This is a genomic window from Streptomyces galbus, assembly GCF_005280195.1.
Classification (GTDB): Bacteria; Actinomycetota; Actinomycetes; order Streptomycetales; family Streptomycetaceae; genus Streptomyces; species Streptomyces galbus.
Window position 1 is genome coordinate 56,336 of record NZ_SZPR01000010.1, and the last position, 54,817, is coordinate 111,152.

At 74.9% G+C, this 54,817-nt stretch carries 58 protein-coding genes and 1 pseudogene (1 of these 59 only partly in view); 24 read left to right on the top strand and 35 right to left on the bottom strand.

Translation table 11 applies throughout. The features are described from left to right. The 5 genes from E4U92_RS08525 to E4U92_RS08545 form a co-directional block, all read left to right on the top strand. A protein-coding gene (locus E4U92_RS08525; protein ID WP_137299692.1) for an ATP-binding protein crosses the window boundary here: on the top strand, window positions 1-782 show its 3' portion. It extends 694 nt beyond the left edge of the window; 782 of the gene's 1,476 nt are visible here — the last part of the coding sequence; its start codon lies off the left edge, out of view; it ends in the stop codon at window positions 780-782. Next, window positions 779-1,132, top strand: coding sequence for a UBP-type zinc finger domain-containing protein (locus E4U92_RS08530; RefSeq protein WP_137299693.1), 354 nt, complete (start codon window positions 779-781; stop codon window positions 1,130-1,132). The genes E4U92_RS08525 and E4U92_RS08530 overlap by 4 nt, the downstream gene beginning before the upstream one ends. Before the next feature lie 92 nt (window positions 1,133-1,224). Further along, window positions 1,225-4,185, top strand: coding sequence for a helix-turn-helix transcriptional regulator (locus E4U92_RS08535; protein ID WP_137299694.1), 2,961 nt, complete (start codon window positions 1,225-1,227; stop codon window positions 4,183-4,185). 112 nt (window positions 4,186-4,297) lie between these two features. After that, complete coding sequence (locus tag E4U92_RS08540) at window positions 4,298-5,266, top strand: threonine/serine dehydratase family protein (RefSeq protein ID WP_137299695.1); 969 nt, start codon at window positions 4,298-4,300, stop codon at window positions 5,264-5,266. Window positions 5,267-5,394: 128 nt separating this feature from the next. Then, on the top strand, window positions 5,395-7,047 hold the full coding sequence (locus E4U92_RS08545) for a serine/threonine-protein kinase (RefSeq protein WP_137299696.1): 1,653 nt from the start codon (window positions 5,395-5,397) through the stop codon (window positions 7,045-7,047). Window positions 7,048-7,067: 20 nt separating this feature from the next. Here the strand turns inward: E4U92_RS08545 and E4U92_RS08550 are convergent, their stop codons facing one another. Beyond that, on the bottom strand, window positions 7,068-8,495 hold the full coding sequence (locus E4U92_RS08550; RefSeq protein WP_137299697.1) for a serine hydrolase domain-containing protein: 1,428 nt from the start codon (window positions 8,493-8,495) through the stop codon (window positions 7,068-7,070). 116 nt (window positions 8,496-8,611) lie between these two features. Here E4U92_RS08550 and E4U92_RS08555 point away from each other — a divergent pair, with 116 nt between their 5' ends. Further along, a complete protein-coding gene (locus E4U92_RS08555; protein WP_137299698.1) occupies window positions 8,612-9,583 on the top strand; it encodes an LLM class F420-dependent oxidoreductase in 972 nt (323 codons plus the stop codon). 121 nt (window positions 9,584-9,704) lie between these two features. Beyond that, a complete protein-coding gene (locus E4U92_RS08560) occupies window positions 9,705-10,334 on the top strand; it encodes a DUF2238 domain-containing protein (RefSeq protein ID WP_137299699.1) in 630 nt (209 codons plus the stop codon). A gap of 45 nt (window positions 10,335-10,379) precedes the next feature. Here E4U92_RS08560 and E4U92_RS08565 read toward each other — a convergent pair whose 3' ends face one another. From E4U92_RS08565 to E4U92_RS08585, 5 genes are all read right to left on the bottom strand, one after another. Continuing rightward, window positions 10,380-10,805: a DUF6328 family protein gene (locus tag E4U92_RS08565; protein WP_137300126.1), complete on the bottom strand. Its 426-nt coding sequence runs from the start codon at window positions 10,803-10,805 to the stop codon at window positions 10,380-10,382. Window positions 10,806-11,022: 217 nt separating this feature from the next. After that, window positions 11,023-12,006 (bottom strand): aldo/keto reductase, encoded by a 984-nt coding sequence (locus tag E4U92_RS08570; protein ID WP_137299700.1) that lies wholly within the window; start codon window positions 12,004-12,006, stop codon window positions 11,023-11,025. Window positions 12,007-12,018: 12 nt separating this feature from the next. Continuing rightward, the gene (locus E4U92_RS08575; protein ID WP_137299701.1) at window positions 12,019-12,699 is read right to left on the bottom strand and encodes a TetR/AcrR family transcriptional regulator; all 681 of its coding nucleotides are present in this window, start codon (window positions 12,697-12,699) and stop codon (window positions 12,019-12,021) included. Continuing rightward, a complete protein-coding gene (locus E4U92_RS08580) occupies window positions 12,696-14,180 on the bottom strand; it encodes an MFS transporter (protein ID WP_137299702.1) in 1,485 nt (494 codons plus the stop codon). The genes E4U92_RS08575 and E4U92_RS08580 overlap by 4 nt, the downstream gene beginning before the upstream one ends. 133 nt (window positions 14,181-14,313) lie before the next feature. After that, window positions 14,314-15,531, bottom strand: a complete 1,218-nt coding sequence (locus E4U92_RS08585; protein ID WP_137299703.1) for an FAD-dependent monooxygenase — start codon at window positions 15,529-15,531, stop codon at window positions 14,314-14,316. A gap of 318 nt (window positions 15,532-15,849) precedes the next feature. On the opposite strand from E4U92_RS08585, the gene melC1 reads away from it, so the two are divergent. The 3 genes from melC1 (at window position 15,850) to E4U92_RS08600 (ending at window position 17,745) form a co-directional block, all read left to right on the top strand. After that, entirely contained in the window at window positions 15,850-16,269 is a 420-nt protein-coding gene (gene melC1 / locus E4U92_RS08590) for an apotyrosinase chaperone MelC1 (RefSeq protein ID WP_137299704.1), read from the top strand. 118 nt (window positions 16,270-16,387) lie between these two features. Further along, window positions 16,388-17,212, top strand: a complete 825-nt coding sequence (gene melC2, locus E4U92_RS08595; protein WP_137299705.1) for a tyrosinase MelC2 — start codon at window positions 16,388-16,390, stop codon at window positions 17,210-17,212. 80 nt (window positions 17,213-17,292) lie between these two features. Beyond that, window positions 17,293-17,745: an SRPBCC family protein gene (locus E4U92_RS08600; RefSeq protein WP_067228067.1), complete on the top strand. Its 453-nt coding sequence runs from the start codon at window positions 17,293-17,295 to the stop codon at window positions 17,743-17,745. 13 nt (window positions 17,746-17,758) lie between these two features. Here E4U92_RS08600 and E4U92_RS08605 read toward each other — a convergent pair whose 3' ends face one another. Then, on the bottom strand, window positions 17,759-18,469 hold the full coding sequence (locus E4U92_RS08605) for a ribonuclease H family protein (protein ID WP_137299706.1): 711 nt from the start codon (window positions 18,467-18,469) through the stop codon (window positions 17,759-17,761). Window positions 18,470-18,588: 119 nt separating this feature from the next. Further along, complete coding sequence (locus E4U92_RS08610; protein ID WP_137299707.1) at window positions 18,589-19,395, bottom strand: VOC family protein; 807 nt, start codon at window positions 19,393-19,395, stop codon at window positions 18,589-18,591. A gap of 192 nt (window positions 19,396-19,587) precedes the next feature. Here E4U92_RS08610 and E4U92_RS08615 point away from each other — a divergent pair, with 192 nt between their 5' ends. After that, a complete protein-coding gene (locus E4U92_RS08615) occupies window positions 19,588-20,478 on the top strand; it encodes an aminoglycoside phosphotransferase family protein (RefSeq protein WP_137299708.1) in 891 nt (296 codons plus the stop codon). Between the two features lie 22 nt (window positions 20,479-20,500). Here the strand turns inward: E4U92_RS08615 and E4U92_RS08620 are convergent, their stop codons facing one another. Next, a complete protein-coding gene (locus E4U92_RS08620; protein ID WP_137299709.1) occupies window positions 20,501-20,983 on the bottom strand; it encodes a VOC family protein in 483 nt (160 codons plus the stop codon). Between the two features lie 234 nt (window positions 20,984-21,217). Between E4U92_RS08620 and E4U92_RS08625 the strand changes: the two genes are divergently transcribed. Further along, entirely contained in the window at window positions 21,218-21,871 is a 654-nt protein-coding gene (locus E4U92_RS08625; RefSeq protein WP_137299710.1) for an ATP-dependent Clp protease proteolytic subunit, read from the top strand. Between the two features lies 1 nt (window position 21,872). Further along, the gene (locus E4U92_RS08630; RefSeq protein WP_137299711.1) at window positions 21,873-22,475 is read left to right on the top strand and encodes a ClpP family protease; all 603 of its coding nucleotides are present in this window, start codon (window positions 21,873-21,875) and stop codon (window positions 22,473-22,475) included. Window positions 22,476-22,544: 69 nt separating this feature from the next. Here the strand turns inward: E4U92_RS08630 and E4U92_RS08635 are convergent, their stop codons facing one another. The 3 genes and pseudogenes from E4U92_RS08635 to E4U92_RS08645 all read right to left on the bottom strand — a co-directional run bounded on the left by E4U92_RS08635 (window position 22,545) and on the right by E4U92_RS08645 (window position 24,889). Then, complete coding sequence (locus E4U92_RS08635; RefSeq protein WP_137299712.1) at window positions 22,545-22,922, bottom strand: helix-turn-helix domain-containing protein; 378 nt, start codon at window positions 22,920-22,922, stop codon at window positions 22,545-22,547. A gap of 141 nt (window positions 22,923-23,063) precedes the next feature. After that, window positions 23,064-23,513, bottom strand: a pseudogene (locus E4U92_RS08640) (ATP-binding protein); the annotation flags it as partial. Between the two features lie 152 nt (window positions 23,514-23,665). Then, on the bottom strand, window positions 23,666-24,889 hold the full coding sequence (locus E4U92_RS08645) for a DUF6777 domain-containing protein (protein WP_137299713.1): 1,224 nt from the start codon (window positions 24,887-24,889) through the stop codon (window positions 23,666-23,668). Between the two features lie 278 nt (window positions 24,890-25,167). On the opposite strand from E4U92_RS08645, the gene E4U92_RS08650 reads away from it, so the two are divergent. Further along, window positions 25,168-26,358 (top strand): streptophobe family protein, encoded by a 1,191-nt coding sequence (locus E4U92_RS08650; RefSeq protein ID WP_229862517.1) that lies wholly within the window; start codon window positions 25,168-25,170, stop codon window positions 26,356-26,358. Here E4U92_RS08650 and E4U92_RS08655 read toward each other — a convergent pair. The 4 genes from E4U92_RS08655 to E4U92_RS08670 all read right to left on the bottom strand — a co-directional run bounded on the left by E4U92_RS08655 (window position 26,349) and on the right by E4U92_RS08670 (window position 30,839). Continuing rightward, entirely contained in the window at window positions 26,349-27,335 is a 987-nt protein-coding gene (locus E4U92_RS08655; RefSeq protein ID WP_137299715.1) for a serine/threonine-protein kinase, read from the bottom strand. The genes E4U92_RS08650 and E4U92_RS08655 overlap by 10 nt on opposite strands. An 85-nt stretch (window positions 27,336-27,420) precedes the next feature. Further along, window positions 27,421-27,969, bottom strand: a complete 549-nt coding sequence (locus E4U92_RS08660) for an SH3 domain-containing protein (RefSeq protein WP_137300127.1) — start codon at window positions 27,967-27,969, stop codon at window positions 27,421-27,423. Between the two features lie 15 nt (window positions 27,970-27,984). Beyond that, on the bottom strand, window positions 27,985-30,324 hold the full coding sequence (locus E4U92_RS08665) for an ABC transporter ATP-binding protein/permease (RefSeq protein ID WP_137299716.1): 2,340 nt from the start codon (window positions 30,322-30,324) through the stop codon (window positions 27,985-27,987). Between the two features lie 104 nt (window positions 30,325-30,428). Next, window positions 30,429-30,839, bottom strand: a complete 411-nt coding sequence (locus tag E4U92_RS08670; RefSeq protein ID WP_137299717.1) for a hypothetical protein — start codon at window positions 30,837-30,839, stop codon at window positions 30,429-30,431. Window positions 30,840-31,142: 303 nt separating this feature from the next. On the opposite strand from E4U92_RS08670, the gene E4U92_RS08675 reads away from it, so the two are divergent. Beyond that, a complete protein-coding gene (locus E4U92_RS08675) occupies window positions 31,143-31,556 on the top strand; it encodes a nuclear transport factor 2 family protein (protein WP_137299718.1) in 414 nt (137 codons plus the stop codon). Between the two features lie 96 nt (window positions 31,557-31,652). Here E4U92_RS08675 and mgrA read toward each other — a convergent pair whose 3' ends face one another. Further along, window positions 31,653-32,645: an L-glyceraldehyde 3-phosphate reductase gene (mgrA, locus tag E4U92_RS08680; RefSeq protein ID WP_137299719.1), complete on the bottom strand. Its 993-nt coding sequence runs from the start codon at window positions 32,643-32,645 to the stop codon at window positions 31,653-31,655. 115 nt (window positions 32,646-32,760) lie between these two features. Between mgrA and E4U92_RS08685 the strand changes: the two genes are divergently transcribed. Then, window positions 32,761-33,642 (top strand): LysR family transcriptional regulator, encoded by an 882-nt coding sequence (locus E4U92_RS08685; RefSeq protein ID WP_137299720.1) that lies wholly within the window; start codon window positions 32,761-32,763, stop codon window positions 33,640-33,642. Window positions 33,643-33,845: 203 nt separating this feature from the next. After that, a complete protein-coding gene (locus tag E4U92_RS08690) occupies window positions 33,846-34,361 on the top strand; it encodes a mycothiol transferase (protein WP_137299721.1) in 516 nt (171 codons plus the stop codon). Here E4U92_RS08690 and E4U92_RS08695 read toward each other — a convergent pair. The 6 genes from E4U92_RS08695 to E4U92_RS08715 form a co-directional block, all read right to left on the bottom strand. Beyond that, a complete protein-coding gene (locus E4U92_RS08695; protein WP_137299722.1) occupies window positions 34,343-35,413 on the bottom strand; it encodes an adenosine deaminase in 1,071 nt (356 codons plus the stop codon). The two genes, E4U92_RS08690 and E4U92_RS08695, sit on opposite strands and share 19 nt — an antisense overlap. A 46-nt stretch (window positions 35,414-35,459) precedes the next feature. Next, window positions 35,460-35,858 (bottom strand): VOC family protein, encoded by a 399-nt coding sequence (locus E4U92_RS08700; protein WP_137299723.1) that lies wholly within the window; start codon window positions 35,856-35,858, stop codon window positions 35,460-35,462. Between the two features lie 136 nt (window positions 35,859-35,994). Next, on the bottom strand, window positions 35,995-36,858 hold the full coding sequence (locus E4U92_RS08705; RefSeq protein ID WP_137299724.1) for a hypothetical protein: 864 nt from the start codon (window positions 36,856-36,858) through the stop codon (window positions 35,995-35,997). Continuing rightward, the gene (locus E4U92_RS08710; protein ID WP_229862459.1) at window positions 36,855-37,361 is read right to left on the bottom strand and encodes a sigma-70 family RNA polymerase sigma factor; all 507 of its coding nucleotides are present in this window, start codon (window positions 37,359-37,361) and stop codon (window positions 36,855-36,857) included. The genes E4U92_RS08705 and E4U92_RS08710 overlap by 4 nt, the downstream gene beginning before the upstream one ends. A gap of 59 nt (window positions 37,362-37,420) precedes the next feature. Beyond that, window positions 37,421-37,585 (bottom strand): hypothetical protein, encoded by a 165-nt coding sequence (locus tag E4U92_RS35835; RefSeq protein WP_168725071.1) that lies wholly within the window; start codon window positions 37,583-37,585, stop codon window positions 37,421-37,423. A 623-nt stretch (window positions 37,586-38,208) separates the two neighbouring features. After that, complete coding sequence (locus E4U92_RS08715) at window positions 38,209-38,559, bottom strand: YciI family protein (protein ID WP_137299725.1); 351 nt, start codon at window positions 38,557-38,559, stop codon at window positions 38,209-38,211. Between the two features lie 99 nt (window positions 38,560-38,658). Here E4U92_RS08715 and E4U92_RS08720 point away from each other — a divergent pair, with 99 nt between their 5' ends. After that, window positions 38,659-39,726 carry an acyl-CoA dehydrogenase family protein gene (locus tag E4U92_RS08720; RefSeq protein ID WP_137299726.1) on the top strand — a complete coding sequence of 356 codons (1,068 nt, stop codon included), beginning with the start codon at window positions 38,659-38,661 and terminating at the stop codon, window positions 39,724-39,726. Between the two features lie 62 nt (window positions 39,727-39,788). Here E4U92_RS08720 and E4U92_RS08725 read toward each other — a convergent pair whose 3' ends face one another. The 5 genes from E4U92_RS08725 to E4U92_RS37210 form a co-directional block, all read right to left on the bottom strand. Next, window positions 39,789-40,931 (bottom strand): LLM class flavin-dependent oxidoreductase, encoded by a 1,143-nt coding sequence (locus E4U92_RS08725; protein WP_137299727.1) that lies wholly within the window; start codon window positions 40,929-40,931, stop codon window positions 39,789-39,791. Window positions 40,932-41,005: 74 nt separating this feature from the next. Further along, complete coding sequence (locus E4U92_RS08730) at window positions 41,006-42,190, bottom strand: SfnB family sulfur acquisition oxidoreductase (RefSeq protein ID WP_137299728.1); 1,185 nt, start codon at window positions 42,188-42,190, stop codon at window positions 41,006-41,008. Window positions 42,191-42,192: 2 nt separating this feature from the next. Next, entirely contained in the window at window positions 42,193-42,747 is a 555-nt protein-coding gene (ssuE, locus tag E4U92_RS08735) for an NADPH-dependent FMN reductase (RefSeq protein WP_067228033.1), read from the bottom strand. 49 nt (window positions 42,748-42,796) lie between these two features. Then, window positions 42,797-43,924: a dimethylsulfone monooxygenase SfnG gene (gene sfnG / locus E4U92_RS08740; RefSeq protein WP_137299729.1), complete on the bottom strand. Its 1,128-nt coding sequence runs from the start codon at window positions 43,922-43,924 to the stop codon at window positions 42,797-42,799. Window positions 43,925-44,081: 157 nt separating this feature from the next. Beyond that, a complete protein-coding gene (locus E4U92_RS37210) occupies window positions 44,082-44,165 on the bottom strand; it encodes a putative leader peptide (protein WP_356391390.1) in 84 nt (27 codons plus the stop codon). 136 nt (window positions 44,166-44,301) lie between these two features. On the opposite strand from E4U92_RS37210, the gene E4U92_RS08750 reads away from it, so the two are divergent. After that, window positions 44,302-45,234, top strand: coding sequence for a LysR family transcriptional regulator (locus tag E4U92_RS08750; RefSeq protein WP_174863759.1), 933 nt, complete (start codon window positions 44,302-44,304; stop codon window positions 45,232-45,234). A 92-nt stretch (window positions 45,235-45,326) separates the two neighbouring features. Here E4U92_RS08750 and E4U92_RS35840 read toward each other — a convergent pair whose 3' ends face one another. The 3 genes from E4U92_RS35840 to E4U92_RS08760 form a co-directional block, all read right to left on the bottom strand. Further along, window positions 45,327-45,494, bottom strand: coding sequence for a hypothetical protein (locus tag E4U92_RS35840; RefSeq protein ID WP_168376095.1), 168 nt, complete (start codon window positions 45,492-45,494; stop codon window positions 45,327-45,329). 88 nt (window positions 45,495-45,582) lie between these two features. Then, complete coding sequence (locus tag E4U92_RS08755; RefSeq protein WP_137299731.1) at window positions 45,583-46,428, bottom strand: SGNH/GDSL hydrolase family protein; 846 nt, start codon at window positions 46,426-46,428, stop codon at window positions 45,583-45,585. A gap of 131 nt (window positions 46,429-46,559) precedes the next feature. Continuing rightward, complete coding sequence (locus E4U92_RS08760; protein WP_229862456.1) at window positions 46,560-47,471, bottom strand: LysR family transcriptional regulator; 912 nt, start codon at window positions 47,469-47,471, stop codon at window positions 46,560-46,562. A gap of 151 nt (window positions 47,472-47,622) precedes the next feature. On the opposite strand from E4U92_RS08760, the gene E4U92_RS08765 reads away from it, so the two are divergent. Further along, window positions 47,623-48,318: a type 1 glutamine amidotransferase domain-containing protein gene (locus E4U92_RS08765; RefSeq protein ID WP_137299733.1), complete on the top strand. Its 696-nt coding sequence runs from the start codon at window positions 47,623-47,625 to the stop codon at window positions 48,316-48,318. A 15-nt stretch (window positions 48,319-48,333) separates the two neighbouring features. Here E4U92_RS08765 and E4U92_RS08770 read toward each other — a convergent pair whose 3' ends face one another. The 3 genes from E4U92_RS08770 to E4U92_RS08775 all read right to left on the bottom strand — a co-directional run bounded on the left by E4U92_RS08770 (window position 48,334) and on the right by E4U92_RS08775 (window position 50,728). Next, window positions 48,334-49,191, bottom strand: a complete 858-nt coding sequence (locus E4U92_RS08770) for a serpin family protein (protein WP_308433298.1) — start codon at window positions 49,189-49,191, stop codon at window positions 48,334-48,336. Between the two features lie 41 nt (window positions 49,192-49,232). Next, window positions 49,233-49,484, bottom strand: coding sequence for a hypothetical protein (locus E4U92_RS37140; RefSeq protein WP_308433297.1), 252 nt, complete (start codon window positions 49,482-49,484; stop codon window positions 49,233-49,235). A gap of 203 nt (window positions 49,485-49,687) precedes the next feature. Then, window positions 49,688-50,728 carry a medium chain dehydrogenase/reductase family protein gene (locus tag E4U92_RS08775; protein ID WP_137299734.1) on the bottom strand — a complete coding sequence of 347 codons (1,041 nt, stop codon included), beginning with the start codon at window positions 50,726-50,728 and terminating at the stop codon, window positions 49,688-49,690. A 175-nt stretch (window positions 50,729-50,903) separates the two neighbouring features. On the opposite strand from E4U92_RS08775, the gene E4U92_RS08780 reads away from it, so the two are divergent. The 3 genes from E4U92_RS08780 to E4U92_RS08790 all read left to right on the top strand — a co-directional run bounded on the left by E4U92_RS08780 (window position 50,904) and on the right by E4U92_RS08790 (window position 53,394). Beyond that, a complete protein-coding gene (locus tag E4U92_RS08780) occupies window positions 50,904-51,551 on the top strand; it encodes a TetR/AcrR family transcriptional regulator (protein ID WP_137299735.1) in 648 nt (215 codons plus the stop codon). A 92-nt stretch (window positions 51,552-51,643) separates the two neighbouring features. Beyond that, window positions 51,644-52,009 carry an STAS domain-containing protein gene (locus E4U92_RS08785; protein WP_229862447.1) on the top strand — a complete coding sequence of 122 codons (366 nt, stop codon included), beginning with the start codon at window positions 51,644-51,646 and terminating at the stop codon, window positions 52,007-52,009. Between the two features lie 158 nt (window positions 52,010-52,167). Then, window positions 52,168-53,394, top strand: a complete 1,227-nt coding sequence (locus tag E4U92_RS08790) for a PP2C family protein-serine/threonine phosphatase (RefSeq protein WP_137300129.1) — start codon at window positions 52,168-52,170, stop codon at window positions 53,392-53,394. A gap of 206 nt (window positions 53,395-53,600) precedes the next feature. On the opposite strand, the gene E4U92_RS08795 is transcribed toward E4U92_RS08790, so the two are convergent. After that, a complete protein-coding gene (locus tag E4U92_RS08795) occupies window positions 53,601-53,882 on the bottom strand; it encodes a DUF3618 domain-containing protein (protein ID WP_137299737.1) in 282 nt (93 codons plus the stop codon). 299 nt (window positions 53,883-54,181) lie between these two features. On the opposite strand from E4U92_RS08795, the gene E4U92_RS08800 reads away from it, so the two are divergent. Further along, window positions 54,182-54,664, top strand: a complete 483-nt coding sequence (locus E4U92_RS08800; RefSeq protein ID WP_229862444.1) for an MFS transporter — start codon at window positions 54,182-54,184, stop codon at window positions 54,662-54,664. Window positions 54,665-54,817 lie beyond the last annotated feature (153 nt).

The following is a 54,817-nucleotide window of genomic DNA, read 5'->3' on the forward strand; positions in this document are numbered from 1 at the left end:
CGTCCGACCGGGAGGACACCCTCACCGACTGGCTCGACGACCACGACATCGCCGAGGGCTGGCGGATCGCGCCGACCTTCGTGCAGGCCGGTCTCGACGTGGACTGGCTGGAGCAGGTCGCCGCCGCGGTGGACGAGGAGATCCTGCCCGGGGCGGTCGGGTGGCTCAACTACACCGTCGAGACCGAGCTGCTGATGAGCGAGATCGAGGACTCCACCACCCGCATCTCGCACCTCGTGGACGCCGCCAAGCAGTACTCGCAGCTCGACCGCGCCCCCTACCGGGTGGTCGACGTCCACGAACTGCTCGACAGCACCCTGGTGATGCTGTCCGGGAAGATCGGGCAGCGCATCCAGGTGGTCAAGGACTACGACCGCACGCTCCCGCCGGTCCCCGCCTACCCGGCGGAGCTCAACCAGGTGTGGACGAACCTCGTGGACAACGCGGTCTTCGCGATGAACGGCGACGGGGGCGGCGGCACGCTCACGGTGCGCACCGCGCGCGACGGCGACCGGGCGCTGGTCGAGTTCCGCGACACCGGTCCCGGGGTGCCGGCCGACATCCGCGGCCGCATCTTCGACCCGTTCTTCACCACCAAGCCCGTCGGCGAGGGCACCGGTCTGGGCCTGGACATCTCCTGGCGGATCGTCGTCAACAAGCACCACGGCAGCCTCCAGGTCGAGTCGGTGCCGGGCGACACCCGCTTCCAGGTGCTGCTGCCGCTGACCGCGCCGGAACCCGAGACCGCACCCCAGCCCGAGACCACCGAGGAGCCGGTATGACCCAGCCCGACGCGATCGACCCGAGCGTGCCGCCGAGCGGCGACGGCTGCGTGGAGTGCGACGCCGCCGGCGGCTGGTGGTTCCACCTGCGGCGCTGCGCCCGGTGCGGGCACGTCGGCTGCTGCGACTCCTCCCCCGCGCAGCACGCCACGGCGCACTTCCGGGCCACCGGGCACCCTGTGGTGCAGAGCTTCGAGCCGGGCGAGGAGTGGTTCTGGGACTACTCCACCGAGGAGCTGTACGAGTCGGGGCCCGAGCTGGCCGGGCCCGGGAGCCACCCCGCCGACCAGCCGGCCCCGGGTCCCGCGGGACGGGTCCCGGCGGACTGGGCCGGCGCGCTGCATCGGTGACGTCCGCCTCCCGCACGGTCCCCCGCCCGCCGGGGGACGGCGGCCCCGGCCGGGCCCCGGGCGCTGTCGGTGCCGCGTGCCAGGATGGGGGCGTGGCAGAGACGTTCGGCACCCCGCTCATCGGCCGGGACGAGGAAGTGGCCCGGCTGTGGGGCGTGCTGGAGCGCGCGCGGGCCGGGGAGGCGCGGGCCGTCCTGGTCGCCGGTGACGCGGGCGTGGGCAAGACCCGGACGCTGACCGAGATCGCCGGCCGGGCCGCGCGCGCCGGGGTGACCGTGCTGACCGGGCACTGCGTCGACCTGGGCGACGTGGGCCTGCCGTACCTGCCGTTCACCGAGGTGCTGGGCGCGGTGGCCGCCGACGAGCGGCTGGCGCCGGTGCTCGCCGCGCACCCCGAGGCCGAGCGGATGCTCGGCGGCGGCACCGACGCCGTGCGGGACGTGGGCGGACGGTTGCGGCTGTTCGAGGGGATGGCCGCGCTGCTGGCGGACCTGTCGGACGCGGCGCCGGTCCTGCTCGTGCTGGAGGACCTGCACTGGGCCGACCAGTCCTCGCGGGACCTGCTGCGGTTCCTGCTCAGCCGGGGCGTGCTCCAGCCCGCGACGGGCGGCACGGCGGGCCACCGGCTGGCGGTGCTCGCCTCCTACCGCGCGGACGACCTGCACCGGCGCCACCCCCTGCGGCCGCTGCTGGCCGAGCTGGTGCGGCTGCCCGCGGTGGAGCGCCTGGAGCTGCGGCCGCTCGCCGACGCCGAGGTGGCGCGGCTGGTGCGGTCGGTGGAGGACCGGCCGCTGCCGGACGCCACCGTGCGCCGGATCGTCGAGCGCGCCGAGGGCAACGCCTTCTACGCCGAGGAGCTGGTCGCGGCGACCGGCTCCGAGGGCGGCGGAGTGCCCAGCGGGCTCGCCGACGTCCTGCTCATCCGCGTGGAGCAGCTCTCCGACACGGCCCAGCAGGTGCTGCGCACGGCGGCCGTGGCGGGCCGGCGGGTGGAGCACGACCTGCTGCGGGACGCGGTCGGGCTGCCCGACGACGCGCTGGAGTCGGCGCTGCGCGAGGCCGTCGGCCACCAGCTCCTGGTAGCCGGGGAGCGCGACACGTACACCTTCCGGCACGCCCTCGCGCGCGAGGCGGTCTACGGCGACCTGCTGCCGGGCGAACGGGCGCGGCTGCACGGCGCGTTCGCGCGGCTGCTGGCCGGGCGGGGCCCCGCGGCGGAGACCGCGGCCGAGCGGGCCCACCACTACCGCGAGAGCCACGACCCGGCCGCGGCGCTCGCCGCCTCCCTGGAGGCCGCCGGCCACGCCCAGCGGGTCGGCGCGCCCGCCGAGGAGCTGCGGCACCTGGAGGCGGCGCTGGACCTGTGGGAGGCGGTGGCCGCGGCGGACCGGCCGACGGGCGACGGCGTCGACCGGGTCAGGCTGATGCTGCGGGCCTCGGCCGCGGCCGCGCACGCCGGGGAGTCGCACCGCGCGGTGGCGCTGACCCGGGCCGCGCTGGCGGGCGTGGGGCAGGACGCCGACTCCGAACTCGCCGCCCGCGTGCGCTACACGCTCGCCGGGAACCTCATCGGCGTCGACAGCCTCCGGGCCGCCTACGCCTACAGCAGCGAGGCGCTGGAGATGATCCCCGCCGAGCCGCCGTCGCCGACGTGGGTGTGGGCGGCGGCCACGCACGTGCTGGCGGCGCGGCAGGTCGGCGACGACGACACCGCGCTGCGGGTCGGCCGGCGGGCACTGGCCGTCGCCGAGCGGCTCAGGGTGACGGACGCGCAGGCGGACCTGCTGGTCTCCCTCGCCAACCTGGAGGGCGACGGCCGCCGTTCCCCCGAGGGCCGGGTCCGGCTGACCGAGGCCCGGGAGCTGGCCCGGCGCGCGGGCAACGCGCCCGTGGAGCTGCGGGCGCTGTACAACCTGGCGGTCGGCGCCTACGAGTTCGGGGAGCTGGAGGAGAGCCTGCCGTGGCTGGCCGAGGGCCTGGACCGGGCCCGGCGGGCGGGGCTGCTGTCGTCGCCGTACCCGATGGAGATGCGGTACCTGCAACTGGTGGTGCTGTACACGCTGGGCCGGTGGGACGCGTGCGTGACGGCCGCGGAGGCCGACGCGGCGGTGCTGCCCGCGTCGGGCGGCTACACCGTGGCCCCGGCGCTGCACGTGGCCCTGGCGCGCGGGGAACTGGACGGCGCCGCCGGCCGGGCGCGCGCGCTGCTCGAGGGGCCGTTCGACTGGATGGCCACGCTGGTCGCGGGCATCGCGCTGACCGACGCGGCCGCGCTGCGCGGGGACGCCGAGGCGGCGGTGGCCCAGGTACGCACGACGGTGGACGCCCTGACCGACGTCACGGGCACCCGCCCGGACGTGGCCGTGCGGCTGGCCGCGCTGGCCCTCGCCGCGGTCGCCGACACGGCGGTGCAGGCGCGCCTCACCGGCGACGAGGACGCGGCGGGCCGGTGGGCGGGCACGGCGCGGGAGCTGGCCGACCTGGCCCGCGAGCGGGCGCTGCGCGGTGCGACCGGCCGGCCGCAGGGCCCGGAGGGGATGGCCTGGCTGGCCCGCGCCGAGGCGGAGGAGACCCGTGCCGTGACCGGCCCGGACCCGGCGGCCTGGGAGAAGGCCGTCGCCGCGTTCGCCTACGGCGACGCCTACGAGCGGGCGCGCTGCCGGCTGCGGTACGCGGAGGCGCTGCTGGTGGCCGAGCGGCGCGAGGAGGCGGCCGGGGAGGCCCGCGCCGTGCGGGAGACGGCCGTACGGCTGGGGGCGCGGCCGCTGCTGGAACGGGTGGACGCGCTGGTCCGCCGGGGACGGCTGGGCGAGGGCACGGGGGCGCCGCAGCGGACGTCGGTGCTCACGGCCCGGGAGGGCGACGTGCTGCGGCTGCTGGCGCTCGGGCGCAGCAACCGGCAGATCGGCGAGGAGCTGTTCATCAGCGGCAAGACGGCCAGCGTCCACGTCTCCAACATCCTGGCGAAGCTGGGCGCGGGCAGCCGCACGGAGGCGGTGGCGATCGCCTACCGGGAGGGGCTGATCACGCCCGGGGCGGTCGCGTCGGGCTGAGGCGGGCCACCGGAACCGGGCGGCGCCGGACCGCGGTTGACCTGGCCCCCCGCGCCGGGTGAGGGTGCCCTCGGGCGCGGATCTCCGTTCCGCGCCGGAAGGGTGAACCGCCTTGATCGGCATCTCCGACATCGAAGCCGCCGCGGACGTGATCGCCGCACACGTGATCCGCACGCCCACCGTGCCGAGCCCCGGGCTCACCGCGCTGCTCGGCGCCCCCGTCACGGCGAAGCTCGAACTGCTCCAGCGCACCGGCTCGTTCAAGTCGCGCGGCGCGACGGCCAAGCTGCTCTCGCTGAGCGGGGCCGAGCGGGCCGCGGGCGTCGTCGCGGTCAGCGGCGGCAACCACGGGATCGCCGTGGCCCACATGGCCGGTGCGCTCCACGTGAAGGCGACGATCGTCATGCCGCGCTCGGCGCCGGCCCGCGCCGTGCGGATCGCCGAGGCGGCGGGCGCCTCGGTGCGGCTGACCGACACCATGGACGGGGCGTTCGAGCTGGTGGGCCGGCTGCGCGACGAAGGGCTCACGCTGGTCCACCCGTTCGACGATCCGCTGGTCGTCGCGGGCCAGGGCACGGTGGGCCTGGAGCTCGCCGAGGACGCCGGCGAGCTCACCGACGTGCTGGTCAGCATCGGGGGTGGCGGGCTGATCGCCGGTGTCGCCGCCGCGCTGCGCGCCCGGCGGCCCGGGCTGCGGATCTGGGGCGTGGAGACCGAGGGCGCCGAGGCCATGTCGCGGGCGCTGGCGGCGGGCGGCCCGGTGCCGGTCGCGCTCTCCTCGGTCGTGTCCACGCTCAGTGCCCCGGCGGTCTCCGAGCTGACGTACGCGCACGTCTCGGCGCTGGTCGACGAGGTGCTGGTGGTCCCCGACGGGGAGGCGGTGGCGGGCACCCTCGACTTCGCGGAGCACGCCAAGCTGTGGACCGAGCCGGCGGCGGGCTGTCTGCTGCCGGCGGCCCGCCGGGTCCTGGAGCGGGTCGGCGAGGGGGCGAAGCTGGGCCTGGTGGTCTGCGGCGGCAACGCCACGACGGGGGACGTCCTGGGGTGGGCGGAGCGCTTCGGACTGCGCCGACCGAGCTGAGGGGCCGCCGGGCCGCACGGGTTGACTGAACAAAAGACAGGAATCGCGCCGGATGTGCGGTTCCGTTGAACGCTCGCCGTCCCGGCCGTCGTACCACTGGGCAAGGAGAGTCCGGGGTTCAGCGAGGGATGACCATGGCCGAGGCGCACGGCTCCACCGATGAGTTGGTCGCCGGGAGGTACCGGCTCCTCGACGTCGTGCACCGCGAGACGCACCGCGTCAGCTGGTACGGCGAGGACGCCGACGGCGCCGGGCGGGGCCGCCCCTGTCTGGTCACCCGCGTCCGGCTGCCCCCGGACACCGGCGAGGAGGACATGCGCCGGGCCGCCGAGCGGATGGTGCGCATGTCCCGGACGATGGCCCGGCTGTGCCCCGGCCGGATCGCCGCCGTCCTCGACGCGGTCGTGGACCGCACCGCGCTGTGGACCGTCACCGAGTGGATCGACGGCCGGCCGCTGGGCCAGCTCATGGAGCAGAAGGGGGCCTTCCACCCGGTCCGGGCGGCGGCCGTCGGGCTGGAGGTCCTCGAGGTGCTGGAGGCCGCCCACGCGCAGGGCATCACCCACGGCGAGCTGAGCCCCGGTCAGGTGTTCGTGCGGGACCGGGGTCCCGTGGTGCTGACCGGTTTCGGCCTCGCCGGGGCGGGCCTCGTGCCGCGCGTCGCCGCCCCGTCGTACGCCTCCCCCGAGCAGGCCCGCGACGAGCGGATCGGGCCCGCCGCCGACCTGTGGGCGCTGGGCGCGATGCTCTACGCGATGGTCGAGGGCCGGCCGCCGTACCGGGACCGGGACCGGCCCGAGGCGACGCTGCGGGGTGTCGACCGGCTGCCGTTGCGCACCCCGCTGCGCGCGGGACCGCTCGGCCCGACGGTGCAGGGCCTGCTGCGCAAGGACTCCCGGGAGCGGCCGAACCGGGCCGAGGTCCGCACGGCGCTGGCCCGCGTCCTGGACGCCGAACCGCACGCCCTGTGCGCGCACGGGCTGCGGCGCGCGTACGTCGCCGCGCGCCGCGCGGGCCCGCACCACCGCGGCGGCCGGGCCATGGCGCTGGGCACCGCGCTGGCCGTCCTGACCGTGGCGGTGGCCGCGCTGGCCGTGACGCGGCAGGTGCCGGGCACCGACGACGGGGCGTCCGACAGCGGCCCGGACCGGGCGTCGGCCTCGGCGCCCCCCGCCCCGGCCCCGTCCCCCTCCGCTGCGGAGCCCTCCGCGCCGGAGCCGTCCGCGTCGCCCACGCCTACGCCGTCGTCGGGGGCGCCCGGGTCCACCCGGCCGACCCCGGCACCCCCGGGCGGCGCACCCTCGGACGGCGCCCTCCCGGCCGGCTTCACGCTGTACCGCGCTCCCGAGGGCTTCTCCGTCGCGCTGCCCGACGGCTGGCGGCGCCTGGACACCACGCGCCAGGCCGGGCTCGCCTACCGGGTCACCTTCGGCGCGCGGGACGATCCGCGCACGCTCGCGGTCACCTACAGCGAGCGCGTCGGACCGGACCCGGTCGCGGTGTGGCGCGACGACGTCGAGCCCGGGCTCCGGCAGCTCGCCGGGTTCCGGCGCGTCGGGGAGATCCGGGCGACGACGTACCAGGGCTACCGGGCCGCCGACATGGAGTGGCTCTCGGACGCCTACGGCACCCGGGTGCGCACGTTCGGCCGGGGGTTCCTGCTCGGCGGGCACCGCGGCTTCTCGCTGCGCTGGACCACGCCCGCCGCCGACTGGGACCGGGCGGCGAACGAGCGGGCGCTGGCCACCGCCCTGAGGACGTTCCGGCCGGGCGGCACCTGAGAGCGGCCGCGGCCCCGCCCTCAGTTCGGCGCGCGCAGCCGGTGCAGGGACGGGCCGTGCAGCGGGGTGGTGTCCCAGCGGGCGCCGAGCGCGCGGTCGGACAGGGTGCAGGTCACGCGCAGCCGGTGCGGGGTCTCCAGGAACACGACGTCCACGGCGAGGCGGTCGCCGTCGCTCCAGCCGCCGCTGACCGCGAGGGGCAGCGGTGTCTCGGTCACCGACCAGCCGCCGGACCCGGGCCGCAGTTCCAGCGGCCGGCCGGCCTCGGTGAGCGTCACCGTCCAGCCGTCCGGCCCGGGGGCGACCACGGCGCCGGTCAGGCCGGGCACGTCGGCGCACCCGCCGTCGCCCGGGGTGAACGCGGCGCCCGACCAGGCGTCGGCCCGCTCCGGCGGTGCCGGCTTCCCGGGCACCGCCGGCAGGGCGAGTCGGTGCAGGCGCTCGGTCAGGGCGGCCTCGGCGTCCTCGCGCCCGGTGACGGGGGCGGGCCGGAAGGCGGGCAGCAGGTGGTCCCAGACCAGGCGCAGCAGGCCCTGCGTGTCGACGGCCGCCGCGGTCAGCGCGACCACGGCGTCGTGCTCGGGCAGCACCAGGGCGAACTGGCCGTAGGCGCCGTCGGCACGGTAGCCGTGCCGGGAGCGCCAGAACTGGAAGCCGTAGCCCAGGTCCCAGTCCTGCCGGTCGCCGTCGTCCATCGCCCCGGCCGTCGCGATGTGCTCCCGCGTCGCCTCGGCGATCCACTGTTCCGACAGCAGCCGCCGTCCCCGCCACTCCCCGCGGTTCAGGTGGAGCAGGCCCAGCCGGGCGAGCGCGTCGGTCGGGGCGTGCAGGCCGCTGAAGCCCAGCTCGCGGCCGGAGCGGTCGCGCAGCCAGGCGACGTCGCCGATGCCCAGCGGGTCGAGCAGGCGGGGACGCAGGTAGGCGGTCAGCGACTGTCCGGCGACGCGCTGGACGATCGCGGCGAGCGCGTAGGTGGCGGGCTGGTTGTAGGCGAACACGGTGCCGGGGTCCTGGTCGGGCGGCAGCAGCAGGAAGCCGCGCACGAGGTTCCCGGGGTCCAGGGCGCGGGCCCGGTCCAGGGTCTCGCCGGTGTGCCCGCTCGCCATCGCCGCCACGTGCCGGACGCGCAGCGCGCGGCTGCGCGGGTCGGTGATCTCGGCGTCGAGTTCCGGGAAGTACGACAGGACCGGGTCGTCGAGGCGGACCAGGCCCTCGTCGACGGCGAGGCCGGCGGCCGTGGCGGTGAAGCTCTTGCTGACGGAGTACAACAGGTGCCGGCGCTCCGGTGTGTACGGGGCCCACCAGCCGGCGGCGACGAGGTGCCCGTGGCGCAGGACCATCAGGCTGTGCGGCTCGATGCCGGGGGCCGTCTCGACGGCGTCGAGGAAGGCGAGGACACCGGAGGCGTCGACGCCCTGCGCGCCGGGGGTGCTCTGGGGCAGTGTCATGCCCACATCCTCACGCGGACGGCGGGCCGGGTTCGAGGGTGGCGCCGTGTGAGATGCGACGGATCCGCACCGGGCCGGGCCGTTTTCCCCCGCCCCGGTCCGGGGACTCGGGCCCCATGGTGCGAATCGGATACACGATGATGACCGAGCAGGCGGGCCCCCGTGAGCTCGTCGGGCACGTGGTGCGGGCCGAGGAGGTCGGCTACGACTTCTCGGTGACCTCGGACCACTACTTCCCGTGGCTGCGCGCGCAGGGCCACGCGCCGTACGCCTGGAGCGTCCTCGGGGCCGCGGCGCAGGCGACCACGCGGATCCCGCTGATGACCTACGTGACGTGTCCGAGCGTCCGCTACCACCCGGCCGTGGTCGCGCAGAAGGCGGCGACCATGCAGCTGCTGTCCGGCGGCCGGTTCCGGCTGGGCCTCGGCTCCGGGGAGAACCTCAACGAGCACGTGGTGGGCGGCGGCTGGCCGGCCGTGGACGTGCGGCACGAGATGCTCGAGGAGGCCGTGGAGATCATCCAGGCGCTCTTCAAGGGCGGCCATGTGACGCGGCACGGCACCCACTTCGACGTGGAGTCGGCCCGGCTGTGGGACCTGCCGGACGAGCCGCCGCCCATCGGGATCGCGGTCTCCGGTGAGCAGTCCTGCCGGCTGGCCGGGCGCTTCGCGGACCTGGTCATCGCCACCGAGCCCAAGGCGGGGCTGCTGGAGGCGTTCGACCGGCACGGCGGCGCGGGCAAGCCGCGGGTGGGCCAGCTCCCGGTGTGCTACGACACCGACCGGGACACGGCCGTGAAGCGGGCGCACGCGCAGTTCCGCTGGTTCGGCAGCGGCTGGAAGGTGAACGCCGAGCTGCCGCACCCGGACTCGTTCGAGGCGGCCACGCAGTTCGTGACGCCCGACGACGTCGCGGCGTCGATCCCGTGCGGCGACGACCCCGACGCATTCGTGGAGGCCGTACGGCCCTATGTGGAGGCCGGGTTCGACGAGGTCGCGCTGGTGCAGATCGGCGGGGACGCGCAGGAGCCGTTCCTGGACTGGTCGGAGAAGACCCTGCTGCCCGCGCTGCGTGAGGCGTTCGGCTGAGGGACGGCCGGGCACGGGGAGTGCGGCGGCGGGCGCCGGCTGAGTAGCCGTACTCATGCCGCCGCCGCGCCGCCGCGGCCACGATGAAGGCTCCGAAGCAACGGCCGACAAGGAGCCCTCGATGTCCCTCGTGCTCGCCGCCCCGCGCCGCGTCCTGCCCGCCCTCTCGGCGGCCGTGGTCGTCGCCGGACTGGCCCTGTCGGCCCGGCACGCCTACGACCCCACCACCTGGCTGCTGGAGACGGTGTGGGCGCTGGTCGGGCTGCCGCTGGTGGTGCTGACCTGGCGGCGGTTCCCGCTCACCGGGCTGCTGTGCGGGCTGCTCGCGGCCCACGCGCTGGTGCTGGCCCTGGGCGGGCACTACACCTACGCGCGCGTGCCGCTCGGCGACTGGGTGCGCGACACCTTCGGCCTGGCCCGCAACCCGTACGACCGCTTCGGGCACCTCATGCAGGGCTTCGTGCCCGCGATCCTGGTGCGGGAGCTGCTCAGCCGTACCTCTCCCCTGCGCGGCAGCCGCTGGCTGGCGCCCCTGACGGTGTGCGCCTGCCTGGCCTTCAGCGCCCTGTTCGAGATGTTCGAGTGGGCGGCCGCAGTGATCGGCGGACAGGCCGCCGACGCGTTCCTCGCCACCCAGGGCGATGTGTGGGACACGCAGTGGGACATGTTCTGCGCGCTGATCGGCGCCACCGTCTCGGTGCTGGTCCTCGGGCGGCTCCACGACCGCCAGCTCGCGGCGCTGGACCGCTGACCGCGTCGCCGCCGCGTCCGCGCCGGACGCGGCGGCGACGGCGGGTCACTGCGAGGTGTAGCGGCGCCGGGTCCACAGCGGCAGGATGAACCAGCACAGGCCGTACCACGCGACCACGGCGGCCACCAGGTACGGCACGAAGGCGTCGTGGGTGGCGACGCGCAGGATGAGCAGCAGCGAGGCGGTCATGGTGGCCAGCAGCAGGACCAGGCCGACCACGGTCAGCCGGGACGCCCACTGCACCGCCTGCGGCTTGACCCGGCGGCCGGAGACCAGGCGGTGCAGGGAGACCGGGCCGATGAGGGCGCCGGTCGCACAGGCGCCGAGGACCACGGTGACGATGTAGATGACCTGGTCCACGTCCTCCAGGCGGGCGTAGCGCGGGGTGAACACGACGGTCAGCAGGAAGCCGAAGAGGATCTGCACACCGGTCTGGGCGACGCGGATCTCCTGGATCAGCTCGCCCCACATCCGGTCGGCGCGCTCCTCCTCGGTCTCGTTGCGCCCTCTTCTTCGTTCGGCGTCGTCGCCTATGACCGCCACGGTCCGTCCTCCCCGGGTTCAGAGCCTGTTCGTCTGCCCTACCGCCTACCCCGTGGACGGCGATCTTCTCGCCGGTGGGCCGACCGGCCCGCGGAAGGTCTCCTCCGCGGGCCGGCGGCCGTGCTCGGCGAACTCTCCGGGGCGGCTACCAGCGGCCCTCGACCTGGTCCTTGATGCGGCGCTCGTACAGGTCCCGCACGGCGGCGAGCGTCTGTCCGGACAGCTCGGGCAGCCGGGCGGCAGCCGCGTTGGCGCGGGCCTGCTCGGGCGAACGGGCGCCGGGGATCACCGTGGTGACCCCGGGCTGGTCGATGATCCACCGCAGGGCGAGCTGGGCGGGGGTGTAGCCCTCGGGGGCGAGGGAGGAGAACTCGACGGCGGCCTCGACGCCGGTCTCGTAGTCGACGCCGGAGAAGGTCTCGCCCTGGTCGAAGGACTCGCCGTGCCGGTTGTAGGTGCGGTGGTCGTTCTCCGGGAAGACGGTGTCCTTGGTGTACTTGCCGGACAGCAGGCCGGAGGCCAGCGGCACCCGCGCGATGATGCCGACGCCGGCCGCGCGGGCCGCGGGGAGCACCTCGTACAGGGGCTTCATGCGGAACGGGTTGAGGATGATCTGCACGCTGGCGACGCCGGGCCGGGCGATCGCGGTCAGCGCCTCGGCGGTGGTCTCGACGCTGACCCCGTAGTGGGCGATGCGCTCCTCCTCGACGAGGGTGTCGAGGGCGTCGAAGACCTCGTCGGAGGAGTACACCGGGGTCGGCGGGCAGTGGAGCTGGACCAGGTCGATGCGGTCGACCCCGAGGTTGCGGCGGGAACGGTCGTTCCAGGCGCGGAAGTTGTCCAGCACGTAGTTCTCGGGGATCTGCTCGACGCGGCGGCCCATCTTGGTGGCCACCATCACGTGCAGGTCGGGGCGGCCGCTGAGGAACGCGGCGATGGTCTGCTCGCTGCGCCCGTCGCCGTAGACGTCGGCGGTGTCGAAGAAGGTCACCCCCGACTCGGCCGCCGCCTCCAGGACGGACAGGGCCGCCTTGTCGTCGACGTCGCCCCAGTCGGCGCCGAGCTGCCAGGTGCCGAGACCGACGACGGATGCATGCTGACCGGACCTGCCGAATGCGCGCTCTTCCATGGCGCCAGTCTGTCACCCGCGGGGCGGCGGCGCGGCACCGGCCGGTCCGCCCGCGGGGTCGCCCGTGAGGTGGGCCTGCACCGTCGGGCCGTAGCGGTCGACGATCGCCTCGGTCGGCAGGGCGCGCAGCGCGTCGCCGCGGGCGAGGCCGTACATCACGCCGAGACCGAGGACGGCGGCCACGGCGAGTTCGGCGCGTACGGCCGCGTCGGCGCCGTCGAGCCGGGCGGCGAGGCGCTCGGTGACCTGGGTGCGGAAGTTGGCGCGCAGGATGTCGCCCTGCTGGCCGTGGAGCGGGGCGAAGGCGATGCGCAGCAGCGGGTCGGCGCCGCGCTCGCGCTGGCTCGACACGACGTGCCGCACCATGTGCCGGCCGAGCTCCGCCACGGGCGCGTCCAGGAGCGCGTCGGCGTCGGTGTCGAACGACATCACCCGGGCGAACAGGGCGTCCTTGTTGCCGAAGTACTTCAGGACCAGCGGCGGGCTCACCCCGGCCCGCTCGGCGACCGCCTTGAGCGTGATGTCGGCGTGGGCGTGCCGGGCCAGGAGGTAGCGGGCGGCGCGCAGGATGGCCGCCTTGGTGGCCTCGGCGTCCCGGCGGCCGGCACCGGGAGGGGACGCGGGGGCCGGGGCGCCGGGCGCGGCGGGGTCGCCCTCTCGCGCGGTGGGGGGTGGAGTGCTCACGGCACTCATGCTCCCTCCCGCGCCTGTTCCACGGCGGCCGGGGTGGCGCTCCGCCTGCCGCGGGTCTCCTCGGGCCGCGCGTCGCCGGGGATGGTCAGCGCCACCGCGGCGGCGACCAGGGCGACGGCGCCCGCGATGCCGAACGCGAGCAGGTAGCCGTGCAGGGTCGGCACCGGCAGTCCGCCGACGGGGCTGGTGTGGTGGACGAGCACCGCCGCGACGACGGCGCTGGACGCGGCCTGGCCGATGGTGCGCAGCAGCACGTTGACGCCGTTGGCGGAGGCGGTCTGACCGGCCGGGACGGCCTTGAGGATCAGGGACGGCAGGGCCGAGTAGGCCAGTGAGGTGCCCATGGCGACGACGGTCGCCCCGGCGATGACCATCGCCAGGTCGCGGCTGTCGGCGATGCGCACCGCGTACCCGGCCGCGATGACGGCCGCGCCGAGCGCGAGGGTGACGCGGGGGCCGCGCGCCGCGGAGATGCGGGCGGACAGCGGGGCGAGCAGCAGCATGCACAGGCCGCTGGGCAGCAGGCACAGGCCGGTCTCCACGATGGACAGCCCGAGGCCGTACCCGCTGGCCTTCGGCGCCTGCACGAGCTGGGCCGTCGCCAGGGTGTTGGCGTAGAAGGCGAAGCCGGTGAACAGGGCGGCCAGGTGGGACAGGCCGACGCGCGGCCGGGACACCAGCCGCAGGTCCACCAGGGGCTGGGCGGCGCGCAGTTGCTGCCACGCCCACAGGGCGAGCACGACGACGGCCGCGACGACCAGGCCGAGGATCCGGGCGCTGGTCCAGCCCCACTGGCCGCCCTGGGACACGGCGAGGAGCAGGCAGATCAGTCCGGCGGCCAGCCCGAGGGCACCGGTGACGTCGAAGCGGCCGGGCTCGCGCACGGGCGACTCGGGCACCGCCCAGCGGATGAGGGCGACGCCGGAGGCGCCGAGCGCGGCGGTCATCCAGAACATCACGTGCCAGTTGCTGTACTGCACCACGACGGCCGCTGCGGGCAGTCCGAGAGCGGCGCCGATGCCTACGGTGGAGCTCATCATGGCGACGGCGGAGCCCCGGCGCTCGGGGGGCAGTTCGTCGCGCAGGATGCTGATGGACAGCGGGACGACGGAGGCGGCCGCGCCCTGCAGGGTGCGCGCGGCGATCAGCACGCCGATGTCCGAGGTGAGCGCGCAGGTGACCGAGCCGGCGGTCATCAGCGCGAAGGAGGCGAGCAGCACGCGCCGCTTGCCGTACATGTCGCCGGCGCGGCCGAGGACCGGGGTGAGGACCGCGGCCGACAGGAGCTGGGCGGTGACCATCCAGGAGACCGTCGCGGCCGTCGAACCGGTCAGTCTCGGCAGGTCCGGCAGCAGCGGCACGACGACCGTCTGCATGACGGCCATGAGGGTGCCGCAGTAGGCCAGCACCGGGACGGTGAGCCGGGCGCGCAGCCCGCCGGCGTGGGCGGACGGGGCGGATATCGGGGCGGGCGACGCCATGCGCACTCCAGCGGCCGGGGCGAGAGGACCATCAGGTGAATGGTAATTCACCAGGGTTTTCACCTTATCGGTGAATCGCCATTCACCCAAGCGGCCGCAGGTGGCGGCCGGGGCCTCGGCCCGCGGGCCTCGGCTACTCGCGGGAGGCGAGCGACCTGGACTGGGCGGTGCGGGCGAGCCGGGGGCCCAGCCAGCGCTTCAGGCGGCGCAGGGCCTCGAGCTGCCCGGCGGCCCGGTCGAGGCGGTAGTAGAGCTGGGGCGGGACGTAGGGCAGCAGCGGCGAGTGGCGCTGGCCGAGCAGGGCGAACATCTGCTCCGGCGGGAGGTCGATGTAGCGGGTCAGGTTCTCGTACCACTGCGCGCTGTGCCGGGCCGCGCTCTGGGCGGGCAGCAGGGCGGCCTTGCGGACGTGCTCGTAGGCGGCGAGCGCCCGGGGCAGTTCGGAGTGCGTGCGCAGCGCGTCGGCCAGCGCCATGGCGTCCTCCAGGGCGAGCGTGGTGCCGGCGCCGATGGAGTAGTGGGTGGTGTGGGCGGCGTCGCCGAGCAGGACCAGGTTGCCGTGGTGCCAGGTGCGGTTGGTCAGGGTGCGGAAGGTCAGCCACTGGGCGGTGCCGCCGCCCGAGGAGCGGCCGATCAGGGGCCGGCCGTCGAGGACGTGCGCGAACAGCTTCTCCAGGGTGGCGAGCCCCTCGGCCTCGTCGGCCCGGTCGAGGCCGAGGCCGGTGAAGGTCTCGGGGGCGCACTCGATCACGCAGGTGCTCTGCTCGGGGCTGAAGCCGTAGCCGTAGCACCAGATCCAGCCGTGCCCGGTCTCCACGAAGGCGAAGGTGAAGGAGTCGAACACGTGGGGGGTGCCGAGCCAGAGGTAGCGGTTGCGGCCGGGGGTGAGACGGGCGCCGAAGCGGTCGGCGTGCGCGGTGCGCAGGGCGCTGTGGACGCCGTCCGCGGCGACCACGAGGTCGGCGTCGGGGAGGGCGTCGGGGGTGATCCCGTCCGCGTACCGCAGGTGCACGCCGAGGGAGCGGGCGCGGGCGGCGAGGATCTCCAGCAGGCGGTGGCGGCCGATGCCGTGCCCGGTGTCGCCGGGCTGCCGGGCGGCCAGGTCGCGCACGTGGGCGACGCCCTCGCTCCAGCGCACGGAGCTCTCCTCGACGGCCCGGGCGGACTCGGGGTCGTGGGCGTGGAGCTTGTCGAGCAGCTCGCGCCAGTAGGTGACGCCCCAGCCGTACGTCGAGCCCTCCGGGTCGCGTTCATGGACGGTGATCTCGTGGGCGGGGTCCTGCAGCTTGAGCAGGATCGAGAGATACAGGCCGGCGGGCCCGCCGCCGACGCAGGCGACCTTCACGCGCACCCCTTGCATTACCTGACGCGGTCGATTGATGACGCACGGTAGCAGGCGGATCGCGTCACTTTCCGCGCGTGACCCACGCCACCGGCGCCCGCGCGGCGGGCGAAAGATCATCCGGGACAGCGCTTGCGCCGGAAGGAATTGCCCCCTCCGCTCCCCCGTCGGGCCGGTGCGCGCCAAGATCATCTTCGTTCAAGGTTGTACCGGTTGTGGGTGATTGTCCTGATCGCAGCCAACCGGTTCCGGGAGATTTCTCCCGCCCTGCGCCCGGCCGGTAGGCAGACGGGGTCGCCGTTCCCACCGCACCCCAGGAGGTCCCGCATGTCCGGACTCACCCGCCGCCGCGCGCTCGGCGCCGCGGCCGCGCTCACCTCGGCCGTGGCCGTCACCGCCGCCGTCACCACCCCGGCCTCGGCCACCGGGCAGGGCCACGGCCACGACCCGTCGGCCGGCCCGGCGGCCGGCCACGACCACGGCGCGCCCGCGCCGTTCGACGAGGTCTACCGGGGCCGCCGCATACAGGGCCGGCCGGCCGACGGGGGCGGGCACCACGGCGCCCACCACGGCGCCGGATACGCCGTGTTCGTCGACGGAGCCGAGCTGCACGTGATGCGCAACGCCGACGGCACCTGGATCAGCGTGGTCAGCCACTACGACCCGGTGCCCACGCCGCGGGCCGCCGCCCGGGCCGCGGTCGACGAGCTCCAGGGCGCCCGGTTGCTGCCGTTCCCCGCCAACTGACCGCCATACCGGCCGCAGTGGCCCCGCACGAGCTGTGCGGGCCCTCCGCCGCACAGGCTCCGCACGGGCCGCGCCCGTCCACCCCGTCCGCCCCCTCCGCACCTCGGGAGCACCGCACATGACCGTCCGCAAGAACCAGGCGACCCTGACCGCCGACGAGAAGCGCCGCTTCGTCGCGGCCGTCCTGGAGCTCAAGCGCAGCGGCCGTTACGACGCCTTCGTCACGACGCACAACGCCTTCATCATGGGCGACACCGACAACGGCGAGCGCACCGGCCACCGTTCGCCGTCGTTCCTGCCGTGGCACCGCAGATTCCTGCTGGAGTTCGAGCGGGCGCTCCAGTCCGTCGACGCCTCCGTGGCGCTGCCCTACTGGGACTGGACCACCGACCGCTCCACCCGTTCCTCCCTGTGGGCACCGGACTTCCTCGGCGGCACCGGGCGCAGTCTCGACGGGCGGGTGATGGACGGCCCGTTCGCCGCCGCCACCGGCAACTGGCCCGTGTCCGTGCGGGTGGACGGCCGTACGTACCTGCGGCGGGCGCTCGGCGCCGGGGTGCGGGAGCTGCCTACCGGGTCCGAGGTGGAGTCGGTGCTGGCGATGGCGACGTACGACAGCGCGCCGTGGAACAGCGCTTCGAACGGGTTCCGCAACCACCTGGAGGGCTGGCGGGGCGTCAACCTGCACAACCGGGTCCACGTCTGGGTGGGCGGCCAGATGGGCACCGGGGTCTCCCCCAACGACCCGGTGTTCTGGCTCCATCACGCCTTCGTCGACAAGCTCTGGGCCCGGTGGCAGCGCCGGCACCCGGGCGTCGGCTACGCCCCGGCCGCCGGGACGCCGGACGTCGTCGACCTGCACGAGACGATGAAGCCCTGGAACGACACGACCCCGGCCGACCTGCTCGACCACACCCCGCACTACACCTTCGACACCGACTGACGCGCGAGGGCGGGGGGTTGGGCCGCGGCAGCTCGGGTACCCGCCCGGGACCACACACGAGACGAAGGAGGGGACGACCCATGTCACAGGTCGAGGAATCCATCGAGGTCGACGTGCCGGTGCACACCGCGTACAACCAGTGGACGCAGTTCGAGACGTTCCCCGAGTTCATGAGCGGCGTGGAGCGCATCGAACAGCGCACCGACACCCTGACGCACTGGGTGACCAGCGTGAACGGGGTGCACCGCGAGTTCGACGCGGAGATCACCGAGCAGATCCCGGACGAGCGGGTCGCGTGGACCACGGTCTCCGGCGACGCCCGTCAGGCCGGCGTGGTGACGTTCCACCGGCTCGACGACGCCCACACCAAGGTGATGCTGCAGATGCAGTTCCAGCCGGAGGGCGTCACCGAGTCCGTCGGCGACAAGCTCGGCTTCGTGAAGCGGCAGACCAAGGGCGACCTGGAGCGCTTCAAGAAGTTCATCGAGTCCCGCGGCAGCGAGACGGGCGGCTGGCGCGGCGCCGTGATCTGACCGGCGCCGCGGGTCACCCGGCGGCCGCCGTGCGGCACTCCGGGTGGCCCCAGCCCTGGTCGTTCTTGGCGATCGGCTCGCCCGCCGCGTACGCGCGGCCGCACACACAACGGCCGGGGAACTTGGCCTTGATGGTCCGCGCCGACGCCCCGCCGCCGCGCTGGCGGGCCGACGCCGCCTTGGCGGGGCGTCGCCTCGCGGCGCTCGCGGCCGGGGTGTCCGGTGACGCCGGCGGCTCCGGGGAGCCGAGGTCGCTGCCCGCGGCCTCCTGCACCCGGGCCGCCTGGCTGGCGGCGCGGTCGGCGAAGTCGTTGAGCCGGTCGCCGTCGACCTGGTGGGCCGGCACGTAGCGGAAGTCGACGGAACGGCCCTGGAGCAGCTCGTCGATGCGCACCACCAGCTCCTGGTTGGCGACCGGCTTGCCGCCGGAGGTCCGCCACCCGTTGCGCTTCCAGCCGGGCAGCCAGGTCGTGACGGCCTTCATGGCGTACTGGGAGTCCATCCGGACCTCCAGCGGCACGGCCGGGTCGGTGGCCGCCAGCAGGCGTTCCAGCGCGGTCAGTTCGGCCACGTTGTTGGTGGTCCGGCCGAGCGGCCCCGCCTCCCAGCGGTCCGGCGTCTCGGCGTCGTCGGCGACGACCCAGGCCCAGCCGGCCGGTCCGGGATTGCCCTTCGACGCCCCGTCGCAGGCGGCCACAACACGTTCAACCATGCGCACGATCATGCCATGGCCGGGCGGGTGCCCGGCCGTGCGGAGCGGGCCCGGCCGGCCCCGAACCACGAGCGGGGCCGGCCGGGCCTTGTGCGTGCCGGCCTCGGTGAACCGCTGTCGCGGGGCCGTCGCTAGGAGACCTCGGTCATCTGCGGCTTCTCGCCGGCCGCGGCCGTGACGTCGATCACCGAGAAGCTCGCGCCCTGCGGGTCGCTCAGGGCGGCGAACCGCCCGAAGGGGCTGTCCACCGGCCCGAACCGCAGCACACCGCCGAGTTCGGTGGCGCGGGCGACGGCGTCGTCGACGTCCGCGACGGTGAAGTACACGTTGACGTACGGCGGCACCTCCGGCGGGAACTCCTCGGTCATCGCCATCCGGCCGAGCACGCTGTCCTCGCCCAGATCGTAGATCCGGAAGTCCATGGCCTCGTCCTCGATCCGCTTGGTGCGGTACGGGAAGACGGCCGGGAAGAAGGCGTCCGCCTTCTCGGGCTCGCGGGTGAAGACCTCGGCCCAGCAGTAGGCGCCGGGCACCGCGGTCGCCTCGAAGCCCTCGTGCCGGCCGCCCTGCCAGATCCCGAAGACGACGCCGCCGGGGTCGCGGGCCAGGCACATGGTGCCGAAGTCACCGACCTGCATCGGCTCCATCAGCACCTCGCCGCCGTTCTCGCGGATCTTCGCCGCGGTGGCGGCGGCGTCCGGCGACGCGAGGTACAGGCACCACTGCGACTGCCCCTCCTGGCCGTCCTGCCCCGGCATCGGCGGGACGACCGCTGCGACGGCCTTGCCGTCGGCGTAGGCCTGGGTGTAGTTCCCGTACTCCGACGTCGACTCCCCGAAGGTCCAGCCCAGCACCTCACCGTAGAAGCGCTTGGCGCCCTCAAGGTCGGTGAACATCGCGTCGGCCCAGCACGGGGTTCCCTCTGGTTGCACGGCCATGGCGGCGGCCCTTCCACTGAGACGGGTGGTCCCCTTCCTCACGCTAGCCACGCCCGCCCGGGACCGCGCGCCGAGCGCCGCGGGCCGCCGCGGACGCGGGGGCGCCGCCGCCGGGCCGGGACCGCCGGACGGCTGCGGCGTACGGCGAAATCCGTTCGACAGCGCGGGAGTTGCCGGGCTGCAATGGGCCGGATGAGTGTCGTGAGGATGCGTCCCGACGAGATCGACCTGGACGCCGGCCTGGTGCGCCGGCTGGTCGCCGCGCAGTTCCCGCACTGGGCGTCCCTGCCGGTGGCGCGGGTGACGTCGTCGGGCACCGAGAACGCGATGTTCCGCCTCGGCGACGACAAGGTCGTCCGGCTGCCCCGGCACCCCGGCGCGGTCGACGGCGTGGCCCGCGAACGGCACTGGCTGGCCCGGCTGGGGCCCCTGCTCCCCGTGCCCACGCCGGCACCGCTCGCCCTCGGGGAGCCGGGCGAGGGGTTCCCGTGGCCCTGGTGCGTCTACCGCTGGCTGGACGGCCGCAACCCGGTCGCGGGCGCGCTGGAACGCCCCGAGGAGCTGGCCGCCGACCTCGGGGCGTTCGTGGCCGCGCTGCGGCGGCTCGACCCGGGCGGGGGTCCGGCGAACCACCGGGGTGTACCGCTCGCGCAGCGGGACGGCGACACCCGGGCGGCCCTCGAGCAGCTTGCGGGCCGGGTCGACACCGACGCGGTGACCGCCCGCTGGGAGGAGGCGCTGCGGGCGCCCGGGCACACCGGCGCGCCGGTGTGGGCCCACGCCGACCTCTCCCCCGGCAACGTCCTCGTCGCCGGGGGCCGGCTCGCGGCGGTCCTGGACTTCGGGTGCGTGGGCGTCGGGGATCCGGCCGTCGACCTGATCGCGGCGTGGAACCTGCTGCCCGCGTCGGCACGCGGCACCTTCCGGGCGGCGGTCGGCGCGGACGACGCCGAGTGGGCCCGGGGCCGGGGCTGGGCCCTGTCGATCTCCCTGATCCAGCTGCCGTTCTACGGGAAGACCAATCCGCCGCTGGCGGCCAACTCCCGGCACGTGATCAGCGAGATCCTGGCCGAGCCCCGGTGAGGGGGAAGCGCCGCGGGGGCGGTCACTCGCCGTCGTAGGCCCGCTGGAGGGCGGCGATGTCCAGCTTGCCCATCTTCATCATGGCGTTCATGGCGCGGGTGGCCTTCTCCCGGTCGGGTCCTGCGATCATCTCGCTGAGGACCTTCGGGGTGACCTGCCAGGACACGCCGAAGCGGTCCTTGAGCCAGCCGCAGGGGCCGGGCTTCCCGCCGCCCTCGGTGAGCTTGCTCCAGTAGTAGTCGATCTCCTCCTGGTCGTCGCAGTCGATCTGGAAGGAGACGGCCTCGTTGAACGTGAACTGGGGGCCGCCGTTGAGCGCCACGAACCGCTGGCCGTTGGCCGTGAAGTCGACCGTCAGGACGGTCCCGGCGGGCCGGGGGGCGCCCTCGGTGTAGTACGTCGTGGTGCCGGTGCTGGAGTTCTTGAAGACCGAGACGTAGAACTGCGCGGCCTCCTCGGCCTGGGTGTCGAACCAGAGACACGTGGTGAAGCCGTCGGCGGTCATGGGCTGCCTCCTGGGTGCGGGACGCGGAACGCGGTCATCTGTGTCGACCGTTCCCGGCGGCGGAACTCATCGGTCGGACGCCGGTCGCTTCCGGGGTCGCCCGGCCGGGGCGGCCGCTCTGCCGTCGGCGAATCTGCTGATGGCAGGGAAAGCCCCGCGGCGGCCGGGTCCGGGCCGAGAGTGGGGCGCACGGCGACCACCCGCCGTGTCCGACCCGCGATCCGAGGAGTTCTCATGTCCCCACGCTCCGCCGGCCCGGCGCCGGCCGCGCTGCCCCGCGCCGAGGAGGGCGACACGCCGCCCACCCGGTTCGACGACCAGCTCGCCGCCCAGCTCCTGGGCCAGCGCATCGTGCTGCTGGGCACCCAGGTCGACGAGGTCTCCGCCAACCGGGTCTGCGCCCAGCTGCTGATCCTGTCGGCGGAGGACCCGCGCACCGACATCAGCCTGTACGTCAACAGCCCGGGCGGCTCGGTCCACGCGGGCCTGGCCATCTACGACACCATGCAGCTCATCCCCAACGACGTCTCCACCCTCGCCATGGGCTTCGCCGCGAGCATGGGCCAGTTCCTGCTGAGCGTCGGCACGCCCGGCAAGCGCTACGCGCTCCCCCACGCGCGGATCATGATGCACCAGCCGTCGGCGGGGATCGGCGGCACCACCGCGGACATCGAGATCCAGGCGGAGAACCTGGAGTTCACCAAGCGGACCATCGAGCGCATCACCGCGGAGCACACCGGGCAGAGCCCGGAGACCATCGCCCGCGACGGCGACCGCGACCGCTGGTTCACGGCCGAGGAGGCCAAGGAGTACGGCATGGTGGACCACGTCGTCACGTCGCTCGCCGACGTGCGCCCGGCGGCCACCCGACGACGGACGGGGCTGTGACATGGGGAGCTACACGATCCCGAACGTCATCGAGCGCACCCCGCAGGGCGAGCGGTCCTTCGACGTGTTCAGCCGGCTGCTGAACGAGCGCATCATCTTCCTCGGCACCGACATCGACGACGGCGTCGCCAACGTGGTGATCGCCCAGCTCCTGCACCTGGAGTCGGCGGCGCCGGAGCACGAGATCGCGATCTACATCAACTCGCCCGGCGGCTCGTTCACTTCGCTCATGGCGATCTACGACACGATGACGTTCGTGCAGGCGCCGATCTCCACGTTCTGCGTCGGGCAGGCGGCCTCGACGGCGGCCGTGCTGCTGGCCGGCGGTGATCCCGGGCGGCGGTTCGTGCTGGAGCACGCGCGCGTGCTGCTGGGCCAGCCCGCCAGCGGCGGCAGCCGGGGCACGGTCGCCGACCTCTCCCTGCAGGCCAAGGAGATGGTGCGGATCCGCGCGCAGGTCGAGGAGGTGCTGTCCCGGCACACCCACCACGACGTGGCGACGCTGCGCGCCGACATGGACCGCGACAAGGTGTTCACCGCGCACGAGGCCGTCGCCTACGGGCTGGCCGACGAGGTGCTGAGCCGGCGCCTGGTGACGGTCTGATCCACCGGCCCGCCGGGAGACGCGACCGGCCGCCCGGCTCCGCTGCCGGGCGGCCGTACGGAGACACCCCTAGGCGGCCAGGCAGAGCCCGCCGTGCGGGGTCCGGGTCGCGGTGCGGCCGTGGGCCGGGCGGCGGGCGAGGTCGCCCTGCACCCGGGTGAGCAGGTCGGAGAGGCTGAGGCCGAGGGCGTGCGCGGCGGCGGCGAGGACCTCCGAGGATGCCTCCTTGCGGCCGCGCTCGACCTCCGAGAGGTAGGGCATGGAGATCCGGGCCGCGTCGGCGACGTCCTTCAGGGTGCGCTCCTGGGCCTGGCGCTCACGGCGCAGGGCGTCTCCCACCAGGTCGCGCCACAGGGGCTCCCTGGGCGGGGGTGGGCTGGTCTGCGGGCGCTCGGCAGGTCGGCGCAGCGGGATCACTCGGGCTTCGTCGGTCGCTCGGTCGGTCACCCCTTCAGCCTAGGAGCGCTCACCGTGAGGGGAAGCCCCCGACATTCCGCCCTCGGTGGAACCGGACGAATCGCCCGCCGTGGCCGGGTCGGCCACCGCGCCGGCCGTCTGCTTCGCGGTGGCGCCGTCGAGGGCGCCGCGGTCGCCGATGCGGAGCAGCGCGCGCACCCGCTTGCCGACCGGGACCCGCTCCGCGCTCACCTCGGCCGCCAGGGCGTGCACGATCTCCAAACCGTGCCGCCCGATCCGCCGCGGGTCCCTGGGGTAGCGCATGGGCAGGGCGTCGCTGCTGTCGTACACGGACACCGTGAGGGTGCTGTCGGTGCCCTCCAGCTCCAGGATGTACGGACCGTTGCTGTGCCGGTCGGCGTTGGTGACGAGTTCGCTGACGACGAGCATGACCTCGCCGCCCGTGCGGTCGTCGATGCCGGCGCACCACTCCTGCCGGAGCTGCTCGACGAAGCGCGCCGCGAAGGCGCGGGCTTCGGCGATGCAGCCGGGCTCACCCGTGTAGTGCGCGGCCCGCCGCAAGGGTTCCACGGGCACGTCGAAACCAGTCGGTATCACTGCCCCGTCCAGTTGCTCGGTCATGCTGTTCTCTCTGGGAGGCCTCACTGGCCGGATGCTGTTGCACCTGCTCTCGTACCCCGTGCCGCGGATTGCACTCCCGTGCACTCGGCGTGCCCTGCGTCACCCTCTTCGGGAGACGCAGGGCACCCGGCGGGACGTACCGTACGGCCCGGTCAGGAAGCCGGTGGCAGCAGGGCGGAGGAACCCGGGGCCTCGGGGGCCGACTGGGGTGAGCTGCCGCCGGCCGACGGGGGTTCCAGGGGCGGGGAGACGCTGGAGTCGCCGGGCTTTGGCTCGCTCGACGACGAGCCCGGCGGCGGCGGGGGCTCGGGCGGCGAGGGCGGCGAGGGCGGCTTGCTGCTCGGGGACGACGAGGACGAGCCGGGCGAGGTGGACCCGGACGTCGAGGGACTGCTGCTGGACGAGGACGGCCCGCTCGACTTGCCGGACGGGGAGACGCTCACGACGGGCGACGGGTGCGCCGGGGGCGGCGCGGGCCGGTCGTGGCCCCCGGTGTCCCCGCGCGGCCGGGCGATCCAGCCGTGGTGCTCGGGGTCGTAGAGCACGAAGACGTCGACGGTCTTGGGCGCGGGGGTCACGACGACGACGTTCGCGGGGCTGTACGAGGGCCAGGAGTCGCCGGTGGGTTTCGGGGTGGTGCTCTGCGGCACGGGCCGGGTCAGCGGGTTGCCGCAGGCGCAGCGCACGCGGGGCAGGCCGCGGGCGTCGACGAGGACGGCGGTGCCGGCCTGGAGGACGGCCTGGTAGCTGGTGGCGGCGCCGTCGCGGTAGCCGTGGTTGGTGACGCGGGTGTCCATGCGGAGCTGTACGGGGGTGAGGCCGCGCAGGTAGGCGGGGACGCCGGAGGGCGTGACACCGGCCACGGAGGCGAACGCCCTGTTCTTCGTCGCGTCGGCGCCGAGCGAGCGGATCTGCTTCTCGACGTCGCAGCTCGACAGGTGGCGGGTGCCGCCGTAGAGGCCGGCGGAGCCGCCGTCGACGCCCCGGACCGCGTTGGTGGGGGCGGTCGCCGCGGTCGGCGGGACGGAGACGGGCGCGGTGGAACTGTCCTCGGCGGTGGACTCGGTGAACGGGTCCGGTCCGGTCTTGCCCGCGGCCTGGAGGAAGACCTCGCCGCCGCCGCTGCCCGAGCCGCCGCCGGAGCGGCCGAGGACCAGGGCCGCCGCGACCGCGGCGACCACGACGGCGGTCAGCAGGGCGATGCGGGGCGCGGATCTCCACCACGGCCTGCGCGGTGGCGGGGCGCCGCCGGTGGCACCGCCCGGGAAGCCGCCGGGCGGCTGGGAGGGCGGGCCCGGAGGCGGCTGGGAGGGGCCCGACAGGGGCCCCGAGGGTGGTCCGGTGGGGCGGCCGGAGAACGGCCCTTCGGCGCTCACGACTTCTCCCGGCGTGGTCTCCTGCGGGAGAGTCCCGAGGACGCTCCGGGGGATTCACCCGCCTGCGTTCCGCATCACTCCATTGTGTGCTCCGGTGGAGCGGTGCCCGCAAGCGGGCGGGGCGCCCGGACGCCTCTCCCGGCGGGCGGGCCGGTCCGGTGCTGCCTAGCGTGGCTGGCGTGAGTCACCCCCGCTCCCCCGCACGGGCGGCCGCACGGCCCGCCGCCCGCCACGGCTGGGTCCACGCCCTCGTCACCGTCCTGGCCGCTCTGCTCGCCATGCTCGTGGTGGCCGCGCTCGGGCTGTGGGCGGCCGGCGCGGCCGACCTGCCGGACGGCGCCTTCCCGCGCGTGGTGGCGGCGACCGTCGTCACGTCCGTCGGCGGGAGCGTCTCCCTGTCCGGGAGCGCGGGCGAACTGGCGGGCAGCAGGGGCGAGCTGACGGTGATCCCGCTGTCCGTGACGCTCACGGGGGCGCTGGTGCTGGCCGCCGGCTTCCTGCGCCCGCTGCGTCACCGGGCGGTCGCCGGCGCGGGAGAGCTGGCCGGGTGGGCGCTGCGCGTCGCCGTGCTGTGGCTGCTCGGCCTGCTGGCCCTCGCCCTGGCGGCGCGGCAGACGTTCGCGGTGTCCCTGGGCCGCAGCGAGCTCGACGACCTCGGCGAGCTGTTCGGCGTCAGCCCGCGGGTCGGCTTCACCACGGACGTGCCGCTGAGCCTGTTTTTCGGGCTGGTGTGGCTCGCCGGGGTGCTCGTGCTGGCGCTGCTGGTGGCGCCCGGGGCCCCGCTGCCGGGGCGGCTGCTGCGGTTCCGGCAGACGGTGCGTCCGGCCGCGTACGCGATGGTGGCGCTGCTGCTGGCGTACGTCGCGCTGGGCGTCGTCGTCGGCGTCGTCGTGCTCTGCACCCGCGGGCATCCCGCGCAGACACTGGCGGTGATCCTGCTGGGCCTGCCGAACCTGGTGTGGCTCGCGCTCACCCTGGGGCTGGGCGCCACCTGGGAGGGGCGGGTGGACGGCCCGTTCGGGCTGCCGATGCCGCACGTGCTGGACGAGGTGCTGCGCGGCTCGGACACCGCCACCCTGAACCTGCGCACGCTCGCCGAGCACGACGGCCGGGCGTGGTGGCTCCTGGTGGTCGCGGCGGTGCTGGTGCTGACCGCCGCGTTCCTGATGGCGTCCCGCTCGCCGGAGCGGACCCGGCTGTGGCAGCACGCGTTGCACATGGCGGTGGGGCTGGTGCTGACCGTCCTGGCGGTCTGCCTGCTGGGCCGGCTGTCCGCGCACTTCGGCCTGTCGGTGCTCGGCCTCGGCGACCTGGGCGGCGGCCTGTCCGGACGGCTCTTCCTGCGGCCGCACCTGTGGACCGCCCTGGGCCTGGCCGCCCTGTGGGGGCTCGTCACGGGCTGCCTGGGCGGCCTGCTGGCACGCGGGGTCCGGCGCGGGCGGCGGCCGGACGCACCCGGTCAGGGGTAGCGGCCGACGACCGGCTGCGCCCAGCGCGGCGGGGGTCTCGGACCGTCCCGGGGCACGGGCCGGCCGGCCGGTTCGGTGAGGGGGTGGCGCCGGGCCCGGTCGCCGCGCCCGGCGGCCCGCAGCTCGGCGACGAAGGCCAGGCAGGTCTCGTGGCGGGCCTCGGGGTTCTTGGCCAGGGCCCGGCCGAACACCGCGTCGATCCCGGCGGGCAGTCCGGGCCGGGACGCGGTGGGCGGGGGCGGGTCGTCGTACTGGTGGGCCCACAGCAGGGCCATGTCGTCGTCGCGGCGGAACGGCGGGTGGCCGGTGAGGCACTCGTGGACCACGCAGGCGAAGCCGTACACGTCGCACCGCGCGTCGACCGGCTTGCCGGAGATCTGCTCCGGGGCGACGTAGTCGAGGGTGCCGACGAACTGGCCGACCGTGGTGAAGCCGGTCAGCGACAGGGACTTCTTCGTCAGGCCGAAGTCGGTGAGGTAGACGTGCTCGGGGTGGTCGCTGTCGGTGCCGCGCGCGACGAGGATGTTGCCGGGCTTGACGTCCCGGTGGACCAGGCCGTGCTCGTGGGCCGCGTCCAGTGCGGAGGCGACCTGGGCGGCGATGCGCACCGCCGTGGGCAGCGGCAGCGGGCCCTGGCGGTCCAGGAGGTGGCGCAGGTCGCTGCCCTCGACGTAGCGCATGGCGATGTAGAGCACCCCGTCGGTCTCGCCCGCCTCGAAGATCGGCACGATGTGCGGGTGGTCGATCGCGGCGGCCACCCGGGACTCGTGGGTGAAGCGCCGGCGGAAGGTGTCGTTGCGGGCGAGTTCGGGGGCGAGCAGCTTCAGCGCGACGGTGCGGTCCAGGCGCAGGTCGCGGGCCCGGTAGACCACGGCCATGCCGCCGCGGCCCAGTTCGCCCTCGATGCGGTAGCCCGCGACCTGCCGGCCGACCAGCTCGGAGGGCCGCCCGGAGAACAGGTCGGACTCGTGGCCCATCAGGGCCCCTCGGCGCGATCGGCCGTCGCGAGCCGGGCGGCCCGCCGGCGTGCCCCTGCCGCCGCCCGGTCCCCGCCGCGCGCGGTCACGGTTCCGCGTCCGGGGTGACGACGCGGGTGGGGGCGTAGCCCGGGGCGGCGGGGCGTTCGCCGGGCTCCTCGTCGGTGGCGTATGTGCTCAGCGCGGTGCCGTCGCCGTACGCCCAGCGGCCCTGGACGGCGTCGTAGAGCCAGACGGACTCGCCGTCGACGACCACGCCGATCCGCACGCCCTGGGTGCGGCGGCGGAAGTCCTCCCCGTCGAGGGTGCCGCGGGCGGCCTCCTCGACGGCGGCCCGGTAGCGGGCGAGGGCCTGTTCGGCGCGGGCGAGCAGCGGGCGCGGGTCCTCGGTGGCGGTGAGCGGACCGCCGGGGGCGGGCGGGTCCTGCGGTACGGCGATCAGGTGGCGGCCGTCGACCCAGGCGGACCAGCCGTTGGAGCACAGCACCTGGGCCCAGTCGCCGCGCCGCTGGAGGAGCTGGACCGGCAGCAGCGCGTCGAGGGGCACCGTGGGCCGGGCGGGGTCGGGTGCCTCCCAGGCGGGCATGCCGCGTCCGGGCACGACGTGCGTCGGCCGGAATCCGGGGGTCGGCAGCGTCATGGGGGCGGCCTACTTCCGCATGATCGCGGGTTCGTGGCGGCGCAGCAGCCGGGAGACGAGGAAGCCGAACAGCAGGGAGAGCACCACGAGCATCCCGACGTCGAGCAGCCAGATCGCCGCCCGGTGCTCGAACAGGGGGTCGTCGGTCAGCTTGCCGGGCACGATCCGGGCGAGGCCGAGGGTGCCGGCCATGGCGCCGAGCGCCCACCGGGCGGGCACCAGCCAGGAGAGCTGCTCCAGGACGAGCACGCCGTGCAGCTTCAACAGGGCGCCGCAGAAGACCACTTGGACGATGGCGAGCAGCACCAGCAGCGGCATGGTGACCTCCTCCTTGGTCACCAGCGCCGACACCACCAGGCCGAGCATCATCGCCGTGAACGCCAGCAGGGCGACGGCGACGGTGATCTCGACGAGCGGGGGCATCAACACGCCCTTGCCGCCGGGGGCGTCGAGGTCGACGCCGAGCAGGGCGACCAGGGTGAGGACGACGGCCTGCGCCACCGTGACCGTGCCGAGCACCACCACCTTCGACAGCAGGTACGCCGACCGGGACAGGCCCACGGCGCGCTCCCGCCGGTAGATGACGCGCTCCTTCACCAGCTCGCGCACGGCGTTGGCGGCTCCGGTCAGGACGCCGCCGACGCACAGGATCAGCAGGGCGTTCATCACGCTCTCGCGGGTGAGCGCGCTGCCGGCGAGGGCGCGGGCCATCGCGCCCATCACGAACGGCAGGGCGATCATGATGACGAGGAAGGTGCGGTCGGCGCTCAGGGCGGAGGCGTAGCGGCGCACGAGCGTGCCGAGCTGGGCGCCCCGGCTGCGCGGGCGCGGCGGCGGCAGCATGATCACCGGGCCCTCGCGGGGCAGCGGCGGCTGGGCGCTGGCGTCGACGACGTACTGCCGGCGCAGCGGCGAGGCGCGGTACTCCCCGGCCCAGTCCCGGTCCTGGTCGCGCTCGAACGCCTCGAACGCCTCGGGCCAGTGCGCGTACCCGAAGAAGCTCAGGGCGTCCTCGGGCGGGCCGTAGTAGGCGGTGCGGCCGCCGGGTGCGAGGACCAGCAGGCGGTCGCACACGTCGAGGCTGAGGACGCTGTGGGTGACCACGATGACGGTGCGTCCGTCGTCGGCGAGGCCGCGCAGCATGTGCATCACCGAGCGGTCCATCCCCGGGTCGAGGCCGGAGGTCGGCTCGTCGAGGAAGAGCAGCGAGGGCTTGGTGAGCAGTTCGAGGGCGACGCTGACGCGCTTGCGCTGGCCGCCGGAGAGGCTGTGCACGGGCTGGTCGGCGCGCTGCTCGAGGCCCAGTTCGCGGATGACCTCCTCGACCCGCGCCCGGCGTTCGGCTTTGGCGGTGTCCTGCGGGAAGCGCAGTTCGGCGGCGTAGCCGAGGGCGGCGCGCACGGTGAGCTGGGCGTGCAGGATGTCGTCCTGCGGGACCAGTCCGATGCGCTGGCGCAGCTCGGCGTAGTCGCGGTAGAGGTCGCGGCCGTCGTAGACGACGGTGCCGTGGTCGGCGGGGCGCTGTCCGGTGAGGGCGCCCAGCAGGGTCGACTTGCCGGCGCCGCTCGGCCCGACCACGGCGAGCAGGCACTTCTCGCCCACGGGGAAGGACACGTGGTCGAGGAGGGTCTTGCGGCCGCGGTCGACGGCGACGGTGAGGTCCTGCACGTCCAGGGACACCTCGCCGGTGTCGACGTACTCCTGGAGGGTGTCGCCGACCAGGCAGAACGCGGAATGGCCGATGCCGACGACGTCGCCGGCGCGGACCGGGGCGCGTTCGACCGGGCTGCCGTTGAGGTAGGTGCCGTTGTGGCTGCCCAGGTCGACGATCTCGTAGGTGCCGTCGGCCCCGGCGCGCAGTTCGGCGTGGCGGCGCGAGACCACGAGGTCGTCGATGACGAGGTCGTTGCCGGCGGCCCGGCCGATGCGCACGGTGCGGGCGGGCAGCGGCCGTACGGTGGTCGGCTGCCGGAAGGTGCCGGTCAGCTCGGGCATCGAGACGGCCGAGGGGCGTTCGGGGGGCAGCGAAGTCCGGCCGAGGAGCGTGGCGCGGGGGCCGTCGCCCGGGCTGCCGAAGCGGATCTCGCAGCCGGGTCCGACGTACCGCTCGTCGACGCGCCGGCCGTCGGCGTAGGTGCCGTTGGTGCTGTGCTCGTCCTGCAGCGTCCAGTGGTCGCCGTCGGGGCGCAGCACGGCGTGGTGCCAGGAGACGCGGGCGTCGTCGAGGACGACGTCGCTGAGCGGGTCACGGCCCACGTGGTAGGCGTGGTCCGGGATCATCACCGTGGAGCCCGACTCGGTCTCCAGGACGAGTTCGGGCGCCGTCGAGGCGACCGGCCGCTCCGCCATGCCGGAATTCTATCGATTCGTACGTCCGTGCGCCTTCCGGCGGCGGCGGGGCGACGGACGGCCGGCGACCGGTCAGCGGGCGGTCGGCGGCCGCGTCGCCGGGGTCAGGCGACCGGTACGACCAGCGCCGGGAGGGTGCGCTGCATGCGCAGCGCGTCGACCGACTCGGCGAGCAGCTCGTACTCGGTGGTGTCGTCGCTGGCGGCGATCCGCACCAGGCGCCCGCCGGCGAGCTCGTCGGCCACCAGCTCCTGCCGGGCCACGTCCGCGCACCAGGCCCGCAGGACGCCCGGCACGTCGGGAACCGTGTCCGCGACCGGCACCAGGGCGTACGGGGGGATGTGCTCGCTGTCCGGGCTGGGGTCGAGCCGTTCGGCGATCCAGGAGGCCCGGTCCCGCAGCCACCACAGGGCGAGGGCGAGCGTCGGCGCCCGGTAGGTGCCGAGCGGTACGCCGATACGGCGTCCGTCGCACCAGCCGTACGCGGTGACATGGCACAGGAATTCGTCGTGCACGTCTCACTCCCCCGTCCGTCGTCTGCCGGCTGGGCCTCGCTTTCCGTGCGGCTCCCGAGGCTGAACTGCCCCTACAGCCGAGTATGTTCACGACTGAAACACTGTCACCACGCTTTTCCGGCCAGTCTGTTGGCATATTCCGGGCCGCCGCTGGCCGAAATCCGCCACCCCCGCGCGACGGCCATGACCTGTGGGGTAATCGACCCCGTCGCGGCCCGGCGGGCACAGTGGTCGCACCGGGTCGGGAACGACTCCGAACCGGTTCCCGACCAGCAGCGACGACCTCACAGGGGGCTGATTCCCATGTCCGCGACCGACCGCCACGACACCGACCACCGCACGGACGCGGACCGCTACGAGGAAGCCGTCGGCCGCTACTTCGAGGCGTGGAACGCCCGCGAGCCTCAGGCCCTCGCCCGGGCCGTGGCGGCCGCCTGGGCCGTCGACGGGACCTACACCGACCCGCTGGCCGACGTCCGGGGGCACGAGCAGATCGGCGCGGCCGTCTCGGCCGCACACGCCGCCTTCCCGGGGTTCGTCTTCCGGCTCAGCGGGGCGGTCGACGGGCACCACGACACCGCGCGGTTCTCCTGGGAGCTGGTGAGCGAGGCCGACGGCGGCGCGCCGGTCGCCGGGTCCGATGTGATCACCCTGGACGGCGAGGGCCGCATCACGTCCGTCCTCGGCTTCCTCGACCGGGTGCCCGCGACGGGCTGAGCGCCCCACGACGCTCGCGGGGGCCCGCACGGGGCGGGCCCCCGCGAGCGGAGGACGGGGGCGCGGGCGACCGGACGGTGCCCGCGCCGCGGCCGGTCAGCCGTTGATCACCGCGTCGATCCGGGCGAGCTCCTCCGGCTCGAAGTCCAGGTTGGCCAGGGCGCCCACGCTGTCCTCGAGCTGGCGGGCGCTGCTCGCGCCGACCAGCGCGGAGGTGACCCGGCCGCCGCGCAGCACCCAGGCCAGGGCGAGCTGGGCCAGCGACTGGCCGCGGGCCTTGGCGAGGTCGTCCAGGGCGCGGAGCCTGGCCACCAGGTCCTCGGTCAGGGCGTCCGAGTTCAGGAACGGGCTGTCGCTCGCCGCGCGCGAGTCCTCGGGGATGCCGTCGAGGTAGCGGGCGGTGAGCACGCCCTGCTCCAGCGGGGAGTAGGCGATGGAGCCGACCCGCAGCTCGTCGAGGGTGTCGAGCAGGCCCTCGGTCTCGGGGCGGCGGTCGAGCATCGAGTAGCGCGGCTGGTGGATGAGCAGCGGGGTGCCCAGCTCGCCGAGGATGCGGGCGGCCTCCCTGGTCTGCTCGGCCGAGTAGTTGGAGACGCCGACGTAGAGGGCCTTGCCCTGCTGCACCGCCGAGTGCAGGGCGCCCATGGTCTCCTCCAGGGGCGTCTCGGGGTCGGGGCGGTGCGAGTAGAAGACGTCCACGTAGTCCAGGCCCAGCCGCTTCAGGCTCTGGTCCAGCGAGGACAGCACGTACTTGCGCGAGCCCCACTCGCCGTACGGGCCGGGCCACATCAGGTAGCCGGCCTTGGTGGAGATCACCAGCTCGTCGCGGTGGCGCGCGAAGTCGGTCTGCAGGAACCCGCCCAGCGCGGACTCGGCGGCGCCGGGCGGCGGGCCGTAGTTGTTCGCCAGGTCGAAGTGGGTGATGCCGAGATCGAAGGCGCGGCGCAGGATGGCCCGCTGGGTCTCGGCAGGGCGGTCCGGGCCGAAGTTGTGCCACAGGCCGAGCGACAGCGCGGGGAGCTTCAGGCCACTGCGCCCGGTGCGCCGGTAGGGCATGTCCGCGTAACGGTCGGGGTGTGGGGTGTACAACGCGACTCCATGGCTCTTCGGGGAGGGGTGGGACTGCCTACCCACTCTCGCGCGGCCTGCGGGCAGTGGTCCAACAGAAGAATCCGATGGAATTCAGCGGATAGGCTTCTCAATCATGGAACTGCGCCACCTCCAGCACTTCGTCGCGGTCGCCGAGGACCAGCACTTCACCCGGGCCGCCGAACGCCTGATGGTCTCCCAGTCGGGCCTGTCGGCGTCGATCCGCGCGCTCGAGCGGGAGCTGCGGGCGCCGCTGTTCGTGCGCACCACCCGCCGGGTGACGCTGACGGAGGCGGGGCGGGCGCTGCTCGGCGAGGCCGAGCGCATCCTGGCGCAGGTGCGCGCGGCGCACGAGGCGGTGGCCGCGGTGCAGGGCGTGCTGCGCGGGACGCTCGCGCTCGGCACCGAGCAGTGCATCGCGGGCGTGCACGTGGCGGGCCTGCTGGCCGCGTTCCGCCGGCGCCACCCGGACGTGGAGATCCGGCTGCGCCAGTACGGCTCGGGCACGCTCGCCGAGGAGGTCGCGGCCGGGCGCCTGGACCTGGCCTTCGCCTACCGCACCCAGGCCGACACCGACCAGTTGCGTTCGGCGTCGCTGACCACCGAGCCGATGTACGTGCTGTGCCACCCCGAGCACCACCTCGCGGGGGCGGCGGCGCTCACGCCGGAGGACATCGCCGGGGAGGTGTTCGTCGACTTCCACCCGGACTTCGGGCCGCGCCGCGCCACCGACGCGGCGTTCGCCGAGACGGGCGTACGGCGCACCGTCGCCCTGGAGGTCAACGACGTGCACAGCCTGCTCGACCTGGTGGACGAGAACCTCGGGATCGCCGTCGTCCCCCGCCACTTCCGGCACAAGCGGGAGGCGCTCACCGCGCTGCCGCTGAAGGGCACCGCCGAGGCGGCCTACGAGACGGTCGCGCTGCTGCCGCCGCACCGGGCCACCAGCCCGGCGGCCAGGGCCCTGATGACCCTGCTGGAGACGGGCGGCGAGTGACCCGCGGTCCAGGGGCCGGGGCCGAGGGGGCCGGGCCGAGGGGGCCGGCACCGGACGCGGGTCCGGTGTCCGGTTACCGCCCCGAGGCCCTGGGCCCTGCGCCCTGACCCTGCGCCCTGACCCTGGGCCCTCGGCCCTGGTCTCTGACCCCCGTCCGTCCGGAACGGGCGGCGCGGGAGCGACGGCTGCGCCATGGTGGACCCATGCATGTGAAGGACATCCTCATCGACGGCTACGGCCGCATCCGGGAAGAAGTCCATGCGGCGGTCGACGGCCTCGACCCCGACGACCTCAACGCCCGCCCGACCCCCGAGACCAACTCCGTCGCCTGGCTGGTCTGGCACCTCACCCGCGTCCAGGACGACCACCTGGCCGACGCCTTCGGGCTCGACCAGGTGTGGCTGGGCCAGGACTGGCAGAAACGGTTCGGCCTGGACCTGCCGCCCCGGGACATCGGCTACGGCCACAGCCCGGCCCAGGTCGCCAAGGTCCGGGTCGACTCGGTCGACCTGCTCACCGGCTACTACGACGCCGTCCACGAACAGTCGCTCCGGGCGCTGCGCGGGGTCGGCGCGGCGGACCTCGACCGGGTCGTGGACCGGCGTTGGGACCCGCCGGTCACCCTCGGGGTGCGGCTGGTGAGCGTCCTGTCCGACGACCTCCAGCACGCCGGACAGGCGGCCTACGTCCGCGGACTGCTTCAGAGCGCCGCGGAGTAACCCGGCAGGACGACGTCCTCGATCAGGGCCCTGCGCTCGTCGAACGGGAGGAACGCGCTCTTGACCGCGTTCACCGTGACCGTGCGCAGGTCCTCCACCGTCCAGCCCGCCTCCTCGACCAGCAGGGACATCTCCCGGGTCATCGTCGTGCCGGAGACCAGCCGGTTGTCGGTGTTGAGGGTGACCCGGAAGCCGAGGTCCCTGAGCGCGGTGATCGGGTGGGTGGCGATGGAGTCGGCCGCGCCGGTCTGCAGGTTGGAGGTGGGGCACATCTCCAGCGCGATCCGGCGGTCGCGGATCCAGCCGGCCAGGCGGCCGAGCTTGCCGTCCACGATGTCCTCGGTCAGGCGCACGCCGTGCCCGATGCGCTGGGCGCCGCACACCTGGACCGCCTGGTGGATGCTGGGCAGGCCGTGCGCCTCGCCGGCGTGGATGGTGAAGGGCACGCTCTCGCGGCGCAGGTGCTCGAACGCCGCCAGGTGGTCGGCGGGCGGGAAGCCGTCCTCGGCGCCCGCGATGTCGAAGCCGACGACACCCGCGTCGCGGAAGGCCACGGCCAGGTCGGCGGCCTCCCGGACCCGGTCGAACATCCGCATGCCGCACAGCAGCGTGCCGACCCGGACGGGCGTACCGGCGGCGGCGGCCCTGGCCATGCCGGCCGCGAGTCCCTCCTGGACGGTCTCGACGACCTCACTGAGGGTCAGGCCGCCGTTCAGCATCAGCTCGGGGGCGTAGCGGACCTCGCCGTAGACGACGCCGTCGGCTGCCAGGTCGAGGACGTACTCCTCGGCGGTGCGCAGCAGGCCCTCGCGGGTCTGCATCACGGCGAGGGTGTGCTCGAAGGTGGCGATGTAGCGGACCAGGTCGCCCGAGGTGGCGGCCTCGACGTACCAGGCGGCCAGCTCGTCGGGGTCGGTGGTGGGCAGCGTGTGCCCGGCCTCCGCGGCGAGCTCGACGACCGTGGCGGGGCGCAGGCCGCCGTCGAGGTGGTCGTGCAGGACGGCCTTGGGGAGCCGGCGGAGGGTGTCGGTGTCGACGCGGGGGGCGGTCATGGGTGTGGTTCCTCGGCGCAGGGGTGGATCGGGAAACGGGTGGGTCTCAGGCGGCGGCCGGCTGGAGGAGGTCCCAGCGGTTGCCGTACAGGTCCTGGAAGACGGCGACGGAGCCGTAGGGCTCGTGGCGCGGCTCCTCCAGGAAGGTCACGCCCGCGGCGAGCATCCGCGCGTGGTCGCGGGCGAAGTCGTCGGTGTGCAGGAAGAACCCGACCCGCCCGCCGGTCTGGTCGCCGACGCGGGCGCGCTGGGCGTCGTCCTTGGCGCGGGCCAGGAGCAGTCCGGTGCCCCCGGACGCGGGGGCGCCCGGCTCGACGACGACCCAGCGGGAGCCGTCGGGACGCGGCTCGTCCTCGGCGAGCCGGAACCCGAGGGCCCCGGTGTAGAAGCGGATCGCCTCGTCGTAGTCGTCGACGACGAGGGTGACCAGGGCGACGCGTCTCATCGGAGCCTTTCGGGTGGGCGGATCGGTCGGTGAGGTTATACGTAAAACGTACGGGACGCCAATCCCTTCCGCGAGCGGCCCCGCCGGGGCCCGCCGCCCGGCCGCGGAGGGTCGGGCGGCGGGCCGTCCGTGCGGTTCAGCAGGCCACCGTCTCCTCGCACTCGCGCAGGGCCTCCCGGACGGCGCGGCTCCAGTGCCGGGTGGGGCACGGGGAGGCGGAGGAGAAGGTGTGGACGGCCGGTTCGCGGCGGGCGGGCAGGGCGCCGTCACGGGTGCGGCGCCGCTCGCGGGCGGGCGGCGCGCCGTGGGCGGCGGCCTCCTCGACGATCTCGGCCAGGTCCCCGTCCGGGAGGGGCAGCTCCAGGTCGTCGTCGACGAAGCCGACCACGGCGGGGACGTACTCGACCAGCGCCCGCAGCGCCTCGGGCAGTCCGCGCCGGCCGCGCCGCAGGGCGGTGAGCACGTGCAGGGCGGTGGCGATCTCCAGCTCGGTGGCCTCCCGGCTCAGGGTGGCCGGGGTGATCTCGGTGTGCCGCAGCCACCAGTCGGCCTGCCGGTCCTCGCCCTGGGACCGGTGGTGGAGGTAGAGGCAGTACGAGGAGACCGGGTCGGCGGCGCCGGCGGCGTACTGCCACCAGAAGCGGGCGCTGTCCTCGCAGCCGGCGAGGTGGAGGATGCCGCCGAGGGTGCGGGCCCCGGACGGCTCGGGGAGCTGGCTGCCGAGGAAGGCGCCGAGCCCCTTCAGCGCGCCGGGCCGGCTCAGCAGCGCCTCGCACAGGGCCCGCAGGTCCCGGGCGGCGGGGTGGTTCTCCCGCGGGACCGGGGGCGGGGCGGGGCACGGCCGGGCGCGGGCCCCGGGGTCACCGGTCCTGCGTGCCGCGACCCGGGCGGCGATGCGTGCCTCGGCGGCCTCGACGTCCGCGCGGGTGTAGGGCGCGGTGGGCACCAGTCGGGCGCGGGCCAGCAGGGCATCCAGGTCGCTCGCGGTACCGAAGGTCATGACCGCTCCTCCTCCTCGGCGCTCGTCGTGTAGATCTCCCGCAGTCGCTGTCGGGCATAGCGTTCGTGGGAGCGCACGCCGGCTTCGGTGATGCCGAGGTGGAACGCCACCTCGGCGATGCTGTAGCCCTCGCAGTAGCGCAGCCGGACGATGTCCTGCTGGCGCTCGGACAGGGCGGCGATGGCGCGGAACAGCCGCAGGTTCTGCTCGATCACCTCGAAGGCGTCCTCGGCCTCGTGCAGGGTCACGGTCTCGAAGACCGCGGTGTCCATCACCGTGGCCCGGCGGCCGCGGGCCCGGGCGTGGTCGATGACGCGGTTCCGCACGACCCGCCAGGCGTAGGCGGCGGGGTTCTCGGCGCGGAGTATCTGCGGCCACTCCTCGGCGAGCTGGACGAACGCGTCGTCGACGGCGTCCTCGGCGTCCGCGCGGCTGCGCAGCCAGCGCTCGGCCTCCCGGACGTAGCGCGGCCGGTGCATCTGGTGGAAGGCGGCGAAGTCCAAGGGAAGCTTCTCCGGCGCCCGCGGATGGCCGGCCGGGCCTGGCGCCGACTCCTCGCGCGTCACCTCTCGCCCCCCGGGAGACGGTGGTCCATCTCTCGGACGCCCACCCGCACGAGTGCGGCCACGACCCGGCGTGCGAGGGCGACGACGCCGGGTCCGAAGACCCGCAGGGCGATCAAGGACAGCGCCACGTCGCGGGCGAACTGTTCTAACTGGTCGGTCACGGACCCTTCGGTCCTCTCACTGGCTGGTCGGGGCCCAGGAGCCCCGGAAGGCGACGGTCGCACCCTCTGCCCCCACGGCGTCCGGCGGCGGCGATTCGTGCAGACCCGGTTCGAAAGTCCATCGGGTTTGGCCGATTCTGACTAGGACTCCTGTCCTCCTGGACCAAGTGCCGTGGCTTTTCCGTCGCTCAGGTGACTACTCGTGACCGTTCGTTCGCGGGGACGGCCGACTCGGCCCCCCGACGGTCCCGCAGCCCCCGGACGGACCGCCCGCGGAGCCGTGGTCGCCCGGCAGCGCAGGGCCGGCCGGCCGGGTCCCCGCGGGGCTCGTCCGGCATCGGCTCCGCCAGGAGCCGCCCACGGCGCACGGCCTTCGAGCACAGTTCGTGGTCGCCTGTGCACCCCTCCGTGAAGACGAGGCGGACGACGGCGAGCCGGCCCGCCAGGCCGGCGTCGCGGGGCGCGCGGTACGCGCCGCGGGCGTCGCGGATCTCCACTTTGGCGCGAACCATTCGCTGCCCCGTCATGGTCCCGGAGACCGGGAAGGCGCGCGGGAACCACCCGGTGCCCGGGCCGCCGAGCCGCCGCAGGGCGAGGCCCGCCCGCGGCTGCGGGGCGAGGCTTCAGTGGTCGGCGGTGAAGGGGCGCACCTCGATGGGGAGCGTGGTGGCCAGGGCGGCCTTCCTGCCCCACTCCAGGGCCGCGTCCAGGTCGGCGGCCTGGATCAGGCAGAGCCCGCCCAGGTACTCCTTGCCCTCCGCGTAGGGCCCGTCGGTCCTCAGCACGTCGCCGTCCCGGGGGCGCAGCGTCGTGGCGCTCTCCGGTCCGGCCAGCCCGCCGGCGAACACCCAGGCCCCGGCGTCCCGCAGCTCCTGGTTGAACGCCTCGACGTCGGCGACGATCCCGGCCAGCGCCTCGGGCGCGGGCGGCTGCCCTCCGGTCGGCTGGACCACACTGAGCAGGTAGTACGTCAAGACGGCCTCCTCGGCCTCGTGGGGGTGGTTCCACCTCCTACACGAACGGCGCTCCCCCGGATCGACACCCACGCCCCGGAACCAGGAAAAATCTCGTCCATGACCCCACCGCCACCCCCTCGACCCGACGGCCCCTGCGAGCCGCCCCCGCCGCATCCGCTCGTCGCCCGGGCCCGCCGCCTCGCCGACGACCTCCTGGAGCCCTGGGCCGAGCGCGTCGACGCGGAGGGCGTCCCGGCCGGCCACATCCAGGAGATCAAGCGGTCCGGGCTGCTCGGGGTGAGCGCCCCGCGCGCGTACGGCGGAGCCGGGGCGCCCGCGGCGGTGGCGCGGGAGACGGCGGAGATCCTCTCCGGGGCGTGCGGCGCCACGTGGTTCGTGCAGACCCAGCACCACACGCCCGTGCGGATGCTGGCCCGGAGCGAGGGACCGGTCCGCGAGCGGCTGCTGGGCCCGCTGTCCCGGGGCGAGCTGCTGTCCGGGGTGGCGTACGCCCATCTGCGCGCCCGTCCGCGTACGCCGGTCCGTGCCGTCCGGGACGGGGGCGGCTGGCGCTTCGCCGGGACGGTCCCCTGGTACACGGGGTGGGGCCTGAACGACGTGCTGCTGCTGGCCGGGATCACGGACGGCGACGAGGCCCTGTTCGCGTTCGCCGAGGCCAGGGAGCAGCCGGGCCTCGGCGCGTCGGAGCCGCTGCGGCTGGCGGCCCTCGGCGGGGCCCGTACCGTCTCGCTGGAACTGGACGGCCTGTGGCTGCCGGAGGAGGCGGTGGTGCTGCGCACGCCGTACGACCGCTGGGCGGCGGACGACCGGCTCCGGACGCTCGACACCAACCCGGCGGTGTTCGGGCTGGCGCGGGCGGCGCTCACCCTGCTGGACGAGGAGACCGCCGCCGGGTTCCGCGCCCGGCTCGCCCGGGTGCGCTCGGTGGCCTACGCCCTCGCCGACTCGCCCCCCGGGTCGCGCCTCGACGAGCGGCTGGCCCTCAAGACGGAGGCGTTCGCGCTGCTGCAGGCGGCGACCACCGCCGCGGTGGTCGCGGGCGGGGGCCGCACGATGCTGCTGACGCACCGGGCGCAGCGCCTGGCGCGCGAGGCGCTGTTCCTGCTGGTGCAGGGACAGACGCGGGAGACGCGCGCGGCGCAGCTCAGCGCCCTGGGACGCTGAGCCGGCCGGTGGGGCGAGGCCGTCCCGTCGTGGGTCTCCCCCGTTCCTCCGTCCCGTGGCCGTCAGCTCGTGAACGGCACCTGCGCGGAGGGCGCGGGCTCCGGCAGGAAGGGGTGCCGCCACAGCCCCTCGGCGGCCAGCCGGGGCAGCACGCCCTCGCCGAACCAGTACGCCTCCTCCAGGTGCGGGTAGCCGGAGAGCACGAACTCCTCGATGCCCAGGGCGGCGTACTCGCGGATCCGCTCGGCGACCTCCTCGTGGCTGCCGACCAGAGCGGTCCCGGCGCCGCCGCGCACCAGGCCGATGCCCGCCCACAGGTTGGGGTGGATCTCCAGCCCGTCCCGGCTGCCGCCGTGCAGCGCGAGCATCCGCCGCTGCCCCTCCGACTCGCTGCGGGCGAGCCCGGCCTGCACGGAGGCCACGGTCTGCGGGTCGAACCCGGCCAGCAGCCGCTCGGCCTCCGCCCACGCCTGCGCGGAGGTGTCCCGGGTGATCACGTGCAGCCGGATGCCGAACCGCAGCGTGCGTCCGTGCCGGGCGGCCAGTTCCCTGATCCACTCGATCTTCTCGGCGACCTGGGCGGGCGGCTCGCCCCAGGTGAGGTAGACGTCGACGTGCCGGGCCGCGATCTCCCCGGCGATCGGCGAGGAGCCCCCGAAGTACACCTCCGGCACGGGGTCGGGCACCCGTGCCAGCCGCGCGTCCTCCACCCGCAGGTGCTCGCCCTCCAGGTCGACGCTCCTGCCCTCCCACAACTCCCGTACGACCTGGAGGAACTCGCCGGTACGGCGGTAGCGGTCGTCCTTGTCCAGGAAGTCGCCGTAGGCCCGCTGCTCGTGGCTCTCGCCGCCGGTGACGACGTTCAGCAGCAGCCGTCCGCCGGTCTGCCGCTGGAAGGTGGAGGCCATCTGGGCGGCGAGCGTCGGGGAGACGAAGCCGGGGCGGAAGGCTACGAGGAACTTCAGCCGCTCGGAGTTCTGGCTGACCATGGCGGTGGTGAGCCAGGCGTCCTCGCACCAGGCGCCGGTCGGCGTGAGCGCGCCGACGAAGCCGAGGTCCTCGGCGGCGCGGGCGATCTGGCTGAGGTAGGCGACCGTCGGCGGGCGGTCCCGCCCGGAGGCGGTGGCCGGCGTGCCGTGGCCGCCGCCGACCACGTGGCGGCTGTCGCCGTTGGTGGGCAGGAACCAGTGGAAGGTGAGGGACACGGGGGTCTCCGTTCCTGGGGGGCGCCCGGCGGGCGGGGAGGGCGGGCGGGTGTCGGGGCGGCGGCGGGGCCGCGCTACAGCAGGCCGTGGCGGGGCGGCCGGGCTCCGGTGAGGACGTGGCGGCCGAGGTGCTGGAGCTTCCAGCGGGGCGGGTCGTGCAGGGTGTGGGTGCGGGCGTCGCGCCAGTACCGGTGCAGGTTCAGGGAGTCGAGCGCGGAGCGGGTGCCGGACACCTCGAACAGGGCGCTCGCCACCTCCACCGCCGTCTCGGCGGCCTGCACCTTGGCGGCGGCGACCGCGAGGGACGCCTCGGCGGCGCTGTCGTCGGTGAGGCCGGCGCGGGCCGCGTCGACCGCGCGGGCGGCCTCCTTCAGCAGCGCCTCCGACGCCCGGACCCGCAGGGCGAGTTCACCGAACCGCTGCACCAGGAGCGGGTCCTCGACGGCCGTGTCCGCCCCGCTCTCGAACCAGGGCCTGCTCCGGGTCCGCACGAACGTGGCGGCCTCCGCCAGCGCGCCCGAGGCGATGCCCGCGTCGATCGCCGCGTGCAGCAACTGTGCGACCGCGCCGTGCAGTTGCGGTCCGCGGAAGGTCAGGTGGTGGGGCAGGACCCGGTCGGCGGGCACCTCGACGCCTGCCAGGCGGACGGTGCCGCTGGCCGTCGTGCGCTGGCCCATGCCGTCCCAGTCGTCGACCACGCTCACGCCCGGCGCGTCACGGGGGACGTAGGCGACGTGCAGTGCGTCGTCCTCGGCGCGGGCGAGGACCGGGATCCAGTCGGCGAAGAGGGCGCCGGTGGAGTAGTGCTTGACGCCGTCCAGCCGGTACGAGCCGTCCGGGCGGGGGGTCAGGCGGGTGCGGATGTCCTGCACGTGCTTGGTGCCCGCCTCGGACTGGGCGTTGCCGAAGCGCCGCCCGGACAGCACCTCGGCGAAGAAGAACGTCCGCTGCTCCGGCGTGCCCTGACGGCGGATCACGTTGACGTAGACGAAGTGGCTCTGCGGGATCTGGGCGAGGCTCGCGTCGGCCGTGCCCAGCAGGCGGAAGACCTCCGCGAGCGTGGCCGCGCGGACGTCGGCGCCGCCGTGTTCGGCGGGCACGGTGACGGCGAGCAGCCCCGAGGCGGACAGCCGGTCGAGCTCCGCCCGGGGCAGGGCGCGCTCGGCGTCGCGCCGCGCGGCACCGGCGCGGAACTCGTCGGCGAGGCCGGCGGCGACGGCGAGGGCCTCCGCGTCGTCGGCGATGACGTGCGCGGTCACGGTCAGCTCGCCGCGGCCAGGAACGGGGTGCGGCCCAGGGCGGCCGAGAACTGGTCGACGACCTGGCCGAGCGCCTCGGCGGTGGCCGGGGCGACCGTGACGGTGCCGTCCTCGTGGGCGGTGATGTCCTTGTCGAGGGTGAACCAGCCCTGCACGATGTGCGCGGCGCCCATGGAGTTCAGGACGGGCCGCAGCGCGTAGTCGATGGCCAGGACGTGGGCGGTGGAGCCGCCCGTGGCCAGCGGCAGCACGGTCTTGCCGGTGAGCGCGTACTGCGGCAGCAGGTCCAGGAGTGCCTTGAGCACGCCGGAGTACGACGCCTTGTAGACGGGGGTGCCCACGACGACGCCGTCGGCGCGCGCGAACAGCTCGGCGGCCTCGACGATCGCCGGGTGCCGGAAGTCCGCGCCGAGCAGGGCCTCGGCGGGGATGGTGCGCACGTCGAGCGGGATCACCTGGTGCCCCTGCGCGGCGATGCGCTGGTCGAGGTGGCGCAGCAGGCGGCCGGTGCGGGAGGAGGCGGAGGGGCTGCCGGAGACGGACAGGACGGTGGCCATGGGTCCTCTTTCGAAGGTGCGGGTCCGGGAGGCGGGTCCCGAGGAGCGGTCAGGCGTGGGCGGGGACGGGGGCGGGCTCGGTGTCGGTGTCCGGCAGCCGGGCCTCCAGTGCGCGGACGAGCGGCAGGACCCGCTTGCCGAAGTACTCGACCTCCTCGTGGTAGTGGAGGAAGCCGAGGAGGAAGAGGTCGACGCCGAGCCGCTTGTAGGCGACGATGCGCTCGGCGATCTGCTCGGGGGTCCCGATGAGCCCGGTGCGGAAGCCGTCGTTGTACTGGACGAGGTCCTCGAACGTGGAGTCCTGCCACATGCCCTTGTGGTCGGCGGTGGACCGTCCCGCCTGCCGCACGGCCGCGCCGAATCCCTCGACGGCCTCGGTGTCGGCCCGGGCGACGATCTCGCGCAGGGTCTCGCGGGCCTCGGCCTCGGTGTCGCGGGCGATGAGGAAGCCGTTGAGGCCGAACCGGGGTGCCCGGCGGCCGGCTTCGGCGGCGGAGGCGCGGACGTCCGCGATCTGCTCGGTCACGCCGTCGAAGTCCTTGCCGTTGGAGAAGTACCAGTCGGAGACGCGGCCGGCCATCCGGCGGGCGGCGGTGGAGTTGCCGCCCTGGAAGATCTCCGGGTGGGGGCGTTCGGGGGTGTTGAGCGGCTTGGGCTTGAGGGTGAAGTCGCGCACCCGGTAGAAGTCACCGGCGAGTTCGGCGTGGTCCTCGGTCCAGATGCGCCGCAGGGCGGTGATGAACTCCTCGGAGCGGCGGTAGCGCTCGTCGTGCTCCAGCCAGGGTTCGCCGAGCGCGGTGAACTCGTCCTTGAACCAGCCGGAGACGACGTTCACGGCGAAGCGGCCGTGGGAGAGGTGGTCGGCGGTCGCGCCGAGCTTGGCCAGGACCCCGGGGTGCCACAGGCCCGGATGGACGGCGGCGATGACCTTCAGGCGCTCGGTGGCGAGGAGCAGGGCGAGGCTGAAGCTGGTGGACTCGTGCTGGTACTCGGCGCCGTAGCTCGCCATGTAGCGGACCTGGCTGAGGGCGTACTCGAAGCCGTTGTTCTCGGCGAGGACGGCGAGTTCGCGGTTGTAGTCGTATCCCCAGTCGGTGCGCTGCTCGATGCGGCTGGTGACGAGTCCCCCACTGACGTTGGGGACCCAGTACGCGAATTTCAGGGGTGCGGCGGGCATGCGGAACTCCAGGCGTGTGGAATTGCTCTCCGGCGACGCGGAATTCACCGGCGGCGACCGGGCGCGGGAATTCGGGCGGAGAGAAAAGGCGGGGACACGGCACGGCACCGCTCGGCGAGGAGCGGGCGGGTGGCGTGGGGAGAGGGGCGCGGGCCGGTCAGGCGGCGGCGCGACAGGAGGCGCTGGAGACGCGCGCGAGGTCGACGTGGCGTCGCCGCGTGAGGTCCAGTCGCGAAGTCATGTCGTCGATCGTGGCAGCCGCCGGTGAGGACCGTCAAGGAAAACCCGACCGTTCTCGCATCGCGGACCATTGAATTTCACGAGGGTGTGACAGGGAAACCCTTGAACCGCCCGCCGCGGGACCGCATTCTCCTGTCGTGCGAACGGAACAGCTCGAATACATCGCGGCCGTCACCCGGCTCGGTTCGCTGCGCCGGGCCGCCGAGGAACTGCGGCTGTCCCAGCCCGCGTTGAGCGAGACGGTGCGCAACCTCGAGCGCGAGCTGGGGGTGGAGCTGCTGGAGCGCAAGCGGTCCGGCGCGACGATGAGCGCGCCCGGCCGGGAGCTGCTGCCGCACATCGTGGACGTCCTGGACGCGGTGGACCGGCTGCGCGCGGCGGCGGGCGAGCAGCACCGCATCCGGCGCATGGTGCGCGTGGGCACGGTGAACGCGGCGACCGTGCCGCTGCTGCTGCCGGTGCTGCGGGAGTTCCGGGCGGCGCGCCCGCAGACCCAGGTCGAGGTGGTGGGGGCGCAGCAGACCGACATCCACCGGGCGCTGCTGGAGGGCGGGTTCGACCTGGGGCTGGTCAATCACCTCGAGGGCGACGACGTGCCGGCCGAGGTCGAGTCGGTGGAACTGCTGCGCGGCCGGCCGGTGGTGTGCCTGCGTCCGGACAGCCCGCTGGCCGCCCGGCCGGCGGTGACCGTGGCGGACCTGCTCGAAGTGCCGCTGATCGGCATGCGGTCCGGCTACGTGATGCACCGGTACGTGCACCGGCTGCTCGACGGGCGGGGTCCGTCCTTCGCGTACTCCACGGACGGGGCGGAGATGGGCAAGCTGATGGTCGCCGAGGGGCTCGGGGCGACGGTCCTGCCGGACTTCAGCGTGGTCGGGGATCCGCTGGAGCGGTGCGGTGCGCTCACCCACCGGCCGCTCGCCGGGGAGACCCCGCAGGTGCTGCTGATGCTGCAGCGGCGCCGGGCGGAGTCGGTGCCGCAGGCGGCGCGTGAACTGCACGAGGTGTTCGTGCGCACGGCCCGCGCCCTGGGCGGCACGCTCACCGCACCGGAGTCACCGGGACGGTGAGCGCGGAGCCCACGGGGGGGTTCGGTACTGCCGGACGCGCCGGGCCACGTCCCCGGCCTGCCCCGGGTCGTGCTCGGCCGTTCTGGTCTTCTCTAGTCTTCCTCGTTCGCCGGGACCACCACGAGGAAGGCGTCCGACTGCAGGTCCATCACCACGGTTGCGGGTTCGCCCTCGGCACGCCGAGCCGCCGCGAACTCCTCAGCCGGCCACGCACCCCGCGGAGCCCCAGCCGGAAAACGCTCCAACACCTTCGCGCTCATAGCGATCGACACCTCCACTTTGTCCGTCCGGCGACCGAAACGGTCCGTTCTCGTAGCATTCGCTTGCCCCGGATCGGCGCGTACATGTTCACCCGGGCGCAACCGACCGGTCACGGCCGCCGACCGCCCCCTCGGTCCCGCCCGACGGGGGCACGGGCCCTGCCGGAAGGACGGGCAGCAGGCCGGGCCGTTTGGCCGTACGGCCGTCCCCCGAGGAACGGCCCCGCAGCCGGCGGCCGACCCAGGGCCCGAGGAAGCCGGCGGCCCAGCGCAGTTCGCCGAGCGCGGTGGGCCGCACGGGCGGACCGGGCAGCGGGTCGGCCCAGGAGCCGTCGCTGCCGGGCAGCGCGAGGGCGTGGGCCACGGCGGCGGCGATACGGGCGTGGCCGAGCGGGGAGGCGTGCAGCCGGTCGGCGCTCCACAGGCGCGGATCGGTGACGACGGGGTGGTCGGCGGTCTCGGCGACCACGACACCGTGCCGCCGGGCCGCTTCCCGGATACGGGAGTTGAGGGCGTGGACGCGGGGGCCGAGCGGACGGGCGAGCGGGGTGACGCGGGCGACGTCCGGGAAGGTGAGCGTGGCGACCCGGGCGCCCTGGGCGGTGAGCGCCGCGAAGACGGCGTCGAGGTGCCCGGCGACCTCGTCGGCGTCGAAGCGGGGTCGCAGCAGGTCGTTGACCCCGGCGACGACGGTGGCGAGGTCGGGCCGCAACGCCAGTGCCGGGCCGAGTTGCTCGGCGCGCACCTGCCCGGCGAGCCGGCCGCGCACGGCCAGGTTGGCGTACTGCAGGCCGGGGTGGTGGACGGCCAGGAGACCGGCGAGCCGGTCGGCCCAGCCGCGCAGCCCGGTGCTGTCGTCGCCGTCGCCCAAACCTTCGGTCTGGCTGTCGCCGAGGGCCACGTAGCGGGTGCAGCTCGGTGCGGTGCCGGTCATGGGCGGACCCCCGTCGAGGTGTCGTCGGCCCGCCCCGGGCGGGACGGCCGTACGGTGCACCCTACTCACTTTCTTGAATAGGCAGAGAGTTCTGCCCACGGAGGGACGGCCGGCTTTAGTGCCCCGTGGGGTCACCAAGTGCGGGCGCTGCGCAACAGCACCTCCCGCACGCGGGCCACGTCCGGGTTCTCCGGCACGCCGGGCCGCTGGACCAGGAAGCCGGTGTTGATCGGCGGGTCGTCCGGTTCGTGCAGCGCGACGACGGCCCCGGAGGCGAGGGCGTCGAGGCAGAGGTAGCGCGGCAGCACGCCGTAGCCCGCCCCCGCGGCCACCGCGGCGAGCACCCCGCGCAGGTCGGGCACGGTGACCGCGGCGGCGCTCGCCAGCCGCCGGCCGAAGACGTGCCGCCAGTAGCGGCGGGCGATCGGCAGGTCCTCCGCGTAGGTGATCAGCGGCACCCCGTGCAGGGCGGCCGGCCCCTCCTCGGCGAGGCGTCCGGTCAGCAGGTCGGCCCACCGGGGCGCGGCGACGAGCACGAACTCCTCGTCGGTCAGCGCCTCCCAGGCGAGCGTGCGGCCCCGGGGGCGGCTGGTGGCGACGACCAGGTCGTACCGGCCGGCCCGCAGCTCGTCGAGCAGCGCGTCGGTCAGTCCGGTCGCCACCCGCAGCCGTACGCCCTCGGCCACGAGCGGGGCGAGCGCGGGCAGGACCCGGGTGCACAGCAGCTCGGCGGGGCCGGCCAGGTGGACGGGGGCGGCGGGCCGCGGGCCGGTGCGCGGGGCGGGGCCCGCCACCGCCGCCAGGTCGTCGAGCGCCGGGGCGATCCGCGCGGCGAGGGCGTCGGCGACGGCCGTGGGCGTCACGCCCCGCGGCAGCCGCTGGAACAGCTCGCGCCCGGTCTGCCGCTCCAGGGCCCGCATCTGCGTCGTCACCGTGGGCTGGGACAGGCCCAGCACCTGGGCGGCCCCGGTGAACGAGCCCGAGCGGTACACCGCCAGGAAGGTGCGCAGCAGGTTGAGATCGAGGTTCGCGTGACCGTCCACCCGGTCCAGTATTCCGCGCGTGCCATAGGAGATCCAATGGCTGCCATAGCTGCGTCCATTGGTTTCCCGTGGTGGTCCGTCGCTACGGTCGTGGGCACACGGACCGACGTCCGCGGCACACCGCAGCTCCACCGATCGTGAAGGACACCCCATGGCCAAGATCCTCTTCGTGATGACCGGCGCCGACTCCCTGACGCTCGCCGACGGCACCGGCCACCCCACCGGCTTCTGGGCGGAGGAGGCCGTCGCGCCGTACCGCGCCTTCCGGGCCGCCGGTCACGAGGTGGTCGTCGCCACGCCCGGCGGGGTCGCGCCGACCGTGGACCGGGCGAGCCTCGCCCCCGAGTTCAACGGCGGCCAGGAGGGCGCCGACCGGGTCGCCGCCGAGCTGGCCGCGATGACCGAGCTCGCGCGTCCGCTGCGCCTGGAGGACGTGCGCCTCGACGAGTACGCGGCGGTGTTCTACCCCGGCGGGCACGGCCCGATGGAGGACCTGGCCGTGGACGCCGCCTCCGGACGGCTGCTCGTCGACGCGCTGGCCGCGGGCACGCCGCTGGGCGTGGTCTGCCACGGCCCCGCGGCGCTGCTGGCCGCGGTCACCGAGAACGGCGCCAACGCCTTCGCCGGGTACCGGGTCGCCGGGTTCACCAACGCCGAGGAGACCCAGGGCGGGCTCGCGCCCCGGCTGAAGTGGCTGCTGCAGGACCGGCTGACCGAGGCGGGCGTCGAGGTGGTGGAGGGCGAGCCGTGGGCGCCGCACGTCGTGGTGGACCGCACGCTGGTCACCGGCCAGAACCCGGCCTCCTCGGCTCCCCTGGCGGACGAGCTGCTGAAGCGGCTCGGCTGAGGGCGGCCCCCCGGGTCACTCCTGCCACGGCAGGGGATCGGTGACCCAGCCCGCTGCCAGCACGAGCCGGGTGTGGCGGTGCAGGGCGAGGAAGCCGAAGGGCCGGTCGAAGGCGGCGCTGATCCGGGTGGTGACGTGGCGGAGGTCGGGCATGCCTCCGCTCGCCATGCCGAACGCGGTCACCGCGGCGGCCTCGAAGCCCCGCGCCCCGAACCTCGCCACACACCTCTGCTCGGCCGACCCGACGGCGAGCGGGAAGGCGCTGATGCCGGGGAAGTCCCCGCGCGTGGTGTCCCGGGCCGCCGTGAGCCCGAACACCCGGTGCAACCCGGACAGATCGTGGCTCGCGTCCAGCGCGTAGGCCGCGGTCGTCACGTCCAGCGACGGTGGCTCGGGCCGCACGCTGCGCACCCTCTCCACCTCCACCCCGGGGCCGACGTGCCCGAGGGGCAGCAGCGGCCCGGGCACGACCGGATACCGGCCGGCGAGGATGCCGACCCCGGCCCCCAGCACCGTTCCCGGCCCCATGCCCTCCTCACCGAGGAGCAGGTGCACGTCGAGGGCGTTCTTCCCCAGCACCTTCAGTTCCGTGACGTGTCCGCCGGGTGTCCGCGCCACTCCGATCCGGTCCAGCAGGACGCTGGAACGCCGCAGCGCGAGGCGCGGCTCGCCGGCCCAGGGCTCGTACGCCGTCTCCAACGGCCCCTCGCCGAAAGGGCTGAGCCACTGCGTGCGCAGCGCCAGCGCACTCGCCAGGACCATCTCGGTGTCCTTCGCCGGCACGACCGGCATGCGGTCGATCAGCCCGCCGGTCCGCTGCGCCGCCCAGGCGTCCAGCGCCCGGCGGTCGGCGAGGGGGTCGCCGGTGAGCACCCCGTGCGCCTCGGCCGGCAGGCCCGCCGTCCACTGCTCGTTCAGCTCCAGCGTGCGCGTCGTCCACAGCCCAGGGCGGTGTCCACCCCCCGCAGGGCGCCGAGCGTGGTGAGCAGGTCACGGGCGGCGCCCGCCGCCTGCCCGGCGGGCAGTCCGAGCGCCTCGGACAGCTCGGCCCGCGCCGGGCCGCCGGCCCCGTCGGCCAGGTGGGCCAGCAGCGGCCACGCCGCTGCTGCCGAGAACACCGTTCCGCCTTGCGAGACGCCCGCCCACCGGGCGGTCAATCCGTTCACGGCGCGGACCGTGGCCCTCGCGACCCCCACGTCTCCCCCTCACCGGCCCGCCCCGACCGGGGCGACGGACCTCGTCGTCGGTCCTCATCCTCGGGCAGCCGGTGCCGGCCCCGCCACCGACGTACGGGTCTCCCCGCCGGCCGGCGCGGACGGGTGCCGCCGCGGTCCCGGCGACCCGCACGGCCGGCAGCCGTGCCCGACGGCTACGACTCGTCGGGTCGCAGGACGACCTTCCCGGCGACCGTGCCCGACTCCGCCAGCCGCAGGGCCTCGGCGACCCGCGTGAGGGGCAGTTCGGCCGCGATCTGGGCGGTGATCTCGCCGCGCCGCAGCGCCGCGAAGACCTCGGTGAGGTCGGCGCGCAGCCGGGCCCGGAAACGGCTGCGGCTGAGGGCCTTGCCGGCCCAGACGTTGAAGAAGAAGGCGCGCCGCCCGTTGGGCAGGGCGTTCCACAGCCAGACGCGGCCCAGGAGCTTCAGTACCGGCCACTGCTTGGAGCCCTGGTCGTCGCGGGTGGAGGTGGTGCCGTAGGCGACGAGCGTGCCGCCGGGGGCGAGCAGGTGCCAGGAGTCGACGACGCTGCGGCCGCCGACGTGGTCGAAGACGGCGTCGACGCCGCCGGGGGCGAGTGCACGCACGCGGGCCGGGACGTTCTCGGTGCGGTAGTCGATCGGGGTGACGCCCCGTTCCCGCAGGGCGGCGTGGTGGCGTGCGGAGGCGGTGCCGATCACCTGCGCGCCGGTGGCCCGCGCGAGCTGGACCAGGACCGAGCCGACCCCTCCGTTGGCGCCGTGCACGAGGACGGTCTGCCCGGCACGCACGCGCGCCTTGCGGTGGAGCATCTGCCAGGCGGTGATCCCGTTGATCACCAGGGTCTCCGCCTGGGCGGCGCCGATGCCGACCGGGACCGGGACCACGTCGGCGGCGTCCACGACCAGGTGGCTGGCCCAGCCCCCGACCTTGAGCAGCGCGGCCACCCTGGTGCCGGTCAGAGCGGCGGGGACGCCCCGGCCCGTGGCGATGACGGTGCCGACCACGTCGTAGCCGGGGACGAACGGGAAGGGCGGCTGGTCGTAGTAGCGGCCCCTGCGCATCTGCTGTTCGGCGAAGGACACCCCGGTCGCCTCCATGCGGACGACGACCTGGCCCGGCCCGGCGGTGGGCACGGCGGCTCGCCGGAACCGCAGCCCCTCCGGCTCGACCGTGCCCGGCAGTACGACCTCCACCATCGTCGCGTCGTTCATGACGTCCTCCCTCCAGAACCCCGCCAGTTAGTGGCTGGCGCTTCTGTTAGAAGTTATAACCGCGCGATAGAGTGACAGTCAAGAGCGGCAGTAATAGGGTCTAACGAAAGAGGCCGGGAACAGCTCCGGTCACGACGGGGCCCGGCGACCTGGGCCGAGGGAAGGGACGACGCACGTGACCGCTGCGCGCAGGGAGACACCACGCGAGCGCTACCGCACCCAGCTCCGGGCGGAGATCAAGGAGCACGCCTGGGAGCAGATCGCCACCGCCGGAGCGCCGGGCCTGTCCCTGAACGCCATCGCCAAGCAGATGGGCATGAGCGGTCCCGCGCTCTACCGGTACTTCTCCAGCCGGGACGAACTGATCACCGAGCTGATCCGCGACGCCTACCGCGACCTCGCCGACACCGTCCGCGCCGCGGCGGCCGGGGGCGCCGACCTGGCGGGACTGGGACGGGCGCTGCGCACCTGGGCCCTGACGGACCCCCAGCGCTACTTCCTCATCTACGGAACGCCGATCCCGGGCTACCACGCCCCCGACGACGTCACGCAGACCGCCTCCCTCATCATGGAGTGCCTCCTGGACGCCGCCCGGTCGTCCGGCCGGGACGTCGCGGACGACGACCCGGTACGGGCGCACCTCGCCGCACACCGGCAGTGGGCCGGCGACCACCCGGCGGACGCGGCCACCCTGCACCGGGCCCTGCTGTTCTGGAGCCGCCTGCACGGCATCCTGTCGCTGGAGCTCGCGGGCCACTTCACCGGCATGGGCCTCGACCCGGCGGAGCTGTTCGCGAGCGAACTGCGCGCGCTGACCCGATGACCCTCTGCGGGTGCATCCGATCGGTGCGGCGGACCGGAACACAGCCGACGACCTTCCGCCCGGGAACGGACCTCACCCCCATCGAGGAGACGGTGACCCCCATCGACGACGCCGACCGGTCCGCCCGGCGGCTCCGCGCCGAGCAGCGCATCGCCGCCGGCATCCGTGTCGTGTCCCTGCACGGCGAGATCGACCACAACGCCAAGGACCTGCTCCGCGAGTCCCTCGGCCCGCTCGACGCGCGCCCCGCGCACATCGTGGCGGACCTCGGCGGGGTCACCTTCCTGGACTCCAGCGGCATCACCGTGCTCATCGCCGCCCACCAGCAGATCGTCGACGCGGGCGGCTGGCTGCGCATCGCCGCCGCTAAGGACATGGTGCGGGAGGTCCTGCACCTGGTCACCGTCGACGCCGTCATCGCCTGCTACCCCACTGTCGAGCAGGCCCTGTCCGGCTGAGGCGGACCACCGGCCGCGCAGCCGCGCTCTCCCCCGCCGGAGCATCAAGCCGGCCTCCGGGGGGACACTGGCAGGGACGCAGCCCTCTCCGGGAAGCGTCGACGCACCGAGGGAAGAGGATGCCGGCGGTGGAGGACACGAGGACCGACGCACGGCGGATGCTGGAGGGCCTGCTGGCCGCCAGCCACCTGATGCCCCTCGAGATGGTGCCCGCCCGGGTCACCGAGCACGCGGCGGCGGCCGGGCTGACCGAGGTGTCGATCTACATCGCCGACCTGCAGGGCAACGTCCTGCGGCTGCTGACCGGGAATGAGGGCACCGGCGCGACCGGGCCTGGCCCGGAGGCCGAGCTGAAGGTGGAGGGGACCCTGCCGGGGCGGGCCTACCAGTACGTCGAGGTGCTGGCCGACCGCTCCGCCGAGGCACGGGAGCACCGGTGGTGGGTGCCGCTGCTGGACGGCACCGAGCGCATCGGCGTCCTGCGGATCACCACGGCCGACGACACCGCACGGACACGACGGGACATGACGGCGCTGGCCTCCCTGGTCGCGCTGATCGTGGTGAGCAAGCGCGGCCACAGCGACGCCTACGCACGGCTGATCCGCGCGGAGCCGATGAACATCGCCGCCGAGATGCAGTGGCACCTGATGCCGCCGCGCAGCTACGCCGACGGGCGGGTGGTGATCTCCGCGGCGATGGAGCCCGCCTACCGCATCAGCGGCGACGCGTTCGACTACGCGACGGCCGGGCCGGTCGCGCACCTGTCGATCTTCGACGCCATGGGGCACGACACCGCCGCCGGGCTCAGCGCCAACCTCGCCATGGCCGCCTGCCGCAACTCCCGCCGACAGGACGCCGGCCTGGTCGAGATCACCGAGCGGATCGAGCGGGCCCTGATCGAACAGTACGGGCAGACCCGCTACGTGACCGGGATCGTGGCCGACCTCGACACCGCCTCCGGCACGCTGACCTGGGTCAACCGCGGTCACCACCCGCCGGTGGTCATCCGCGGCGGGCGGTGGAGCAGCGAGCTGCGCTGCCGGCCGGCCCACCCCATGGGCACCAACCTCGGTCTGGAGGCGCGCCTGTGCCGTGAACAGCTCGAACCCGGCGACCGGATCGTGTTCTACACCGACGGCATCACCGAGGCCCGGGGCGCGGGGGACACGGAGTTCGGGCTGGAGCGGTTCGTGGACTTCCTGCTGCGCCACCACGCCGACGGCCTCCCCGTGCCGGAGACCCTGCGCCGGCTCGTGCACGCCGTGCTGGAGTACCACGGCGGCCGGCTCAACGACGACGCCACCGTGCTGGTGTGCGAATGGCTCGGCCCCGACCCCGACACCACCGCCGAAGCCGCGGCCCTGACCGGCCTGACCCCACCGTGACCCCCGCCCTCCCGGCGGGCCCGCGGGGATGCGGGACGCGGGAGGGCCGGAGAACTCCCCCTGATCGCGGACGGCATCGGGCTGCCGGGCGCGGTCCATGTCCGGCACCCGGCCCAGCCGGACGGAGACGCGCACCCGGCCGGGGCGGGCTCGGGCGGTGGGCGGCCGGCGACCGCAGGCACGTCAGGGGTGCCCGGGAGCCCCGGTCAGCCCTTGCGGCGGAGCGCCAGCCACGTCACCAGGACCACACCGGCGGCCACCAGCACCACCGTGCGGTTGTCGCGGGCCAGTCGGGCCGCGGTGGCCGTCAGGTCCCCCGCTGTGCGCGTGGCTTGGTCCCTGACCTCGGAGGCCTTCTCCCGCGCGCGTGCCTTGACGTCGGCCTTCGCCGCCAACGCCTCGACGGTGCGGCCGAGTTCGGCCCTGGTCCGCTCGACCTGCTGCCGGAGTTCCTCGGGGCCGGGGGACTTGTCGCTGGGCTGAGTCATCGTCGGGCACTCTCCTCGGTCTCGGCCGCATCGGCCTGCATGTCTCTCGACCGCCCGCCAGGTCCCGGGCGGGCGGCCTGCCGCACCCGCATCCTGTACCCGTGACCGGCCGTTTCACAGGCGCCGTCGGCCGGCCGGCGAGGGGGCGCGCGGCGGTGCCTCGACCGGGCGGCCCCGGCACCGCCGCGCGATACTGAGGACTCCGGGCCGCCCGGCGGCAGTTCCGGCCCGTGCCGGGGCACCCCGGCCCGCGAGGTGCTCGCTGACAGGGAGGGTGCCGTGGCGACCACACGGGGCTGGTGCTGCTGGTGTTCGGGGCGGCCACCGTCGCCGGGATCTGGGCGACGGGCCTGGTGGTGGACCGCCGCCCCCGGCTCGCCCTGCTGACCGCGCTCACGCTGTGCGCGGGGCTCATGGTCGTGCTGGGCCGGTGGGCCGGGGAGCCGGTCGTGCTGCTCGGGGCGGTCGCCCTGTGGGGCGGGGCGTTCGGCGGGGCGCCGACCCTGATCCAGACGGCCCTGGTCGACGCGTCGGGACCGGCCGCGGCGGACGTGGCCACGTCGCTCCAGGCGACCGTGTACAACGCGGGCATCGCGGGCGGCTCCCTGACCGGGGGGCTCGTCCTGGAGGGGGCGGGCGCCGGGGCACTGCCGTGGACGGCGCTGCCGCTGCTGGTCGTCGCGCCGGCGGTGGTCGCGGGGGCACGGCGCACGGCGTTCCCGGCCCGCCGCGGAGACGACCGGACGGCCCGGCCGCGGCCCGGTACGGGGGCGGCCGGGTGACTCCGCCGCACCGGGACGGCACGAGGGCCCCGCCGGACAGTGCGTTCCCGGCCCGCCGCGGACCCGGCCGAGTGCCCCGACTGCGGCCCGGCGCGGGGGGGGGCCAGGTGACTCGTCCGCCCTGAGAGACGGCACGAGGGCCCCGCCGGACAC

Coding starts and splice junctions, on each gene's coding strand:
- E4U92_RS08605 (WP_137299706.1), bottom strand. CDS start 18,469: ATGATCGTGCGCATGGTTGAACGTGTTGTGGCCGCCTGCGACGGGGCG.
- E4U92_RS08580 (WP_137299702.1), bottom strand. CDS start 14,180: ATGGCGTCGCCCGCCCCGATATCCGCCCCGTCCGCCCACGCCGGCGGG.
- E4U92_RS08790 (WP_137300129.1), top strand. CDS start 52,168: ATGCTGGAGGGCCTGCTGGCCGCCAGCCACCTGATGCCCCTCGAGATG.
- E4U92_RS08665 (WP_137299716.1), bottom strand. CDS start 30,324: ATGGCGGAGCGGCCGGTCGCCTCGACGGCGCCCGAACTCGTCCTGGAG.
- E4U92_RS08530 (WP_137299693.1), top strand. CDS start 779: ATGACCCAGCCCGACGCGATCGACCCGAGCGTGCCGCCGAGCGGCGAC.
- E4U92_RS08650 (WP_229862517.1), top strand. CDS start 25,168: ATGCTCGTGGTGGCCGCGCTCGGGCTGTGGGCGGCCGGCGCGGCCGAC.
- E4U92_RS08620 (WP_137299709.1), bottom strand. CDS start 20,983: ATGACCGCCGACGGCTTCACCACGTGTCTCTGGTTCGACACCCAGGCC.
- E4U92_RS08545 (WP_137299696.1), top strand. CDS start 5,395: ATGACCATGGCCGAGGCGCACGGCTCCACCGATGAGTTGGTCGCCGGG.
- ssuE (WP_067228033.1), bottom strand. CDS start 42,747: ATGGCCACCGTCCTGTCCGTCTCCGGCAGCCCCTCCGCCTCCTCCCGC.
- E4U92_RS08675 (WP_137299718.1), top strand. CDS start 31,143: ATGTCCGCGACCGACCGCCACGACACCGACCACCGCACGGACGCGGAC.
- E4U92_RS35840 (WP_168376095.1), bottom strand. CDS start 45,494: ATGAGCGCGAAGGTGTTGGAGCGTTTTCCGGCTGGGGCTCCGCGGGGT.
- E4U92_RS37210 (WP_356391390.1), bottom strand. CDS start 44,165: ATGACTTCGCGACTGGACCTCACGCGGCGACGCCACGTCGACCTCGCG.
- E4U92_RS08655 (WP_137299715.1), bottom strand. CDS start 27,335: ATGGGCCACGAGTCCGACCTGTTCTCCGGGCGGCCCTCCGAGCTGGTC.
- E4U92_RS08755 (WP_137299731.1), bottom strand. CDS start 46,428: ATGACCGGCACCGCACCGAGCTGCACCCGCTACGTGGCCCTCGGCGAC.
- E4U92_RS08630 (WP_137299711.1), top strand. CDS start 21,873: ATGGGGAGCTACACGATCCCGAACGTCATCGAGCGCACCCCGCAGGGC.
- E4U92_RS08615 (WP_137299708.1), top strand. CDS start 19,588: ATGAGTGTCGTGAGGATGCGTCCCGACGAGATCGACCTGGACGCCGGC.
- E4U92_RS08570 (WP_137299700.1), bottom strand. CDS start 12,006: ATGGAAGAGCGCGCATTCGGCAGGTCCGGTCAGCATGCATCCGTCGTC.
- E4U92_RS08705 (WP_137299724.1), bottom strand. CDS start 36,858: ATGACCTTCGGTACCGCGAGCGACCTGGATGCCCTGCTGGCCCGCGCC.
- sfnG (WP_137299729.1), bottom strand. CDS start 43,924: ATGCCCGCCGCACCCCTGAAATTCGCGTACTGGGTCCCCAACGTCAGT.
- E4U92_RS08695 (WP_137299722.1), bottom strand. CDS start 35,413: ATGACCGCCCCCCGCGTCGACACCGACACCCTCCGCCGGCTCCCCAAG.
- E4U92_RS08720 (WP_137299726.1), top strand. CDS start 38,659: ATGACCCCACCGCCACCCCCTCGACCCGACGGCCCCTGCGAGCCGCCC.
- melC1 (WP_137299704.1), top strand. CDS start 15,850: ATGTCCGGACTCACCCGCCGCCGCGCGCTCGGCGCCGCGGCCGCGCTC.
- E4U92_RS08565 (WP_137300126.1), bottom strand. CDS start 10,805: ATGTGGGGCGAGCTGATCCAGGAGATCCGCGTCGCCCAGACCGGTGTG.
- E4U92_RS08560 (WP_137299699.1), top strand. CDS start 9,705: ATGTCCCTCGTGCTCGCCGCCCCGCGCCGCGTCCTGCCCGCCCTCTCG.
- E4U92_RS08700 (WP_137299723.1), bottom strand. CDS start 35,858: ATGAGACGCGTCGCCCTGGTCACCCTCGTCGTCGACGACTACGACGAG.
- E4U92_RS08625 (WP_137299710.1), top strand. CDS start 21,218: ATGTCCCCACGCTCCGCCGGCCCGGCGCCGGCCGCGCTGCCCCGCGCC.
- E4U92_RS08775 (WP_137299734.1), bottom strand. CDS start 50,728: ATGAACGACGCGACGATGGTGGAGGTCGTACTGCCGGGCACGGTCGAG.
- E4U92_RS08550 (WP_137299697.1), bottom strand. CDS start 8,495: ATGACACTGCCCCAGAGCACCCCCGGCGCGCAGGGCGTCGACGCCTCC.
- E4U92_RS08685 (WP_137299720.1), top strand. CDS start 32,761: ATGGAACTGCGCCACCTCCAGCACTTCGTCGCGGTCGCCGAGGACCAG.
- E4U92_RS08795 (WP_137299737.1), bottom strand. CDS start 53,882: ATGACTCAGCCCAGCGACAAGTCCCCCGGCCCCGAGGAACTCCGGCAG.
- E4U92_RS08555 (WP_137299698.1), top strand. CDS start 8,612: ATGGTGCGAATCGGATACACGATGATGACCGAGCAGGCGGGCCCCCGT.
- E4U92_RS08690 (WP_137299721.1), top strand. CDS start 33,846: ATGCATGTGAAGGACATCCTCATCGACGGCTACGGCCGCATCCGGGAA.
- E4U92_RS08765 (WP_137299733.1), top strand. CDS start 47,623: ATGGCCAAGATCCTCTTCGTGATGACCGGCGCCGACTCCCTGACGCTC.
- E4U92_RS08575 (WP_137299701.1), bottom strand. CDS start 12,699: ATGAGTGCCGTGAGCACTCCACCCCCCACCGCGCGAGAGGGCGACCCC.
- E4U92_RS08600 (WP_067228067.1), top strand. CDS start 17,293: ATGTCACAGGTCGAGGAATCCATCGAGGTCGACGTGCCGGTGCACACC.
- melC2 (WP_137299705.1), top strand. CDS start 16,388: ATGACCGTCCGCAAGAACCAGGCGACCCTGACCGCCGACGAGAAGCGC.
- E4U92_RS08610 (WP_137299707.1), bottom strand. CDS start 19,395: ATGGCCGTGCAACCAGAGGGAACCCCGTGCTGGGCCGACGCGATGTTC.